We start from the raw sequence: 55,438 nt of genomic DNA on the forward strand, positions 1-55,438 counted from the left end.
GCGGGGGCGGGGGCAGGGCCTGAGCCCATGAGGGCGGGAGCGGGCGGGCGTTGGGTGGGCCGGGGCTTGGATAGGCTTCAAGGCGTGCGGGAACAGATCAGCGCGGCGTCGAAGGTCGTGGTCAAGGTCGGCTCCTCCTCGCTCACCACCCCCCAGGGCACGATCGACGTCGATCGTGTCGATGCCCTGGTGGACGTGCTGGCGGCGCGGCGCCGGGCCGGGACGCAGATCGTCCTGGTCTCCTCCGGGGCGATCGCGGCGGGTCTCGGCCCGCTCGGGCTGAGCGCGCGACCGCGTGACCTCGCGACCCAGCAGGCCGCCGCCTCCGTCGGCCAGGGCGTGCTGGTGGCCCGCTACACCTCCTCCTTCGCCCGGTACGGGCTGCGCGTCGGCCAGGTGCTGCTCACCGCCGACGACATGATGCGCCGCGCCCACCACGTCAACGCCCAGCGGACCCTTCACCGGCTGCTGGAGCTGGGCATCGTGCCGATCGTCAACGAGAACGACACGGTGGCCACCGACGAGATCCGGTTCGGCGACAACGACCGGCTGGCCGCGCTCGTGTCCCATCTGATCCGCGCCGACGCGCTGGTGCTGCTGTCGGACGTGGACGCGCTCTACGACGGCCCGCCGAGCCGCAGCGGCGCGCGCCGGTTGGCCGAGATCCGCGGGCCTGAGGACCTGGCGGGCGTCGAGCTGGGCAGGAACGGCGCGGCCGTCGGCACCGGCGGCATGGTGACCAAGGTGCAGGCCGCCAGGATCGCGACCGGGGCCGGTGTCCCCGTGGTGCTCACCGCGGCCGCTCACGCGGCCCAGGCGCTGAGCGGCGCCGATGTCGGCACCTACTTCCACCCCGGCGGTCGTCATCCCGGCACGCGCCTGCTGTGGCTCGCGCACGCCACCACCGGGCGCGGCCGGCTGAGCCTCGACCCGGGCGCCGTGGAGGCCGTCGTCGGGCGGCGCAAGTCGCTGCTGCCGGCCGGGGTGACGTCGGTGGAGGGCGAGTTCTCGGCGGGCGACCCGGTGGACCTGTGCGGGCCGGAGGGTGACGTGGTGGCCCGCGGGCTGGTCAACTTCGACGCCGCCGAGATCCCCGGCCTGCTCGGGCGTTCCACCCGCGAGCTGGCCTACACGCTGGGTCCGGAATATGAACGCGAGCTGATCCACCGCGACGACATCGTCATACTGGAGACCCACGCTTAGCAGCCGAACGAGGAGCACGTGATGTCCGAAGAGTTCCTGAAGGTCGCCCGCGCGGCACGAGAGGCCGCCGCCGAGCTGGCCCCGCTGCCGCGGGCGCCCAAGGACCGGGCGTTGCGCGCGATCGCCGACGCCCTGGTCGCCCACGCCGCCGAGATCGTCGCGGCCAACGCCGAGGACGTCGAGCGGGCCAGGGCCGAGGGCACGTCCGAGGCCATGATCGACCGGCTGCGGCTGGACGAGGGCCGCATCGCCAAGATCGCCGACGCCGTGCGGGAGGTCGCCGACCTGCCCGACCCGGTCGGCGAGGTGGTCCGCGGCTCCACGCTGCCCAACGGCCTGGAGCTGCGCCAGCTCCGGGTGCCGCTGGGCGTCATCGGCATCATCTACGAAGGCCGTCCCAACGTCACCGTGGACGCCGCCGCGCTCTGCCTCAAGAGCGGCAACGCCGTGCTGCTGCGCGGCTCCTCCAGCGCCTACTCCTCCAACACCGCGCTGGTCGCGGTCATGCAGGGCGCGCTGGAGGGCACCGAGGTGCCCGTCGGCGCGATCCAGCTCGTGCCGGGCCGCACCCGCGACTCGGTCAAGGAGCTCATGCGCGCCCGCGGCCTGGTCGACGTGCTGATCCCGCGCGGCGGCGCGTCCCTGATCAACTCCGTGGTCGAGGAGTCCACCGTGCCGGTCATCGAGACCGGCGTCGGCAACTGCCACGTCTACGTCGACGCCGAGGCCGACGTCGACCTCGCCGTGAAGATCCTGGTCAACGCCAAGGCGCAGCGGCCCTCGGTGTGCAACGCGGCCGAGACGTTCCTCGTGCACCAGGACATCGCGGACGCGTTCGTGCCGAAGGCGCTGGAGGCGCTGGCCGAGGCGGGCGTGACCGTGCACGGCGACGAGCGGATCGCCGCCCACGGCGCGGGCGTGGTGCCCGCCACCGACGACGACTTCGCCGCCGAATACCTCTCGCTCGACATCGCCGCGGCCGTCGTCGGCTCGCTGGAGGAGGCGGTGGAGCACATCAGGCGCCACGGCTCGGGCCACACCGACGCCATCGTGACCCGCTCGCAGCGGGCCGCCCGGCGGTTCGTGGCGCTCGTCGACTCGGCGGCGGTGGCGGTCAACGCCTCCACGCGGTTCACCGACGGGGGCGAGTTCGGGTTCGGGGCGGAGATCGGCATCTCGACGCAGAAGCTGCACGCGCGCGGCCCGATGGGGCTGCCGGAGCTCACCTCCACGAAGTGGGTATACACCGGCGAAGGGCATTTGCGCACCTCAGAAGGCACGGTGGTGGCCGGTTGACCGGCGTGTCGGCCTGACCGTGGCCGCGCACCGCGGCTTGACTGGGAGACATGGAGATCATCGTCGCCCTCGTCTTCGTCGCCGCGGTGCTGTTCGGCGCCGATCGCCTGATGCTCCTGCTGGAGAGCCACGGCCACGTACGCTGGCGCCGCAAGGGCCGCAGGCGGCTGTCGGAGGAGCCCACCGCGCGACTCGACAGCATGCTCTCCGACCACTCACGCCGATAAACCTGGACGACCTCCGGCGCGCCGCAAGCGTTGACTCCCGTCCCAACGCTAGGGTTGTGTCCCTTATGGGCGCGCCGGGCGGGGAGGGACGGTGAGCAAGCTCGGCAAGGTCGGGCCGTACACCTTGGTCGAGCGGCTCGGCCGGGGCGGCATGGGCGAGGTCTATCTCGCGACCACCCGCCGGGGCGAGCGCATCGCGCTGAAGGTCCTGCACGACCTGGCCGAGGACGAGACCTCCCGGGTCAGGCTGGAGCGCGAGGTCCGCGCGCTGCGCAGGGTCGAGAGCCCCTACGTCGCCAAGGTGCTGGACGCCGACCTCAACTGCGCGCGTCCCTACCTGGTGATGGAGCACATCGAGGGCGCCACGCTGCTGGAGAAGGTACGCCAGGACGGGCCGCTCGACGTCGCCGAGCTGGTCGAGATGGCGCAGGGCATCGCGGCGGCGCTGGCGATCATCCACGCGGCCGGGGTCGTGCACCGCGACCTGAAGCCGGGCAACATCATCATGTCCGCGCGGGGGCCGGTGCTCATCGACTTCGGCATCGCCCAGGTCCTGGACGCGACCCGGCTGACCATGACCGGCACGTTCCTCGGCACGCCCGGCTACACCGCGCCCGAGATCTTCGCCGACGAGCACGTCGACTCGCCGGCCGACGTGCACGCCTGGGCGGCGACGGTGGCGTTCGCGGCGACCGGGCGGCCCACGTTCGGGCGGGGGACGGCCGAGGCGCAGATGTACGCCGTGCTCAACGGGCAGGCCGACCTCAAGGGTGTGCCGGTCGAGCTGCTGCCGCTGGTGCGCGCGGCGCTCAACCGGGAGCCGGGCAAGCGGCCGACGGCGGCGTTGCTGGCCGACCGGCTGTCGCGGCTGGTCAGGGTCACCAGCGCGACCGAGACGGACGCGGGTGGGGAGGCGGCCGAGGAGGCGCCGCCGTCGCGGGGGCGGGGCACGGACGAGGGCGCGCGGGGCGAGGCCAAGGCGGCGCGTGGGCGGCCCAATCCGACGGGCGCCGACGGCAAGGTGCCGCCGCCTCGCCGTACCGGTGGCGAGGCGGCGCGGCGGGCCGCCGCGGCGGAGGGGAAGACCACCCAACCGCGAGGCCGCACGCCTGCGGACGGGGCGGGGGCTGCCGCGCGCGGGCGCGCGCCTGCCGACGGGGCTGGGGCTCGTGGGCGAACTCCTGCGGACGGTGCTGCTGCGCGTGGGCGGACACCTGCTGATGGGGCCGGGGCTCGTGGGCGCACGCCTGTTGACGGTGCTGCCGCGCGGGGGCGCCCGCCCGCGGATGGGACTGCTGCGCGCGGCCGGACGGCGGCTGATGGGGCCGCTGCTCGTGGGCGGGCCGCCGCGGATGGGGCTGCGGCGCGAGGGCGTACGGCTGGTGACGGGGGTGCGGGGCGGGGGCGTACGCCGGCTGACGGGGTCGTGGCGCGGAGCAGGATGGACGGGGCCGCGGCGCGGGCCCGGAGCGGGGCGGACGGGAAGGTGCCCGCGCCGCGCGTCCGGGGCAGCGGCGACGGCAAGAACACCGGCCCGCGGCCGAAGCTGACCACCCCGCGCGCCCGTGCGGCCGCCGCCGTACGGACCCGCGCGGCGGCGGCCCGGCCGCAGGTCAGGCGGAAGAGCGACGCGCCCACCACGCTGCCCGCGGGCAACGGCGCGCTGCTGCTGCTCGCGGTGCTGGCGGTGCCGTGCGTGGTGACGTCAGTGATCTGGCCGATCGCCTCGATCGCGATCACCGCCGTGTTCGTGGTGCTGACCAGGACGCTCTGGATGAACCACTGGATGGTCAGGAACCGGGGCTCCCGGCGGGTCCGGGTGACGCTGCGCGTGCTGCTGTTCCCGCTGGCGCTGGCCGGCGCGGCGGCGACCGCGCTGGTGTGGCCCGGTGTGCCCGTCGCGGTGGCGTCGGGCGGGGCGCTCTGGGTGACCGGCGGCGGCCAGATCGACACCGACTGGTGGCAGCAGCCGGCGCCCGTGACGGTGGCGGCCGTGGTGTTCGGGATGCTGTGCGGCGGCATCACCGGTCGCGAGATCGAGCGGATCGGCGGCCGGCTGCCGGACCTGCGCAGGGAGGGACTGCGGGCGCTGGCGGTGCTGGGCGGGTTCGTCGCCCTGTGCGCGGCCGCCGTGCGCGCCATCGCCCTCCTGCTCTGAGGACTCCTGCTCTGAGGACTCCTGCTCCAGGACTCCCGCTCCAGGACTCCCACGGCGTCACCGCCGCAGGGCGCGGCCGCTCACGCTGACCGGCCGCGCATGGCGATGGCGCCGGTCAGCCCTGGCCGCCGTCGCGGCGGGAGAAGCGGTTGAAGATGCGCTCGCCCGCGTTGACCGCGCCCTCGGCGACGTCGCGCAGCACGCCGATGAACGGGTCCTGCGACTGCTGCCAGGACGCGCGGTAGGACTCGGCCGCCGCCTTGACCTCGTCGGTCACCCGTGCGCTGGCGTCGTCCTCGCGGCGCGGGTAGTCGCCGCCGAGGATGCGGTCGTACTCGCCGCTGCGCTGCCACTTGTCCAGCTCGGCCACGCGCACCACGGCGAACGGGTGGGTGGTGCCGAGCAGGTTGAGCACCTTGAGGAAGCCGTCGCGCAGGTCGCCCGCGGTGTCGTACTCGTTGTACTGCTCCAGGAACGCCTCGATGTTCATCTCGTGGGTGTAGGCGCCGCCGGCGAGCTTCATCAGCGCCCGCTTGCCCGCGTCGGGGTCCTGGCCGACGAGCAGGCCGCCGCGGTCGGAGGACAGCTCCGACTTGCGGTACCACTCCTCCAGGCCCGCGACGATGGCCCGCAGGCCGATGTAGCCGAGCGGGATCCAGGCGACGCGGGTGGCGAGGCGGGTGAGGATGTCGAGCATCGTCCGGTAGACCGCGTGCCCCGAGAGGATGTGGGCGGTCTCGTGGCCGATGACGAAGCGCTGCTCCTCCTCGTTCATGAGGTTGAGCAGGCCGGTGGTCACGACGATGAACGGGTCGTCGAAGCCGATGGCCTTGGCCTGGACCTGCGGGTCCTGCTGGACGTAGATCTCCGGGATGCGGTGCAGGTCGAGGGTGTAGGCGGCGTCGCGGCCCATGTCGTAGAGCGAGCGGAACTGCGTCTCGCTGACGCGGACGGCCGAGGCGAGGTACATCAGGCGCAGGCGGCGCTCGCTGATGAGACCGGACATCTGCTTGAGAACCGTGTCGAACCCACTCAACTTACGCAGAGCGACCAGGGCGGACCGGTCTGCGGGGTGTTCGTAGGCACGGGACGAGATGCCGGGCAGTTGGACTCGATTGCGGTCCGGGGTGGTCGTCATGCCCGGCATGCTACGTCCGTAACGGGGGTCATGCGCGGACATCACGAAGGGGGGTGCCATCGAGTTGTGGTGGTGCGCCCGCGTAAGGTCCGTTCCATGAAGAACGCGTCTGGTGGGCATGGGATGCGGCGAGTGGGAGTGATGGGCGGGACGTTCGATCCCATCCACCACGGCCACCTCGTCGCGGCCAGCGAGGTCGCCCACCATTTCGAGCTGGACGAGGTCGTCTTCGTCCCGACCGGACGGCCGTACCAGAAGTCCGAGCGCGAGGTGTCCGCCGCCGAGGACCGCTACCTCATGACGGTCATCGCCACCGCCTCGAACCCCCGCTTCTCCGTCAGCCGCGTGGACGTGGACCGCCCCGGGCCGACGTTCACGATCGACACTCTGCGCGACATCGCCAACCTTTACGGTCCGGACGTCGAGCTGTACTTCATCACCGGCGCCGACGCGCTCGGCGCGATCCTCGGCTGGCAGCAGGCCGACGAGCTGTTCGAGCTGGCGCACTTCGTCGGCTGCACCAGGCCCGGCCACACCCTGCACGACCCCGGCCTGCCCGAGGGGCGGGTGACGCTGCTGGAGATCCCCGCGCTGGCCATCTCGTCGTCGGAGTGCCGGCAGCGGGTGGCCAAGGGGGAGCCGATCTGGTATCTGGTTCCCGACGGGATCGTGCAGTACATCAACAAACGGGGGCTGTATCACGCCCACGGGTGAAGGTATCCATGCCGTACGTGAGGGGTTTCGGCCCGGACGGGTACCCTCAACATATGGGCATGCTGCCGACACAGGAGGACAGACCCGCATCGTGACCGCATCTGACAGAGCCGTCCAGCTCGTCCGCATCGCCGCGGAGGCCGCGGCCGACAAGCTGGCCGATGACATCCTCGCCTACGACGTGAGCGAGCAGCTCGTCATCACCGACGCGTTCCTGCTCTGCTCCGCCACCAACGACCGCCAGGTCCGTGCCATCGTCGACGAGATCGAGGAGCGGCTGCGCACCGAGGCCGACGCCAAGCCCGTCCGCCGCGAGGGCGAGCGTGAGGGCCGCTGGGTGCTGCTCGACTACATCGACATCGTCGTGCACGTCCAGCACGAGGAGGACCGTACGTTCTACGCCCTGGAGCGCCTGTGGAAGGACTGTCCGGCCATCGCGCTGCCGGAGAGCGTCATGCAGGCCAACCTGCAGCGGGCGCGCGCGTGAGCGGACGAGCCGGACGTCCCGGCGGGGACACCGCATGAGCAGGCGCATCGTATGTCTGCGCCACGGGCAGACGTTGTGGAACGTCGAACGACGGTTCCAGGGCCACTCCGACATCCCGCTCGACGAGACCGGCATCGCGCAGGCCGCCAGGGCCGCCTCGCTGCTGGCCTCGCTCCGGCCCACCCTCATCGTCTCCTCCGACCTGCAGCGGGCCAACGACACCGCGCTCGCGCTGGGCCGCCTGGCCCGGCTCGACGTGCACGTCGACAAGGACTTCCGCGAGCGCGGAGGCGGCCAGTGGGAAGGGCTGACGCGGGAGGAGATCGCCGCGCGCTGGCCCAAGGAGTACGCCGACTGGGAGGCTCCCGACGGCGAGACGGTCCAGGACGTCGCCGAGCGGGTGGGGTCGGCCATGCGCCGCTGGGCGGCCAAGCTGGACGACGACGGCCTGCTGGTCGTGGCCTCGCACGGCGCGGCGCTGCGGCTCGGCATCTGCGACCTGCTCGGGCTGCCCGAGGAGCTGTGGCCGGCGCTCGGCGGGCTCGGCAACTGCTCGTGGTCGGTGCTCCAGGAAGGGCGCAAGGGCTGGCGGCTGCTGGAGCACAACGCCGGCACCCTGCCCGAGCCCATCAGCAGCGACGACAAACCGGACGCCGAGGTCTGAGAGAACGGCCGTGCGGCTCGGGGGCCGCGCGGCTCGCTCGCTCAGGACGCTCGGGACGCGGCGTACCGCTCCTGCGCGTCGAGAAGCTCGTCCCAGTGCTCGGCCACCCACGCGTATGCCGCCTCCAGCGGTTCCAGCATGCTGCGGCCGAGCGGCGTCAGGGCGTACTCGACCTTGGGCCTCGGGGCGTCGTGGACGGTGCGCGAGACGAGGCCGCTGCGCTCCAGCCCGCGTAGCGACTGCGTGAGCACCTTCGGGGTGACGCGGTGCAGCGGCACGCGGAGCTCCGAGAACCGGCGCGGACCGTCCTCCAGACAGCGGATGATCAACGGCGCCCACTTGTCGCCGAAGCGGAACGGCACCAGCGTGGACGGACACAGCTCGTCGAACAGGTCGGCGGGCAGGGGCTGCCGGTGCGTCATGGTGTCTCTCCCGCGGGTCTCGGTATCCAGGAGGTAACCGCCTTCGCGGCTACCTTTCCGGAGCATCGACGCAACGGGAGGTATTCCGACGATGGGCAAGTACGTGATTTTCGGGGCCGGCGGCCGAGCCGGCCGGCAGGCCGTCGCCGAGGCGCGCCGGCGCGGGCACGAGGTGACGGCGGTGGTGCGCGACCCGTCACGGTACGCCGGCCCGGTGGACGACGGCGTACGGGTCGCCGCAGGGGACGTCACCGACGCGGCGGACGTCGCCGCCCTCGCGGCCGGGCACGACGCCGCGATCAACGCGGCGGCGGCGCTGGACTCGGACACCTTCTTCAGCGACGCGGCGCACGCCCTCGTCAAGGGCCTACGGCAGGCCGGGGTGGACAGGCTCGTCGCGATCGGGATCGCCACGCTGCTGCCCGGGCCCGACGGGGTCCGGCTGCTGGACGCGCCCGGCTTCCCCGCCGAGTTCCGGCCCTTCTGCCTGGCGCACGCCGCCGGTCTGGAGGTGCTCCGGACCGAAGGCGGCGGGCTGGACTGGGTGTACGTCAGCCCGGCCGGCGACTTCGACCACGAAGGGGAGCGGAGCGGCCGGTACGAGATCCGCGAGCACGGGGACATGGCGCTGCGCGTCTCGTACGCGGATTTCGCCATCGTCCTGCTGGACGAGGCGGAGACCCCGCGGCACCGGGGCGGCCACCTGGCCGTGACCTGACGGGCGATTAGGCGAATCGGGGCGGATGGCTATATGCTCTCGGAGCGCCGCAACGGGCCGGACTCGTGGCGGTGACCAGGGGCTATAGCGCAGTTGGTAGCGCGCCTCCATGGCATGGAGGAGGTCTGGGGTTCGAATCCCCATAGCTCCACCAGCACCACGACGGCGGCGTCCTCCGGGACGCCGCCGTTTCCGTGTCCGGGGTCAGGTGGTGCAGGCGGCACCGTTCAGTGCGAAGGACGAGGGGGCCGCGGTGTTGCCGTTGTGGGTGGCCTGGAAGCCGAACTGGGTGGACGCGCCGGGCGCCAGGGTGCCGTTGTAGCTCACGTTCCTGGCCGTCACCGCCCCTGAGGCGGGGGAGACGGTGGCGTTCCACGCGCCCGTGACCGCCTGCCCGGCGGGCAGCGTGAAGGCCAGCGACCAGGACGAGAGCTGCGTGGTCCCGGTGTTGGTGATCGTCACGGCGGTGGTGAAGCCGTTGTTCCAGGTGTTCATGCTGTATGTGACCTTGCAGGCGCCGGGGCTGACGGTCGGGGAGACCGTCGGGGTCGAGGTCGGGGTCGAGGTCGGCGTCTGGGACGGGCCGGGGGTGTCCAGGCCGAGGAAGGCCAGCACCATGGCGGCCATCCCGCCCTGCGGCAGGCTGTGACCGACGCCCTGGAGGCTGATGCCCTCGACCGCGACGGTGGTGCCGGTGCCGCCGTAGCGGGTCCTGGTCCAGCCGGAGCGGGGCTGGTCGGTCATGGACGGGGTCTGGCTCAGGCCGTGGACGTTGGTCCACTGCTTGATCTCCTCGCCGAAGTTCGGGTAGCGCAGGGTGCTGTCCTCGGTGCCGTGCCACACCTGCATGCGCGGGCGCGGGCCGGTGTAGCCGGGGTAGGCGGCGCGCACCAGGTCGCCCCACTCCTGCGGGGTCTTGATGAGCTGTCCGTTGGCGCAGGTGCTGTTCCAGCTCGACCCGTCGGTGGTGGCGAAGCAGCCGAACGGCACGCCCATGAACGCCGCGCCCGCCTTGAACACGTCCGGGTACGCGCCCAGCAGCACGTTCGTCATCATGCCGCCGGAGGAGGCGCCGGTGACGTACGTGCGCGCCGGATCGGCGTTGTAGCGCTGCTGCACGTACCTGACCATGGAGACGATGCCGACCGGGTCGCTGCCGCCGTCGTGCCGCAGCGCCTGCGGCGAGGAGACGTCGAAGCAGGACCCGCTGCGCGTCGCCGACGGGTAGACGACGATGAACTTGTACTGGTCGGCCAGCGAGGCGAACTCGGTGCCCGAGTAGAAGGCCGGGCCGGAGCCGGTGCAGTAGTGGACGGCCACGAGCAGCGCCGGGCGGGTGCCGACGCCGTCGGGCACGTAGAGGTGCATGCGCAGGTTGGTGGGGTTCGTGCCGAAGCCGGTCACCTCGGTGAGCTGGGCCGAGGCGGCCGGGGGCGCGGTGATCAGCATCGCGACGACGAGTGCCATCGCGGCGACCGCGGCGCCGGCCAGCCGAGCTGTCAGTTTCATCCGGGCTCCTCTCGATGGCCTGAAACATTGCGAGTGTGTTGAGAAACTTTCATCCTCGCAACAGGCCAGGTCCATCGGGGACGGGCCGGTCCTTCTGAGCTGCGAAAGCAGCGGGAACTAGGCGGGCTCGGGCGTGAAAGTTTCCCCGGCCGCGTAACGCTCGGCCAGGGCCGTGGCGGTCGCGGCGATCCGCTCCCGCAGCTCGGCCGGAGCCAGCACCTCGGCGTCCATCCCCAGGCGCAGGAACTCGGCCAGCGCGTGCTCGACCGACTCGATCGGCACCGTGACCCGCGTCCAGCCCTCCGCGTCCGGCGCCCCGGCGGTGCGCCGGGCCGCCTCCGCCATGCCCGGCGTCATGAGGTCGGGCAGCCGCTCCAGGCCGCGCGGCGACAGCCGCACCACCGCCTCGCCCCGCCGCAGCCGCGCCTCGAACGCCTCCAGATAGGCCGCCCAGTACGCCGCCAGGTCGAACCCCCGCGGCCGGGTGAAGCCCTCCTCCAGCGTGCGCAGGCCGAGGATCTGCGACACGCGGTAGGTCCGCACGTCCCCGTCCGTCCCGGCGACCAGGTACCACCGGCCCGCCTTGACCACCAGCCCGTACGGGTCCAGCAGCCGCTCCACCTCCTGCGGCTCCTTCCACCGCCGGTAGACGACCTGGATCCGCCGCTCGTTCCACACGGCGTCGGCCACGGCCGGCAGGTGGGAGACCGGCTCCCGCTCGCGGTACCACGTGGGCGCGTCCAGGTGGAAACGCTCCTGGAGCCGCCCGGCCCGGTCGCGCAGCTCGACCGGCAGCGCGGCCATGAGCTTGAGCTGGGCCGCCGTCACCACCGCGCCGAGACCCAGCTCCGCCGCGGGACCGGGCAGCCCGGCGAGGAACAGCGACTCGGCCTCGTCCGTGGTCAGCCCGGTGAGCCGGGTGCGGTAGCCGTCGAGCAGCTGGTAGCCGCCGTTGGGGCCGGCGTCGCCGTACAGGGGGATGCCGGCGGCGTGCAGGGACTCGACGTCGCGGTAGATCGTACGGACCGAGACCTCCAGCCGTTCGGCCAGCTCGCGCGCGGTCAGCCGGCCCCGGGTCTGCAGGAGCAGCAGGATGGACACCAGGCGGGAGGCACGCATAATCGCTGACATTACCTGTCAGCGACCCCGGCGTACGGTCCCCGCATGAACGATTTCGACTTCCTCGCCGGCCACTGGAACGTCGCCAACCGCCGGCTCGTCAAGCCCCTGTCCGGCAGCGACGAATGGGACGAGTTCCCCGGCCACTCGGTCGCCACCCGGCACTTCGGCGGCGCCGCCAGCTTCGACGAGGTCACCTTCCCCACCAAGGGCTGGAGCGGCCTGACCGTACGCGTCCACCACCCCGGCACCCTCCAGTGGTCCATCTACTGGGCCAGCAGCGCCCGTGGCGAGCTCGACACCCGGCCCATGGTGGGCGCGTTCGACGGCGACCGGGGCCTCTTCTACGGAGACGAGACCGTGGACGGCCGTACGGTCCGCGCCCGGTTCGTCTGGACGCGGATCGGCCCCGACACTGCCCGCTGGGAGCAGGCGTTCGCCGAGGCGGGCACCGACGACTGGGAGACGAACTGGGTCATGGAGCTGACGCGGACGTGACCGCCGCGCCCGGGACAGGCCCGGCCGCCGAGGACTGCGTGCTGCGCACCCACAGGATCCCGGCCACCGCCAGCGCGCCGAGCAGCAGCACCAGCCCGCCCACCACGACCATCCACCACCAGCCCGTACGCGGCGGCTTGGCCTCGTAGAGCTGGACGTCGGGCAGCATGTCCGGGGTGTAGTCCAGCCGCCGCGTGGCGGGCGGGTCCTGGGGCCCCCGGCTGGGCGGGGGCGACTCGGGGTGGGGGAGGCGGTGCCGGATGGTCTGGTCGGGGTCCGGCTCCTGACGGCCGGGCTGGTGCGCAGTCATGGGCCCCTCGAACGCGCTGGGTGGGGAGTGTCGGGCTTTCCGCCGACATTGTCACACTTTCGCTTGCTGCCCCGTCCAGATCGCATGACACGTGTACTGGTGACGGGGGGCAGCGGCCGGCTCGGCCGCGCGACGCTGGAGATCCTGAAGAAGGAGGGGTACGAGACGCGGGCGACCAGCCGGTCCGCGCGCGCCTCGGAGGAGGGCGGCGTACGGTGGTTCGGCGCGGACCTGACCACCGGGCGCGGCCTGAAGGAGGCGGTGGAGGGGGCCGACGTGGTCGTGCACCTGGCCTCGGCGCCTTACCGGGGGCGTTACACCCGGCGGGTGGAGCTGGACGGAACGGGGGCGCTGCTCGCGGCGGCGCGGGCGGCCGGCGTACGGCACCTGGTCTACCTGTCGATCGTCGGCGCCGACCGGGTGCCGTGGGGCTACTTCCGGGTCAAGGTGCAGGCCGAGCGGCTGGTACGTGACGGCGGGGTGCCGTGGACGGTGCTGCGGGCCACGCAGTTCCACGAGTTCGTGGAGCAGGCGCTGCGCGGCATGGCCCGGCTCGGGGCGCTGGTGGCCGATCCCGGGATCCCGGCGCAGCCGGTGGACGTCAGGGACGTGGCCCGGCGGCTGACGGACGTGATCGAGGCCGGGCCGCGGCGGGGGATCGAGGAGTTCGGCGGGCCCGAGGTGCTGACCATGGCCGAGGCCGCCGAGAGCTGGCTGCGGGCGCGCGGGGTTCGCCGGCCGGTGCTGCGGATGCGGGTCCCGGGCGCGCTCGGCAGGGGCTTTCGCGCCGGTCATCTCGTCACCGATGCCCGGCCGACCGGCGAGCTCACCTGGGAGCGGTATCTGCGGGGCGAGTGACGGGGCCGGCGGTGTCAGCCGTAGGGGCCCTGGCCGAAGGGCGGCTGCTGGCCGCCGGGCTGCGGAGGCTGCTGCGGGTAGGGCTGCCCCTGCGGTTGTTGGGGGTAGGGCTGTCCTTGCGGTTGCTGCGGGTAAGCCTGTCCCTGCGGCTGTTGCGGGTAGGGCTGCCCTTGCGGTTGCTGGGGGTAGGGCTGCTGGCCCTGCGGCTGCTGCGGGTACGGCTGAGGCGCCGGCTGGTTCCAGCCCTGCTGCTGCCACCCCTGCGGCCCCTGCGGCCCCTGCGGAGGAGCGGGCGAGGGCGGCGTCCGCCTCGCGACCACCCCGCCGATCAGCAGGCCGAGACCGACGAGCTGGATGACCGAGCTGATCGCGACCCACACGGACAGCCCCGTGACCAGGCCCAGCAGATCGACCAGCTGCCTCTGCAGCAAGCTCTGCGCCAGGGCGAAGCCCGCGCCGACGAGGAGGACGGCGCAGCCGGCGATCCCGAGCACGGCTCCGCGCCCCTGCTCCCGCCGCCGCATCGCCATGAGGACGAGGCCGACGAGCAGGAGGGCGCCGTTCAGCAGCGCGCCGACGAGGCTGATGACCATGAGCGAACCGGTTTCTGTCATGGGAGGAATCCTGCGGGAATCGGGGGGACCTGTCAGGAGGGCTGCGGCGACGGGCGTAGCTCGGCTATCGCCCGGCCGATCGCGTCCTCGTCGAGCGGCCCCTGGTAGCGGACGCCGTTGAGGAAGAGGGTGGGGGTGCCGCGCGCGCCGCTGTCGCGGCCGGAAGCCTCGTCGAGGGCGATCCTTGCGGCGTGCCGGGGCACGTCCTCCCACGGCTCGACGCCGAGCCGGGCGGCGTAGCGCTCCAGGTCGGCGTCGGTGAGTGCACGCTGGTTGTCGTAGAGCACGTCGTGCATCTCCCAGAAGCGGCCCCGGTCGCCGGCCGCCTCGGCGACGATCGCGGCCGAGGCGGCGCGCGGGTGGATGGTCCGCAGCGGGAAGTGCCGGAAGACCAGGCGCACGTCGGGGTTGTTCGCGAGCAGCCGCGCCAGCACGGGGTGGAGGCGGCCGCAGTAGGGGCATTCGAAGTCGCCGTACTCGACGATCGTGATCGGGGCGTCGATGCGGCCGCGTACGTGGTCGCGCGGCCCGACGGGCACCGACAGCAGCTCGGGCAGCTCCTCGTCGGGCTCGGCCTCGGGCGGGGCGCAGACTCCGCCGCGGTCCCAGGCCATCCGGAAGATCACCCAGCCCAGCGCGGCGGCCAGCAGCGAGCCGGCCAGGATGCCGATCTTGGCCTCGGCGCGGATCACCGGGTCGGGGAAGGCCAGGTCCACGATGAACAGCGCCACCGTGAACCCGATGCCGGACACCGCGGCCCCGCCGAACAGCTGCCCCCACACCAGGTTGCCCGGCAGGATGCCCCACTTGAGCCGGAGCGGCAGCCACGTGCCGAGCGCGATGCCGGCGAACTTGCCGATCAGCAGGCCCGCCGCGATCCCCCACGACACGGGCGAGGTGAGCGCCGCCCGCAGGGTCTCGCCGTCCAGCCGCACCCCCGCGTTGGCCAGCGCGAACACCGGCACGATCACGTAGCTGCTCCACGGGTGCAGGCGCAGTTGCAGCCGCTCGTTGACCGAGACGGCGTGCCGGACGCGCAGGGTGGCCTCCCTGGCGGCGCGGGCGCTCGGCTCGTTCGTGAACTCCTGGACGGCCTCGCCGGCGAGGAGCAGCTTCTGGTCGGAGGGGGCGTAGACGAAGACGAGCACGCCGAGCGCGATGCCGACCAGCGTGGGGTGGATGCCGCTCTCCAGCGTGGCCACCCACAGCCCGAACCCCAGCACGATGTACGCCGGCGCCCGCCAGATCTTCAGCCAGCGCAGCGTCACGATGGCCGCCAGCAGCAGCACCGCGGTGAGCAGGGCGGGCACCGACAGCTCGGCCGTGTAGAACAGCGCGATGATGAGGATGGCGAGCACGTCGTCCACGATCGCCAGCGTCAGCAGGAACGCCCGCAGCGGATCGGGGCACCGCGCGCCCACCACGGCCAGCACGCCGAGCACGAAGGCCGTGTCGGTGGCGATCGGCACGCCCCACCCGGCCGCGCCGGGGCCGCCCGCGTTGAGCAGCAGGTAGACGCCCGCGGGCACGAGCATGCCGCCGAACGCCGCCACCGCCGGCACCGCGATCAGCCGCCGGTCGCGCAGCTGCCCGAGCCGGACCTCGTACGAGATCTCCAGGCCGATGACGAAGAAGAACAGCGTCATCAGCCCGTCGTTGACCCAGTGGCGCAGGTCCAGCGAGAACTCGGCGGTCCCGAACGACAGCCCCATCGGCGTGTGCCAGAACGCCTCGTAGGTGTCCGCCCAGGGCGAGTTGGCCCAGAGCAGGGCGAGCACGGTGGCGATGAGCAGCGCGCTGGTGCTGCCCGCTTCGGTACGGAAAAAGGTGCGCAACATCGTCTCGATCGCCTCCCCGGAGGTCGATCCTAGATGCGCGGATGCGATGCGCCTCGCACGGGAGCGGTCACTCCGGGGCGAAGAACAGGTGAGCCGCCGCGTCGCGGGCGAGCAGGAAGCCGATGATGCCGATCGCCCAGCTCACCATCGACGCCGAGTGCTTGGTCAGCCAGGCCCGCAGCCGCTCCAGCTTCGGCTCCAGCCGGCCCCCGGTGACGGCGCGCAGGCCCATGAGCGCGAGCGGCGGCGTGATCATGACGAGCACGTACCCGGCCAGCAGCGGCAGCCACTGCGCGGCCGGCAGGCCGGAGGTGGTCATGACGCCGACCGCCGCCAGGTAGGGGACCATCGTGGCCACCTCGACCGCCCCGGCCGTCAGCCCGAGCAGCACCATCGTCCGGGGCCCGCCGACGCGCGGCTCGAAGCGGCGCTCGGGCAGGCCCCGCTTGGCGCGGTACTTGGGGTCGAACCGGAAGCTCAGCGCGAACAGGCCCACGCCCAGCGCGAGCTGCACCCCGTAGGCGACCTTGCTGTGCAGCGCCTCGCCAAGGCCGTCCACGGCCGCCGACAGGCCCAGCATGAGCGCGACCCCGACCAGGAAGTAGAAGGCCGCGATCGTCGCCAGGTAGACGAGCTGCCCCGACACCTTGGACCGCTCGCCGGCCAGCAGCAGGTAGAGAGGGATGACCAGCGTCCCGAAGCTGGTGCTGTCGACCAGCGCGAAGGCGGCGAGGGTGAGCAACAGGCCGATCGTCATGACACGATCATCACGGCCGGGGCCCGCCCCCGCCTCCTACGCCGGTGCGAACCCGGCGTACATCCTTCGATGCACGCCAGGCGCTCTCACCGCGTCACAGGCCGCGCAGGTAGGCCAGCGACGGCGCGAAGAAGTACTCCCCGCCCTTCATCGTCACCGTCTGCGCCACCTGGGCCTGCGGCGGCGACTGCCCTGGCTTGCCCCAGACCTTCGGGAACGTCACCTTGATCGCCCGCTCGCCCTGCCCGATGACCGGGTCGTGGCCGGTCCCCGGGTTCTCGAAGTCGGGATTGCCCGCCCAGCTCCGCTGGGTGAACTCGAACTGGTCGACCAGGCTGCTGTTGAACGCCATGAACAGCAGCCCGACCCCGCCGCTGGGCCGCGTCTCCGCAGGCGCGTCGTCCCACGGCTGGTCGCCGCGCCGCCCGTACGTCTGCCCGCGCCTCGCCATGAGCACCTCGCGGCCGAACGAGCGCGGGTTGGTCTTCCTGATGTGGCCGCTGAAGGGGCACTTGCTGCCGTCGTCGCCCTCGAAGGTGAAGTCGTTGGCCACCGGGCCGCCGCCGGCCTTGCCCTTGCCGGTCAGCGGCGTGCCGTCCTTGAACCGGCCGACGAGCATCGCGCCCGCCCGGTGCCGGTCCTCGCCCTTCAGCCCGAGGTCGTCGGCGAGCCGCTCCTCGATCTCCTTGAAGGCGCGTACGTTCTGCTCCAGCTTCCTGAAGACCAGGTAGCTGCCGTGGTGGCGGCGCGGGTCGGGCGCGAAGGGATCCGGAACCAGCACGTTGGCCAGCGGGAAGGCCGGGTCCCAGCGCTTGCGCGGCTCGCGGTCCACCTCGTCCTTGAGGAACAGCGGCTGGCTGCGGCCGTCCACGTAGCCGAAGTGCTCGATGCCGTCGCCGGCCGGGTTGCGCATGCCCCTGCCGGTCTCCTCGCCGAGCAGCCGGGCGCTGGCCGGCAGCGCGCCGAGGATCTCGTCGCGCAGCGTCGCCACCGGGCCGGGCCGGTCGTCGCCGATGAGCACGACGGCGTGGATCTCGCGCTGGTAGGCGCGGTCCCACTGCTCGACCGGCGGGTCCTCGACCTCGGCGACGCGCCGCTTCATGCCGTCGCGGAACGCCTGGTCGCCGAAGGCGCGCACCTGCTCGACCGAGTGGCCGAGGTCGCGGTAGCCGGCCTTGCTGATGCCGATCCCGACGTACGGGGTGCCGCGCCGCCCCTTGCCCGCGAAGTCGCGCACCTCCTTCAGGTGATCGCGCGCCGACTTCATCCACGTGGTGGCCACGTGCCGCAGGAAAGCCTTGCCTTCTGCCGCGTCGTTGAACCGGACGAACAGGACGGACAGGTGCTCGCGGACGTGCGCGCGCAGGATGTTCGGCTGGAGATTGTCGAGCATCGCCTTGGTGTCCGCGTCGAGCGTGGCCGAGTCCCAGGCCAGGGGTAGTGCGTTGTTCAGGTCGACTGGCATCGCCAAGTCCCTTTCCCCGTTTCGGAATGGAATTTTCCGAGCCCCCATTTCTAGGACTCCCAGGAGGCGGAGAAAGTTTCCCGCGCGGCTGATACACCGCGAGGCGTACGCGGGCGGCCTCCTCCGGGACGATGGCCGGCCGCGCCCGCGGTGGGAGCGTGGTGCCATGGACGCGATCCGCAGAGCCCTGGGCCGGCTCTCCCTGCTGTACGCACTGATCTTCCTGGCGGCGGCGCTGCTGCACGCCGGGGCCGGCCCCGGGCCGCTTCGCCGGCCCCCGATACCGCCCGCCGTGATCGTGGAGACGTTGTGCTGCGCCGCGATGCTGATCGGCGCGTACGGCGCGCTGAAGCCCCGGCCGTGGGCGTGGGACGGGCTGATCTACACGCACGCGGCCGCGCTGGGCGGCGTGCTGCTCGGCATCCTCGCGACGGCGTTCGCGCCGGGGGCCCAGGCGGGCACGCTGCTCGTGGTGTACCACGGCACGATCGCCACCCTGCTCGCCGCCGGCCTCGGCGCGGCCTTCTACCTCTCCAGGGTGCGCAGGTAGCCGGCCGCCTCGTCGAGGCGGTCCTCGCCGAACACGCGGATGCCGTGCCGCTCAAGCAGCGCCGTGGTGACCCCCTGGCCGGGATTCTTGCGGCCCGCGAAGGAGCCGTCGTGGATCGCCAGCGTGCCGCACGACGGGCTGCCCTCCTTGAGCACCGCCATCCGGGCGCCCGCCGACCGGGCCGCCTCCAGCGCCGCCCGCGCCCCCGCGAGGAACTCCGCCGTCACGTCGTCGCCGCCGGACGTCAGGACCCTGGCCGTGCCCGCCAGCACCGCCGCGCCGCCCGCGCCCCCCTCGATCTCGGCGGCCGGGCGCGGCACCGGCAGCCCGCCCGCCACCTCGGGACAGAACGACACCAGCCGCCCTTCCGCCCGCCAATCGGCGAGCACGGCGGCCGAGCTGGTCTTGGCGCTGCCGTCGTAGCGGACCTTGCGGCCCATCAGGCAGGCGCTGACGAGGATCTTCTCCACGCCTTCGATCCTATGAGCCCGATCGGCACCAGCGAGAGCGCGGCCAGCGCGGCGGCGCAGCCGAAGGCGTAGCCGAAGGGCCGGGCCGCGCCCGCCGCGGTGAGCAGTTGCAGCAGCACCGCGAGCACCGCGACGCCGAAGGAGGAGGCGAGGCGGAGCGCGATCGTGCTCAGCGTGGTCGCCGCCGGGATGGCCGCGCGCTCCAGCGTGGCGTACGCCGCCGCGAGCACCGACGTCGACACCAGCCCGTGCCCCAGCCCGGCCACGAGGGTCGGCACCGGCCCGGGGAAGGCCGCGAACGCCGCCATCCCCGCCACCACGGCGGCCACGCCGGTCGCCGCGACCCCGCGCGCTCCCCGGCTGTCGGTGAGCTTGCCGGCGATCGGCAGCGTGAGCGCCGCCCCGATCCCGAGGGGGGCCAGCAGCAGCCCGGCCTCCAGCGGGCCGCCGCCTCCGGCGAGCTGGCTGTGCAGCGGCACGAGGACGGTGAAGCCGAGCATCGCCGCCGAGTAGCAGGCGAGCGCCGCCACCGCCGCGGCGAACGTACGGTCGCCGAGCAGCCGCAGGTCCACCAGCGTGCCCGGCACCCGCAGCGCCCGCACGGTGAACGCCGCGACCAGCGCGAGCCCGATCCACAGCGCCGGATGCGCGAACGAGCCCCCGTCGCCCACCTCCGACAGGCCGTGGATCAGCGCGGCCAGCCCGGGGGAGAGCAGCGCCAGGCCGAGCACGTCGAGCGGCTGCCGCGGCGCGGCCACCGGATCGGGCTCGCGCGGCAGCAGCAGCGCGGCCGCGACCAGCGCCACCGCGCTGATCGGCAGGTTGACCAGGAACAGCCACCGCCAGCCGAGCCCTTCGACGACCAGGCCGCCGAGCGGCGGCCCGAGCACCGGCGCCAGCATGGACGGCACCGTGATCAGCGCCATGGCGCGGCCCATGCGCTCCTTGCCGGCCGCCTGCGCCAGCATCGCCTGGCCCACGGGCATGAGCAGGCCGCCGCCGACCCCCTGGACGGCGCGGAAGACGACCAGGCTGCCGGCCGACCAGGCCGCGGCGCAGAGCGCGGAGCCTCCGGCGAACAGCACGAGCGAGACCAGCCAGACGCGCCGCGAGCCGAAGCGGCCGACGGCCCAGCCGGTCACCGGGACGGTCATCGACATGGCCAGCAGGTAGCCGGTGACCGCCTGCTGCATGGTGGCGGGGGTGGTGCGGAAGTCGTGGGCGAGCGTGGTGAGCGCCACGTTCACCACCGTCGAGTCCAGCATCGTCATGACGCCGCCCAGGAAGACCACCAGGGCGGTCGTGATGAACGGGGTTCGTACGCTGTATCGCATGTCGTACACCGTAACATTTTCGTACGGTGTAGCGCCTGGCTTAGGATCGGGTCCTGTGAGCTCTGTCTGGTCGCGTCCCGCGCCGCCCCGCCGCCCGGCTCTGACCAGGGAGGCGATCGTGGCCGCCGCCGTCGCGCTCGCCGACGCCGAGGGCCTCGCCGCCGTCTCCATCAGGCGGGTGGCGACCGAGCTGGGGGCGCGGACGATGACGCTCTACTCCTACATCGAGCGCAAGGAGGACCTGCTCGCGCTCATGCTCGACGAGGTCGCCGCCGAGCTGCGCGCCGACGGGCCCGCGCCGGACGACTGGCGCGAGGCGCTGCTCGCCATCGCCCGCCGCGAGCGCGACCTCGTCCGCCGCCATCCCTGGCGGATGGACCTGGTCGCGCAGGGCCTGCCCGCGGGGCCCAACGCGCTGCGGCACGTCGAGCACAAGCTCGCCGTCTTCGCCCGGCTCGGCGTCGAGCCGCCCGCCGCCTGGCGCTTCCTGACCGCCTACACCGACTACATGACCGGCTACATGGTCCGCGAGGCGCAGGAGCGCGCCGCGCCCCGGCACGAGGGCGTCAGCGACGCCGAGCGGGCCGCCGTCGCGGAGCCGTACGTCAGGGAGCTGGTCGACGGCGGCGAGCTGCCGCACCTGGCGCCCATGCTGGAGCGGGGCGTCCCCGGCGCGGACGACAACTTCGAGCGGGGCCTGCGCTGGCTGCTCGACGGCATCGAGCGCGAGCTGCCGCGCTGAGGGGCGAGGCCCCCTGGCGATAGCCTTACCTCCGATGAACACCACTGTCTCCGCGATCGTCATCACCGTCGCGCTGCTGCTCATGCTGGCGAGCCTGATCACCGCGATCCGCGACCGGCCCATGGGCATGGTGCTGCTGATCGGCTTCGGCGTGCTGGAGGTCGCCGTGCTGGTGCAGGTCGGCTTCGTGATCGCGGCACTGGCCGGGGGAGCGGAGACGCCTGAGCCGGCGACGCTGTGGGGCTACCTCATCGGTGAGGTCGTCATCCCGCCCGCTGGGGTGTTCCTGGCGCTGGCCGAACGGTCCCGGTGGGGGACCGCGATCCTGGTCGTGGCCGGCTTCGCGATCGCGGTCATGAACGCCAGGCTCGGGCAGATCTGGCAGGGCGTGGCATGAGCTCCATCAGCAGCGGGCCGGGGCGGGCGCTGATCGCCGTCTACGGGCTGTTCTCGCTGGCCGCCGGCGCGCGGGCGGCGGTGCAGATCGCCACCAGGTTCGGGGAGGCGCCGCTCGCCTACAGCCTGTCGGCGTTCGCGGCGGCCGTCTACATCCTGCTCACGGTCGCGCTCTGGCGCGGCGCGCGGCGGCTCGCGCTGGCCGCGCTCCTGGTCGAGCTGGCCGGGGTGCTGATCATCGGCACCGCCAGCGTCCTTGACCCCGCGGCCTTCCCCGACGAGACCGTGTGGTCCGTCTACGGCAAGGGCTATCTCTTCATCCCGCTCGTGCTCCCGCTCGTCGGGCTCTACTGGCTGCGCAGGCAACGGCATTGAGGCGTTAACGTCGGGCCCGGCCGGGAAGTGGCTGAACCCATGAGTACGATCGAGCATTCCGTAGACGTCGAGGTCCCCATCCGGGTGGCCTACAACCAGTGGACGCAGTTCGAGAGCTTCCCCGAGTTCATGGAAGGCGTGGAGTCGGTCAAACAGGTGACCGACACCCGTACGCATTGGGTGGCGGAGATCGCCGGGGTCCGGCGCGAGTTCGACGCCGACATCACCGAGCAGCACCCGGACGAGCGGGTCGCCTGGCGCAGCGTCGACAAGCCGAACCAGGCGGGCGTCGTCACCTTCCACCGCATCGACGACGGCCGCACGCGCGTCACGCTCCAGATGGAGTACGACCCCGAGGGCTTCGTCGAGACCGCCGGCGACTGGCTGCAGCTGGTCCGCCTGCGCGTCAACGGCGACCTCAAGCGGTTCAAGCAGTTCATCGAGTCGCGCGGCGCGGAGACGGGCGGCTGGCGCGGCGACGTGCCCGGCCCGCACCAGCACGACGGCGCCGCCCCGCGCACGCACGAGCACGGCTCCACGTACGGCGGCGCGCAGCAGGTGCCGCCCGGCACGATCGGCGGCACCGACCCGTCCATGCCGGGCGGCGACACGACCCTGCCGGCTCCCGGCGCCTTCCCTCCGCGTGACGAGCCCCCGCAGGGGCCCCGGCCGGTCCTGTAGGACTCCTCGACCGGTCCTGCAGGACACCCTCGACCCGAACAGCGGCCGCCCAAGTGGCGGCCGCTGTCGTGTGTCCGGGGACCGGCACGTGGGGCGGAATAAACGCACATTTCGGTCCTGTTAAGGTGGTGATTCGTCCCATGACTTGATGAATGGAGGACTTGTCCAGCATGAGCGTTCTGGCGTCAGAGCCCAGAGGCAGGACGACCACCCCCCTCGCCTGGCTCCTCGTGCTGGGAATCGTCCTCGCCGCACTCAACCTGCGGACCGCCGTCACCAGCGTCGGCCCGCTCCTCGACCAGCTCGCGGGCGCGCTCGGCATGACGAGCGTCGGCACCGGCCTGCTCACCACCCTCCCGGTTCTGGCCTTCGCCGGCGTCGGCGCCGTCACCCCGACGCTCGCCCGGCGGGTCGGCGAGCACCGGCTGCTCCTGCTGGCCCTGGTCACGCTGGGCGTGGGAATGCTGGTCAGGTCGCTGGTCGGCTCGGCCCCCGTGTTCCTGCTGAGCAGCGCGGTCGCGCTGTCCGGCGGCGCCGTGGGCAACGTGCTGATCCCGACGCTGATCAAGCGGCACTTCCCGGCGCGCACCGGGATCATGACCACCGTCTACACCACGGCCCTGGCGGCGGGCACGATGCTGGCCGCCGCCGCGACCGTGCCGATCGAGCGCGCGTCGGGGAACTGGCACGTCGCGCTCGGCGTGTGGGCCGCCCTGGCCGCCGTGGCCGCCATTCCGTGGCTTGCGCTGTTGCGCAGTGAGCCGGAGCGGGACACGGGAGGCCGGGACGCGGGGATCCGGCGGCTGCTGGGCAGCCGGCTGGCCTGGATGATCGCGATCTACTTCGGCACCCAGTCGATGATCGCGTACATCATGTTCGGCTGGCTCGCCACCATCCTCACCGACGGCGGCTACAGCACCTCCGAGGCCGGAGTGCTCCTCGGCGTGTTCACCGCGCTGAACATCCCGGTGTCGGTCGTCGTGCCCATGATCGCCGCGCGGTTCCGCGACCAGCGGCCGATGGTGGTCGGGCTCGTCGCCTTCTACGCGGTCGGTTTCGGGGGTCTCTGGGCGGGGCCGGCCTCGTGGGCGCCGCTCTGGGTGACGCTGATCGCCGTCGGCATGGGGTCGTTCCCGCTGGCGCTGGTGATGCTGGGGCTGCGCACCCGTACGCCGGAGGTGACCGCCGCGCTGTCGGCCTTCGGCCAGAGCGCCGGCTATCTCATAGCGGGCGGCGGGCCGCTGCTGGTCGGCGTGCTGCGGGAGGCGTCGGGGGGCTGGGCGCTGCCGTACACGCTGATCTTCGTGGTGCTGGCCGTCCAGCTCGTCGCCGGCCTGTACGCCGGCCGCGAGCGGCACCTGGAGGACGAGCGGGCGCTGGGATGATGGACGGGTGAACTCGACTCTCGTCACCTTCCCCAGCGGCCGGACCTCGGGCCGCTCCGAGCTCGTCGGGGTCGTGCCGGTGGGGGACCGGCACGGCCTCGTCGTCGCCGAGACGCCCTTCCACCCCCTCGACCACACCTGGCCCGACCAGCCCGCCGACCGCGGGACGGTCGGCGGGACGCCGGTCATCGACTGCGTGACAGGGGCCCAGTCGGCGACCGGCGAGACCTTCCTGGGGGCGGACATCCCGGTGCGGCGCGGGGACGAGGGCTGGCGGTGGCTCGTCGTCCACGTGACCGGCGAGGCGCCGCCGCCCGTGGGGACCGAGGTCGAGCTGGAGGTGGACGCCGCCCACCGCGCGGCGCTCTCGGCCGGCCACACCGCCTGCCACCTCGCCGCGCTCGCGCTCAACGCGGCCCTCGCCGGCCACTGGCGCAAGGAGGCGAGGCTCGACCGGCTCGGCCACCCCGACTTCGACCAGACCGCGATCATCTCGTCGCGCATCGTCGAGGGCGGCAGCATCGACGTCTACCGCCTCGGCAAGTCGCTGCGGAAGAAGGGCTTCTCCGCCGAGGGGCTCGACGTCGACGCGGTCGCCGGCGAGGTGAACGACCGGCTCAAGACCTGGGTCGCCGCCGACGCCCCCGTCCGGATCGACGTCCCGGGCCCCGAGCTGACCGCCCGCCGCACCTGGCGCTGCGAGCTGCCCGAGGGCGAGGCGGCCATCCCGTGCGGCGGCACCCACGTCGCCCGCACCGGCGAGCTGGGCCGGGTCCAGGTCTCGCTCACCCTCGACGAGGCCACCCTGACCATGCACACCACCTGCGGCTAGAGCTTCCGGGGCGCGGGCGCTCCGGAAGTCCTATACACTTGGTGATCGCAAGGGGCTATAGCGCAGTTGGTAGCGCGCCTCCATGGCATGGAGGAGGTCTGGGGTTCGAATCCCCATAGCTCCACCCCTCTTGGCGAGCCACCGATGTGGCTTGCGCGGCTCGACCCTTCACCCCGTCCGGCGGCCACGCGGCCGGGCTGCGGTGGCGTCCGGTGGCGCACTTCTTCGATTTGCCGGGTCGCTGCCGTACGCGCACACCTCGCGCAGCACGCACTCCTCGCACCGGGGCCGGCGTGCCTGGCAGACCGTACGCCCGTGCCTGATCAGCGCGATGTGCAGCTCGTGCCGGACCTGCGGCGGCACCATGGGCCGCAGGAGACGGTGCGCCTCCGCGGCGGAGGTGCCCGGCGGGATCCAGCCGAGCCGGGTGGTGACGCGGTGCACGTGCGTGTCCACGGGGAACGCCGCCCGCCCCATGGAGAACATCAGCACGCAGGCCGCGGTCTTCGGGCCGACGCCCGGCAGCGAGGTCAGGTACGACTCCGCCGCCTCGTCGTCGAGCCCGTCCAGCCGGTCCAGGGTGATCGCGCCCTCGCGGTCCTCGATCGCGGCCAGGATCTCCTGGATGCGGCGGGCCTTGCGCTCGGCGATGCCGCCGCAGCGGATGGCGTCGGCGATCTCCTCCGGCGGCGCGTCCGCCACCTGCTCCCACACGGGGAACCTGTCCTTGAGACGGGCGAAGGCGCGGCCGGAGTTGACGTCGGAGGTCGCCTGCGACAGGACCGTCGCCACGACCTGGTCCACGACGGGCAGCGCCGGGCCCGGCGCGAACGCCTCCCGCCCGGCCCGCAGCCGCCGCAGCACCTCCATCACCTGATCGGTCACCCTTTCCCCCCTCCGTGGACATGGGAACGGACCGGAGGGGGGCCCTCCGGTCCGTCCTATGGCGAACGGTCAGCGACCGTTGGTGGTCTTGCGCCAGTGAAAGCCGCCGGGCAGATTGACCGACAGCGTACGACGCCCGTCGGCTCTCCGCGTCACCCGGAACAGCCGGTTGCCCCAGCTGTGGCCGACCCCGCCGCGGGACAGGTTCAGCCGTAAGGGGCCCACCTTGATCGACTTACGGTAGCTCCAGCCCATCTCGAACTCCTCCATCGAATTCGCGAGGGCACTCCACTACCCACGAAAAGCGCGTTGTATCGAATTCAGTAATGTCCGCGGTATTTCCGGCCGCCGAACGTCTTGCCGACGTGGAAGCCGCCGGGCAGGCGCACCGACACGTGCCGCCGGCCGTCAGGGGTCGCGGTCACGTGGAAGCGGCGGTTGCCGTAGCTGTGGCTGATGCCGTGCCGCGAGAGGTTGATCCGGAACGGTCCTACTTTGATGGATTTCCTGTAGTGCCAGCCCAAGGCCCCTCCTTCGCTGTTCGTCCGGTTCAACGGGCGGCGGCTGACAGGAGTTCCGCCGGCGTCCCCGGCGTACGGTGGGGGGCGTGATTGTGATCGCGCACCTGAGTGACATCCACATCGGCGCCACCCCCGAGAGCGCCGCCCGCGCGCGGGCCGTCATGCGTCACCTCGACGCGCTCCCCGCCGACCTCGACGCCGTGCTGGTGACCGGCGACATCGCCGACCACGGCACCGCCGACGAGTACGAGCAGGCCCGCAAGCTGCTCACCTCCCGCCACCCCGTGCTGATCGGGCCCGGCAACCACGACGTGCGCGAGGAGTTCCGCCGCGTCCTGCTCGGCGACCCGAACCCTCACCCCGGCCCCGGCCCGGTCAACCAGGCCCTGCGCACCCCGCGCGCGATCTACGCGATGTGCGACTCCTCCATCCCCGGCCAGAACCCCGGCCACCTGGAGGAGGAGACCCTGGACTGGCTGGAGGGCGTGCTGGCGGACAGCGACCGCCCGGTGTTCGTGGCCTTCCATCACCCGCCGGTGCCGCTGCACTCGCCGCTGCTCGACGACATCATGCTGCGCCCCAGCCCACGCCTGGAGGAGCTGGTCGGCCACCCCAACGTGGCGGCCGTCCTGGTCGGCCACGCGCACACGGCCGCCGCCACCACGTTCGCCGGCCGGCCGCTCCTCGTCGCGCCCGGCGTGGTCTCCACCCTGACGCTGCCCTGGGAGGGCGGCACCACGTGGGAGACCTGTCTCGACTACGTCCTGCCCCCGTCGCTCGCCTTCCACGTGCTCGACGACGAGGGCAGGATCACCACCCACTACCGCGCGGTCATCGCTCCGTGAGCTCGATGAACGTCACCGAGTGGGCGGGGAAGTCGTAGCCGAAGGAGGCGGACAGGCCGTTCTCCCGCCACTCCTTGGCCGCGACGCGCTCGGGCTCGGCGAGGGTGTTGACGTCGGACGGCGATCCGGTGAGCGAGGTGACCACGGCGGCCGGCCGGAACCGGGCGCCGCCGAGGTCCACCGCCGTGCGGACCGCGCTGTCCTGGGCGTTGACGACCTTGAGCGTGACCCGGTCGCCATCCCTGGACACCACCTGGTACAGCGGCTCGACCTGGGCGCTGTCCACGAAGTCGTGCACCTTGCGCCCGTCCAGCCAGGTCGTGATCCTCCGCCCGTCCACCTGCACCTTGAGGCGGTAGTCGCGCCCGGTCTGCACGGTGTCCGCCGAGGTGACGAGCGCCGACTTGCCGCCGTCGACGGCCTTCTCGATCGCGGTCTGGGTGTTGTTCCAGCCGCCGACGTTCCACCAGTAGAAGTTTCCGGTGTCCCGCACGCCGAACATCACCAGGAAGCCCTCGTCGCCGCCGGTCTTGCGGGCGGTCACCTCGATCGTGTAGTTCGACCAGCCGGCCGACCCGGCGGTGGAGCGGGCGTCCTCGACCAGGGCGCTCTGCGTGTAGGCCCCGTCCTCTGCCGTCCAGGTGCCGGGGCCGGGCGTCCAGCCGGGCGCGCCCGCCGAGAAGTCCTCCGCGAGCAGGACGCTCCCGTCGGCGGCGGTCACCTTCACGTCGTCGTAGCGGACCTGGGTGCGCCAGGAGCCGAGCCCGACAGCGCCCCTGATGTCCTCGACCGGCCTGGCCTCGCCGGTGAAGGAGCTCGGCAGCACCCGGTCGCCGACGTGGCGGGAGAACAGCCGCTGCACGTGGTAGCTGGGGGAGCCGTACGCCTGGTCGTTGTCGAACCAGATGAGGTCGGGCGTCCAGTCCACGTAGTCGACGTTGGCCAGCAGCGGCGCGTACGACGCCAGCTCGATCACGTCGGAGTTGCGCTCGACGCCGGTCAGGAACGACGCCTCGGCGAGGGCGTTGGAGAAGGCGTTGCCACGCGAGGCGTACTCGCCGACGAACACCTTGGGCCCGCTGCGGTCATAGGTGTCGTAGCGGTGGTTGTTGGCGAGGAACCAGTCGGGGTTGTTGTAGTAGTGCTCGTCCACGAGGTCGGCCTTCTGGTCGCGGGCGAACTGCCACATCCGGTCGAACCAGGCCCCCTGGGAGGTCTGCCCGGAGTTGCTGATGATTTTGATCTTCGGGTACTTCGCCCGGACGGCGTCGGCGAACTTCGGATAGTTCGTGAAGAACTCCGGATAGATCTCCTCGTTGCCGAGCCCGATGTACTCCAGCCCGAACGGCTTCGGATGCCCCATCTCGGCGCGCTTCTTCCCCCAGGTGGAGGTGACCGGGCCGTTGGCGTACTCGATGAGGTCCAGCGTGTCCTGCACCCAGCGGGCCAGCTTGGTCTCGTCGGTGAGCGGCCGGTTCTCGCCGCAGCCGTTGACGCCCACCGACAGCACCGGCAGCGCCTCGGCCCCGATGTCCTCGGCGAACTGGAAGTACTCGTGATAGCCGATGCCGTACGACTGGTTGTAGCCCCAGAAGTTGAAGTTCGCGGGCCGCTCCTCGACCGGGCCGATCGTCTCCTTCCACTGGTAGATCCGCCGCTGGTCCTGGTTGAGTGAGTACGGGTCGTAGGTCCCGACGTTGGTCACGCAGCCGCCGGGGAAGCGCAGGAAGCGCGGCTTCAGGTCGGCGATCAGCTTCGCCAGGTCGGCCCGCATGCCGTGCCCCTTGTACGTCTCGCGCGGGAACAACGAGACCATGTCGAGGTCGGTCCGCCCTTCGGGGGCCTGGATCACCAGCCGGCCGGCGTCGGTGGTCGCCGAGGCGGTGAACGAGGCCCGGTACTTCGCCCAGCCGCCCGCCTTGACCCGCACCGAAGCCCTGCCGAGCACGGCCGTGCCGGCCTCGGCGGTCACCGTCAGCGTGGCGGCCGAGTCGCGCCGCGCCCACAGCGACAGGTCGTAGCGCTCGCCGGCCTTGAGCGGCAGGCCCCGGTTGAAGCCCGCGTTGACGACGCCGGCGGTGCCGCCGCCGGTCACCTCCAGCCGCAGGTAGTTGCGGTTGTTCGGGTTGAGCGGCTGCTCGCCGGAGACCGTCACGGCGGCGGTGGCGCCTCGCTCGGCCTTGCTCCACGCGGTCAGCCCGGTGTAGGAGGGCTCGTCGGTGGAGTTGAACTCGAACGAGCGGTTCTGCACCAGCTCGGCGTAGAGCCCGCCGTCGGCCGCGTGGTTGATGTCCTCGTAGAAGACGCCGTAGAGGTTGGGGGAGACCTTCGTGCCCGCGGCCCTGGTGTCCGCGGTGAGCTTGCCGGTCGTGTAGCCCTCGACGCGGAACTTGGCCGCCTGGCTCCCCATGACCAGCCGGCCGCCGGTCACGGCAACGGCGCGGTCGCCGGAGGTGAGCGTGACCTTGCCGCCGCCCGCGTCCTTGAGCAGGAAGACCGAGCCGGTCCCGGCCAGGCTCACCCGGTCGGCGGCCCGCAGGAAGCGGCCGGTGGCGACGTCCTTGAGCAGCACCCCGTCCCCGCTCGGGACGGCGGTGAGCGCGAGGCCGGTCCGCGGCGGCCGGGCCGCGGCCGTGATCGCGCCGGAGCGGTCGGCCGCCAGGTACGGCAGCGCCGCCGCCCGCAACGTGAACGGCCCGTCCGGCACCACGGGCCGGCCCTCGGCTGCCTTGATCGCGATGTAGTCGAAGTCGACCCGCATCGAGGCGCCGTTCTGCGCCGAGAGCCCGAACAGCCCGAGCTGGCGCACCTCCAGCCTGGCCGTCATGCGGGACGCCTGCACCCAGGCCGTGCCGTCCCAGTACGAGGAGGTGAACTCGTCCCCGTGGCGCGCCAGCTTCAGCGTCTCGGCCGTCGATCCCGGCCGGGCCGCGAACGCCGAGGTGAAGGCGGCCCCCACCTCGGTCGCGGTCTCGATCACCGGCCCGCCGGCGAAGCCGACGTGGGCGAGCCCGGCCCGCACGTAGTTGTCCCAGTCCTGCCAGGCCAGCAGGCCCGCGCTCTGGTAGTCGAGGGCGACGGGCGCGCTCAGGCTGGTCACCACCTCGAAGTCGCCGTCGGGGACGTCGACGAGGAAGAGGTTGCGCGCGTTGTTGGTGCCCTGGTGGGTGTCACCGGTCAGGGTGTCCAGGTGCAGCGCCCCGCCGGACAGGCTCCAGCGGGACTCGTCGGGGGACAGGACGGTCCAGTCCTGTCCGAGGGCGTCGCCGTCGAACGGGTCGACGACCGCGCCTTCGGGGACGGGGTCCGCGAGCGCCGCCGCCGCGGGAGGCGGCGCGGCCAGCAGGGCGGCCACCAGCAGGGCCGACAGGGCGATGCGCATCATGAGTCGGGGGGCTCCTCAAGATCGTGTTAGCGCTAACAATGAGTGAGCGTTAACATCGGCGATCCGCGCCACCGTAAAGACCGGCCGCCCAGCACGTCAAGAGCGAGTTTGCGTAACCCGACCGTAATCCGGCGACCTCTTGACGAGACCGGTTGTTAACGTTCACAGTCGGGGCCAAGCCAGGGAAGGAGCATGGCAGTGGGATCCCGCCTGGGGCGTCGCTTACCGGTCATGGCCGATGTGGCCAGGGAGGCCGGCGTGTCGCACCAGACCGTGTCCCGCGTGCTGAACGATCACCCGAACGTGCGCAGCGAGACCCGCGCCAGGGTGCTCCAGGCGATCGACAAGCTCGGCTACCGCCGTAACCTCGTCGCCCGCGCCCTGGTGACCAAGCGGTCGCGGACGCTCGGCGTGGTCAGCTTCGACACCACGCTGTACGGCCCGGCCAGCACGGTGTACGGCATCGAGCAGGCGGCCAGGTCGGCCGGCTACTTCGTCAGCATCGTCAGCCTCAAGTCCATCGATTCCGGAGGCGTCCGTGACGCCCTCGACTACCTGGCCGACCAGGGCGTGGACGGGGTCGTGGTGGTCGCGCCGCAGCGCTCGGCCGCCCGGGCCCTCGCCGACCTGCCGCTCGCCATCCCCACCGTCGCCGTCGAGGGCGGCCAGGCGGGGGAGGTGTCGGTGGTCAGCGTGGACCAGGTCGCGGGGGGCAGGCTCGCCACCGAGCATCTGCTCTCCCTGGGACACGAGACGGTCTGGCACGTCAGCGGACCGTCGGACTGGCTGGAGGCCGAAGGACGCGTGGCCGGGTGGCGGGCCGCGCTGGAGCAGGCGGGCCGCGAGGCCCCGCAACCGCTCGCCGGGGACTGGAGCCCGCGCTCGGGATACGAGGCGGGCCGCAGCCTGGCGCGCATGACGGACGTGACCGCGGTCTTCGTCGCCAACGACCAGATGGCGCTCGGAGTGCTGCGGGCGTTCACCGAGCAGGGGGTGAGCGTGCCCGGCCAGGTGAGTGTCGTCGGCTTCGACGACATCCCCGAGTCGGCGTACTTCTCGCCGCCGCTCACGACCATCAGACAGGATTTCGACGCGGTCGGCAGGCACAGCATCGAGGTGCTCGTGCGGCGACTGGAGGACGGCCTCCAGGAGCGGGAGCGCCTTGTGGTGCCGCCGGCGTTCGTCCGCAGGGCCAGTACGGCCCAGCCCCCGGAAGGTCGCTAGCGGCCGTGCGCGATGACGGCGGTCCCTGGCCCCAGCAGGGGTGTTAGCGTTCACATCAGAAGGGAACCCCCCAGTGTTCAAGAGGATCTCGGCCCTGGTCCTCGCCGGGCTCACCGCGCTGTCGGTGGCGTCCTGCGGCAGCGGCGACGGCACCACCAGCGCCGGCACCAGCGGTGGCGGCGACGACACGATCACCATGGGCTTCGCCCAGGTCGGCGCGGAGAGCGGCTGGCGGACCGCGAACACCAAGTCCGTCCAGGAGTCGGCGAAGAGCGCGGGCATCACGCTGAAGTTCTCCGACGCCCAGCAGAAGCAGGAGAACCAGATCAAGGCCATCCGCTCCTACATCCAGCAGAAGGTGGACGTCATCGCCTTCTCGCCGGTGGTGGAGTCCGGCTGGGACCCGGTGCTCAACGAGGCCAAGAACGCCAAGATCCCGGTCATCCTGACCGACCGCGCCGTGGACTCCAAGGACACCTCCCTCTACAAGACCTTCCTCGGCTCGGACTTCGTGGAGGAGGGCAAGAAGGCCGGCCAGTGGCTGGTGGAGCAGTACAAGGACAGCCAGGACACCGTGAACATCGTCGAGCTCCAGGGCACCACCGGCTCGGCCCCGGCCAACGACCGCAAGGCCGGCTTCCAGGAGGTCATCGGCGCCGAGCCCAAGTTCAAGATCATCGCCTCGCAGACCGGCGACTTCACCCGCGCCAAGGGCAAGGAGGTCATGGAGGCCTTCCTGAAGTCCAACCCCGACATCGACGTGCTCTACGCCCACAATGACGACATGGGTCTCGGCGCCATCGAGGCCATCGAGGGCGCGGGCAAGGTCCCGGGCAAGGACATCAAGATCATCACGGTCGACGCGGTCAAGGACGGCATGCAGGCGCTCGCCGACGGCAAGATCAACTTCATCGTCGAGTGCTCCCCGCTGCTCGGCCCGCAGCTCATGGACCTGGCCAAGAAGGTCGTCAAGGGCGAGCAGGTGCCGGCCCGCGTGGTGACCGAGGAGACCACGTTCACCCAGGAGCAGGCCAAGCAGGCCCTGCCCTCCCGCCAGTACTGATCGCAAGGACGCCGGGCCGGCGAGCCCGCCGGCCCGGTCTTCATCTGGAGGCTCCATGGCAGTACCCGCGCCGGTCCTGACGATGAGCGGGATCGGCAAACAGTTCCCGGGGGTGAAGGCCCTCGACGACGTGGACCTGCGGCTGCTCCCCGGCGAGGTGCACGCGCTCATGGGCGAGAACGGCGCGGGCAAGTCCACTCTCATCAAGGTGCTCACGGGCGTGCACCCCGCCGACGCGGGCACCATCGTGCTGGCCGGCCGGACCGTCACCTTCGGCAGCCCGCTGGAGGCGCAGCAGGCCGGCATCAGCACGGTCTACCAGGAGGTCAACCTCTGCCCCAACCTCTCGGTGGCCGAGAACATCCTGCTCGGCCGCGAGCCGCGCCGCCGGGGGCGCATCCACTGGAAGCGCATGCGCGCCCGCGCCGCCGAGCTGCTCGCCCGGCTCGACGTCCGGCTCGACGTCTCGGCGCCGCTGTCGGTCTACTCGCTGGCCGTCCAGCAGATGGTGGCCATCGCGCGGGCCGTGGACATCGACGCCCGCGTGCTCATCCTCGACGAGCCGACCTCCAGCCTCGACGCCGACGAGGTCCAGCAGCTCTTCCGGGTGATGCGGCGGCTCAAGGAGGAGGGGATCGCGATCCTCTTCGTCTCCCACTTCCTCGACCAGATCTACGAGATCTCCGACCGCATGACGATCCTGCGCAACGGCCGGCTGGTCGGCGAGTACCCGACCAGCGAGCTCAGCCAGGTCCAGCTCGTGTCCAAGATGATCGGCCAGGAACTGGCCGCGCTGGAACGCCTGCACGGCGAGGCCAAGACCTTCGACCGCCCCCTGGTCGAGGCGCGCGGGCTCGGCCGGCCCGGGGCGATCGAGCCGTTCAGCCTGACCATCCACGAGGGCGAGGTCGTCGGCCTCGCCGGGCTGCTCGGCTCGGGCCGCACCGAGGTCGCCCGGCTGCTGTTCGGGGCCGACCACGCGGGCTCCGGCGAGCTCGCGATCGGCGGCGCGACCACGTCGCTGCGCACGCCGCGCGCGGCCATGACGCACCGCATCGCGTTCTGCTCGGAGAACCGCAAGGAGGACGGGCTCGTCCCGGACCTCACCGTCCGCGAGAACATCGTGCTGGCGCTCCAGGCCACCCGCGGCTGGACCCGTCCCGTGCCCCGTGAGACGCAGGACGACCTGGTCGGCAAGTACGTCAAGGCGCTGCGCATCAGCCCGCCCAACCCCGAGATCCCGGTGCGCAACCTGAGCGGCGGCAACCAGCAGAAGGTGGTGCTGGCCCGCTGGCTCATCCTCGAACCCCGGCTGCTCATCCTCGACGAGCCCACCCGCGGCATCGACGTCGGGGCCAAGACCGAGATCCAGCGGCTGGTGGCCGAGCTGTCGGACGGCGGCATGGCGGTGCTGTTCATCTCCGCCGAGCTGGAGGAGGTGCTGCGGCTCAGCCACAAGGTCGAGGTGCTGCGCGACCGCCGCCTGGTGGCCGAGCTGCCCAACGACGAGACCTTGACCACCGACGTGCTGCTGGAGACGATCGCCAGCGGAGGGCGAGTGTCATGAGACGCCTGCTGTGGCCTGCGGTGGTCCTCGTGCTGCTGCTGGCGCTCAACATCTTCTACACGCCGAGCTTCTTCTCCGTCCAGGTCAGGGACGGTCACCTGTACGGCAGCCTGATCGACATCCTGCGCTTCGGCGCGCCGCTGATCCTGGTCTCGATCGGCATGACCCTGGTCATCGCCACCGGCGGCATCGACCTGTCGGTGGGCTCGGTGGTGGCGATCTCCGGCGCGCTCGCCTGCCTCCAGATCAGCGAGGACGCCGGGGTGACCACGGCCGTGGCCGCGGCGCTCGGGCTGTGCCTGGTGCTGGGGGCCTGGAACGGGTTCCTGGTGGCCGCGGTCGGCATCCAGCCGATCATCGCCACGCTGATCCTCATGGTGGCCGGGCGGGGCCTCGCGCAGCTCATCACCGACGGGCAGATCATCACGATCAACGACCCGGCGTACAAGGTGATCGGCGGCGGCTACTGGCTGACCGTGCCGTTCGGCATCCTCGTGGTGATCGCCGTGCTGGCGATCACCGCGTTCCTGACCCGGCGGCTCGCGCTCGGCATGCTCATCGAGGCGGTGGGCGGGAACGCCGAGGCCAGCCGGCTGGCCGGCATCCGCTCGCGCGGGATCGTCATCATGGTCTACGCCTTCGCGGCTCTGTGCGCGGGCGTGGCCGGGCTGATGATCAGCTCGAACGTCTCCAGCGCCGACGGCAACAACGCCGGCCTGTGGATCGAGCTCGACGCGATCCTCGCCGTGGTGATCGGCGGGACCTCGCTGGCGGGCGGCCGGTTCTCGCTGTCCGGCACGGTGCTGGGCGCGCTGATCATCCAGACGCTGACCACGACGATCTACTCGATCGGCGTGCCGCCGGAGACCACGCTGCTGTTCAAGGCGCTGGTCGTGACGGCCGTCTGCCTCATCCAGTCCCCGTCCTTCCGCGCCAAGGCGTTCCGCCGCCGCGGCCGGGCGGCGCCCGCGGAACCGACCCCGGAGGAGAGAGTCTTGGCAGGCCGAGGAGGCACGGCGTGACCGCGCTGACGTTCGGGCGGGCCTCCGTCCCGGTGAAGTACCTGCCGGTCCTGGTGACCGGGTGCCTGTTCGTGGCGATGTTCGTGGCGGGCGGGATCCGCTACGAGGGGTTCGCCAGCGGGCAGGTCGTGCTCAACGTCTTCATCGACAACGCCTTCCTGCTGGTCGTGGCGGTGGGGATGACGTTCGTGATCCTGACCGGCGGCATCGACCTGTCGGTGGGCTCGGTGGTGGCGCTGTCGACGATGATCGCGGCGAGCCTGATGGAGGGGCCGGGGTGGCCGCCGTACGTGGTGGTGCCGCTGGTGCTGCTCATCGGGTCGGGGCTCGGGCTGGTGATGGGCTGGATCATCCAGTCCTTCGACATCCAGCCGTTCATCGTGACGCTGGCGGGCATGTTCCTGGCCCGCGGGCTCTGCTACACGATCGGGACCGACTCCATCCCGATCAGGGACGCCACGTTCACGGCGTTCGCGCAGACCAGGATCGACCTGTTCGCCGATCTGTGGATCTCGCCGAGCGTGGTCATCGCGCTGGTCGTGGTGGCGGTGGCGGCGTACGTGCTGCACTACACGCGCTTCGGCCGGTCGGTCTACGCGACGGGCGGCAACGAGCAGTCGGCGCTGCTCATGGGGCTGCCGGTGGCCCGTACGAAGATCACGGTGTACACGATCAGCGGGTTCTGCTCGGCGCTCGGCGGCGTGCTGCTGTCGTTCTACATGCTCTCGGGCTACGGCCTGCACGCGGTGGGCATGGAGCTCGACGCGATCGCGGCCGTGGTGATCGGCGGCACGCTGCTCACCGGCGGCACCGGGTTCCTGCTCGGCACCGTGCTCGGGGTGCTGGTGCTCGGGCTGATCCAGACGATCATCAGTTTCGAGGGCACCCTGAACTCCTGGTGGACCAAGATCTTTATCGGACTGTTGCTCTTCGTGTTCATCCTCCTGCAACGCCCGTTCTCCGGGCGGTCCAGGCGCTGAACTGGGAGAACGCGCGCTTGGGTGTTACCTGAATGTTTCCGGCAGGTGATGCCCGAGCGTTGACATAGTCTTTGTTAGCGATAACAATCGGCGGAAACGAACGCGAAGTTTGTTCTGCTTCGTCACGTTCTCACGCGACGAACTGATCTTCTACACCGGCGGCCGCCGCGTCCAGCGCTGCCGCGACCCCCATCGCAAGGAGATGACATGAGGTTGGGACGGATCGGGGGCGTGGTCTCTGCCATCGCTCTCGCCGCGACCATGACGGCCTGTGGCTCCAGCCAGAAGACGGTCGACGCCGAGGCCTCCGCGTCCTCCGCCGCCGGCGGCGCCGGGGCGCTGATCGGCGTGACGATGCCGACCAAGTCGTCGGAGCGCTGGATCCACGACGGCGACAACGTCAAGTCGGCGCTGGAGAAGCTGGGCTACAAGGTCGACCTCCAGTACGCGGAGAACGACATCCCCACCCAGGCCAACCAGATCGAGAACCAGATCACCAAGGGCGCCAAGCTCCTGATCATCGCCTCGATCGACGGCACCGCGATCACCTCGCAGCTCCAGCAGGCCGCTGACAACAAGATCCCGGTCATCGCCTACGACCGGCTGATCCGCAACAGCCCCAACGTGGACTACTACGCCACCTTCGACAACTTCAAGGTCGGCGTGCAGCAGGCCACCTCTCTGCTCAAGGGCCTCGGCGTCGAGGACGGCAAGAAGGGCCCGTTCAACGTCGAGCTGTTCGGCGGCTCCCCCGACGACAACAACGCCACGTTCTTCTGGAACGGCGCCATGTCGGTGCTCCAGCCGAAGATCGACGACGGCACCATCGTCGTCAAGAGCAAGCAGACCGACTTCAAGCAGGCCGCCATCCTGCGCTGGGACCCGGCGACGGCCCAGAAGCGCATGGAGGACATCCTCACCAGCACCTACGGCAGCGCCAAGGTCGACGGCGTGCTCTCGCCGTACGACGGTCTGTCCATCGGCATCCTGTCGGCGCTCAAGAGCTCCGGCTACGGCACCAGCGGCCAGCCCTACCCGATCGTGACCGGCCAGGACGCCGAGCTCGCCTCGGTCAAGTCCATCATCGCCGAGGAGCAGTACTCCACGATCTTCAAGGACACCCGCAAGCTCGCCGAGCAGACGGTGAAGATGGCCGACGCCGTGCTGAAGGGCGGCCAGCCCGAGGTCAACAACACCAAGGACTACGACAACGGCAACAAGGTCGTCCCGTCGTACCTGCTCGACCCGGTGATCGTCGACAAGTCCAACTACAAGGAGATCATCGTCGGCGGCAACTACTACACCGAGGACCAGCTCCAGTAAGGGCCCTGCCCCCGGGGACCGCGCGTCCCCGGGGGCTTCCCTGAGCTGAGCGAGGGGCATATGACCGAGCACATCTTGCGGATGGTCGGGATCACCAAGACCTTCCCCGGCGTCAAGGCGCTCCAGGACGTCAACCTGTCCGTCCGGCGGGGCGAGATCCACGCCATCTGCGGCGAGAACGGCGCCGGCAAGTCGACGCTGATGAAGGTGCTGTCCGGGGTCTACCCGCACGGCACGTACGAGGGCGAGATCGTCTTCGAGGGCGAGCGGGTCGAGTTCGGCGGCATCCGCGACAGCGAGCACGCCGGCATCGTCATCATCCACCAGGAGCTGGCACTCAGCCCGCAGCTGTCGATCGCGGAGAACATCTTCCTCGGCAACGAGCGCGCCAAGCGCGGGATCATCGACTGGAACCGCACCAACTACGAGGCCGCCGCGCTGATGAAGCGGGTCGGCCTGCGCGAGAACCCGACCACGCCGATCTACGACATCGGCGTGGGCAAGCAGCAGCTCGTGGAGATCGCCAAGGCGCTGTCGAAGGAGGTCAAGCTCCTCATCCTCGACGAGCCGACCGCGGCGCTCAACGACGACGACTCCGCGCACCTGCTGGACCTGCTGCGCGGCCTGCGGGAGGAGGGCATCACCTGTGTGATCATCTCCCACAAGCTCAACGAGGTCACCGCGATCGCCGACTCCGTCACGATCATCCGCGACGGCCGCACGATCGAGACGCTCGACATGGCGACCGACGACGTGACCGAGGACCGCATCATCTCGGGCATGGTCGGCCGCGCGCTGGACAACCGCTTCCCGCCGCACGAGCCGTCGATCGGCGAGGAGGTGCTGCGCATCGAGGACTGGACCGTCCACAGCCCGAGCCAGCCCGGCCGCAAGGTCGTCGACGGCGCCGGGCTCACCGTGCGCCGCGGCGAGATCGTGGGCCTGGCCGGCCTCATGGGCGCCGGCCGCACCGAGCTGGCGATGAGCGTGTTCGGGCGGACCTACGGGGTCAACATCTCCGGCAGGATCTTCAAGGACGGCAAGCCGGTCGTGATCCGCAACGTCCAGGACGCGATCAGGCACGGCATCGCGTACGCGACCGAGGACCGCAAGCGGTACGGCCTCAACCTCATCGACGACATCAAGCGCAACATCAGCGCGGCCGGGCTCAAGGGCCTGGCCAGGCGCGGCTGGGTCAACGAGAACGAGGAGTACAAGGTCGCCGAGGGCTTCCACAAGAGCATGAACATCAAGGCGCCCACCGTGAACAGCGTGGTCGGAAAGCTGAGCGGCGGGAACCAGCAGAAGGTCGTGCTCTCCAAGTGGATCCTCACCGAGCCGGACGTGCTGATCCTCGACGAGCCCACCCGCGGCATCGACGTCGGTGCCAAGTACGAGATCTACACGATCATCAATCGCCTCGCCGACCAGGGCAAGGCCGTGCTGGTGATCTCCAGTGAGTTGCCTGAGCTGCTCGGCCTGTGCGACCGCATCTACACGCTTTCCGAGGGTCGCATCACCGGGGAGGTGGCGCGCGAGGACGCCACCCAGGAACGGCTCATGTACCTCATGACCAAGGGACAGGAGAAGCTCTCATGAGCAGCATCACGCCCGCAGACGTGCCCGCCGGCACGGCTACCGGCGCGAAGGGCGTCGACGGGGAAGGGCCACGCCGGCCAGGCAGGGTGTCGCTCGGCGGGGTGTCGCTGAACCTGCGCTCCAGCGGCATCTACATCGCGTTCGCGCTCATCATCGTGCTGTTCTCGGTGCTCACCGACGGCGCGCTGCTGCAGCCGCAGAACATCTCGAACATCATCGTCCAGAACTCCTACGTCCTGATCCTCGCGATCGGGATGATCCTCGTCATCATCGCCGGGCACATCGACCTGTCGGTCGGCTCGGTGGTGGCCGTGACCGGAGCGCTGGCCGCCGTGCTCATGGTCAACATGGGCGTGGCCTGGCCGCTGGCCCTGCTGATCACGCTGGTCGCGGGCGCGCTCATCGGCGCGTGGCAGGGCTACTGGATCGCCTACTTCGGCATCCCGGCGTTCATCGTGACGCTGGCCGGCATGCTGCTGTTCCGGGCGCTGACCCTCACGGTGCTGGGCAACCAGGGCATCGGCCCGTTCCCCGACCAGGTCCGCACCCTGGCCAACGGCTTCACCAACGGCTACCTCGGCAACATCGGCCTCGGCCCGCTCGGCGGCGCCGACCTGTTCAGCCTGCTGATCGGCCTGATCGCGATCGCCGGCATGGTGATCTCCCAGCTCCGCACCCGCAACGCCCGCAAGGGCTACGGCCAGTCCGTCGAGCCGATGGCCCTGTTCGCGCTCAAGATGACGGCCGGCGCCGCGGTGATCCTCTTCCTGGTCGTGCAGCTCGCCAGGTTCAAGAACCTGCCGTGGGTGCTCGTGCTGCTCGCGGTGCTGGTGCTCGGCTACTCGATGCTGGCCGGCCGCACGGTCTTCGGCCGCCAGATCTACGCCATCGGCGGCAACCTCCAGGCGGCGGTCATGTCCGGCGTCAAGGTCAAGTCGGTCGTCTTCTGGATCTTCGTCAACATGGGCGTGCTGTCGGCGATCGCCGGCATCATCTTCGCCGGCCGGCTCAACCAGGCCGGTCCGACGGCGGGCAACAGCTTCGAGCTGGACGCCATCGCGGCGGCGTTCATCGGCGGCGCGGCCGTGCAGGGCGGCGTCGGCAAGGTGGCCGGGGCGATCACCGGCGGCCTGATCATGGCGGTCATCAACAACGGCATGTCGCTGATCGGCTCGCCCAGCGAGCGGGTCATGCTCGTCAAGGGCGCGGTGCTCCTGGCGGCGGTCGCGTTCGACGTCTGGACCAAGCGCCGGGCGGGCGGAACGCGCTGAGCACGACCCTGTCCGTGATCTTGTCCGCGACCCCGAGCGCCAGCGAGAGGAGACGCCCGTGACGGCATCCAAGCGCCGTCTGCCGGTCATGGCCGACGTGGCCAAGGAGGCGGGCGTGTCGCACCAGACGGTGTCCCGGGTGCTCAACGACCATCCGAACGTCCGGGCCGACACCCGGGCGCGGGTGGAGGCGGCGATCACCCGGCTGGGCTACCGGCGCAACCTGGTCGCCCGCGCCCTGGTGACCAAGCGGTCGCGGACGCTCGGCGTGGTGAGCTTCGACACCACGCTGTACGGCCCGGCCAGCACGGTGTACGGCATCGAGCAGGCGGCGCGGACCGCGGGCTACTTCGTCAGCATCGTGAGCCTGAAGTCGATCGACGCGGCCAGCGTCCGCGACGCCATCGACTACCTGGCCGAGCAGGGCGTGGACGGGGTCGTGGTGGTCGCGCCGCAGCGCTCGGCCGCCCAGGCGCTGGAGAGCCTGCCGTCCGGGATGCCGGCGGTCGCGGTCGAGGGCGGCTCGCACCGGGACGACATCCCGGTGGTCTGCATCGACCAGGCCGAGGGCGCCAGGCTCGCCACCCGCCACCTGCTGGAGCTGGGCCATGAGACGGTCTGGCACGTCAGCGGCCCGTCCGACTGGCTGGAGACCGAGGGCCGGCTGGCGGGCTGGCGGACCGCTCTGGCGGAGGCGGGCCGGCCCGCGCCCGAGCCGCTGACCGGCGACTGGAGCCCGCGGGCCGGCTACGAGGCGGGGCGCAGCCTCGCCGCGATGGACGGCGTCACCGCGGTCTTCGCGGCCAACGACCAGATGGCGCTCGGGGTGCTGCGCGCCCTCAGCGAAGGGGGCGTGCGGGTGCCGGAGCAGATCAGCGTGGTGGGCTTCGACGACATCCCGGAGTCGGAGTTCTTCTCGCCGCCGTTGACCACGGTCAGGCAGGACTTCGACGTGGTGGGCCGGCACTGCATCGAGGTGCTGCTGCGGCAGGTCGAAGGCGGGCGCGGCGCGCGCGGGCGCCTGGTCGTGCCGCCCCGCCTGGTGGTGCGTTCCAGCACGGCCCCCGCACGCGGACGTTCTGCCGGTAGATGATGGGCATGCCACCGGAATTCCCCCCTGGAGAGCAATGTGAACGCTAACACTTATGTGGTAGGAGTCGACTTCGGCACGCTGTCCGGACGCGCGGTCGTCGTCCGGGTCAGCGACGGCGCGGAGCTCGGCAGCGCCGTCCACGAGTACGCCCACCGCGTCATCGAGCGCGAGCTGCCCGGCTCCGGTGTGCGGCTCGGCCCCGACTGGGCGCTGCAGGCGCCGCAGGACTGGCTGGAGGTGCTGAAGAGCGCGGTGCCCGCCGCGCTCGCCGCCGCCGGAGTGCCCGCCGAGCAGGTCGTCGGCATCGGCACCGACTTCACCGCCTGCACCGTGCTGCCGGCCACGGCCGACGGCACGCCGCTCTGCTTCGAGACCCCCGAGCTGCCGCACGCCTGGCCCAAGCTGTGGAAGCACCACGCCGCCCAGCCGCACGCCGACCGCATCAACGAGCTGGCCGCGCGCCGCGGCGAGAGCTGGCTGCCGCGCTACGGCGGCAAGATCTCCTCCGAGTGGGAGTTCGCCAAGGCGTTGCAGGTCCTGGAGGAGGCCCCCGACGTCTACGCGCGGGCCGAACGCTGGATCGAGGCCGCCGACTGGATCATCTGGCAGCTCACCGGCGTCGAGAGCCGCAACATCTGCACCGCCGGCTACAAGGGCGTCTTCCAGGACGGCGCCTACCCGTCGAAGGAGTTCCTCGCCGAGCTCAACCCCGGCTTCGCCGGGTTCGTGGACAAGCTCGCCACCGGAAAGGTCGGCGCCGACGAGAACGGCGTCACGCTCGCCCCGCTCGGCGGCCTGGCCGGCCGGCTGAGCGCCGAGGCGGCCGGCTGGACCGGCCTGCCCGAGGGCATCGCGGTCGCCGTCGGCAACGTGGACGCGCATGTCACGGCCGCCGCCGCGGACGCCGTGCGTCCCGGCCAGATGGTCGCCATCATGGGCACCTCCACCTGCCACATCATGCCCAGCGACCGGCTCGCCGAGGTGCCCGGCATGTGCGGCGTCGTCCGCGACGGCATCGTCCCCGGCCTGTGGGGCTACGAGGCGGGACAGTCGGCCGTCGGCGACATCTTCGCCTGGTACGTCGACAGCTGCGGCCTCGGCCACGAGGAGCTGACCGCGCTCGCCGAGAAGCAGAAGGTCGGCGAGCACGGCCTGGTGGCGCTCGACTGGTTCGGCGGCAACCGCTCGGTGCTCGTGGACCACAACCTCTCCGGCGTCATCGTCGGCCAGACCCTGGCGACGCGGCCGGAGGACGTCTACCGCGCGCTCATCGAGTCCACCGCGTACGGCGCCCGCATGATCGTCGAGACGTTCGAGCGGGCCGGCGTGCCGGTCGAGGAGTTCGTCGTCGCCGGCGGGCTGCTGAAGAACCCCTTCCTCATGCAGATATACGCCGACGTGCTGCGCCGGCCGCTGTCGGTGATCGGCTCCGACCAGGGGCCCGCGCTCGGCTCGGCCATCCACGCCGCGGTCGCCGCCGGCGCCTACCCGGGCATCGAGGAGGCTGCGGCGGCCATGGGCAAGCGGACCGAGGCGGCGTACACGCCGGACCCGGACCGCGCCGACGCCTACGACCGGCTCTACGCCGAGTACCGCAGGCTCCACGACTTCTTCGGAGACGGCCGCATGCTCCACACGCTGCGCGCCATCAGGAACGAGGCCCAGGCATGACCGACCCCCGCACAGTAGTCGCCGAGCTGCACGCCGAGCTCGTGCGTTACAACCTCGTCGTGTGGACGGCCGGCAACGTCTCCGGCCGCGTCCCCGGCGAGGACCTGTTCGTCATCAAGCCCTCCGGCGTCTCCTACGACGAGCTGACCCCGGAGAACATGGTGGTGTGCGACCTCGACGGCAACCTGGTCGAGGGCGAGCACGCCCCCTCCAGCGACACCGCCGCGCACGCCTACGTCTACCGCAACATGCCCGAGGTCGGCGGCGTCGTGCACACCCACTCGACGTACGCCTCGGCCTGGGCCGCCCGCGGCGAGGCGATCCCGTGCGTGCTCACCGCCATGGCCGACGAGTTCGGCGGCGAGATCCCCGTCGGCCCGTTCGCGCTGATCGGCGACGACTCGATCGGGCAGGGCATCGTCGAGACGCTCAAGGGCCACCGCTCCAAGGCGGTCCTCATGCAGAACCACGGCGTGTTCACCATCGGCAAGGACGCCAAGGCGGCGGTGAAGGCCGCCGTGATGTGCGAGGACGTGGCCCGTACCGTGCACGTGGCCCGCCAGCTCGGCGACCCCCTGCCCATCGCCCAGGACGACATCGACCGCCTGTACGACCGTTACCAGAACGTCTACGGACAGAGGAGCCCGCGTTGAAGATCTGGTTTCTGACCGGCAGCCAGGGGCTGTACGGCGAGGACACGCTCCGCCAGGTGGCCGAGCAGTCCCAGCGCATCGCCGAGCAGCTGCCCGTCCCGGTCGAGTGGAAGCCCGTGCTCACGGACGCCGCCGCGATCCGGCGCGTGATGCTGGAGGCCAACGCGGACGACTCGTGCGCCGGCGTGATCGCCTGGATGCACACCTTCTCCCCGGCCAAGATGTGGATCGCCGGGCTCGACGCGCTGCGCAAGCCGCTGCTGCACCTGCACACCCAGGCCAATGTCGAGCTCCCGTGGAGCACCATCGACATGGACTTCATGAACCTCAACCAGGCCGCGCACGGCGACCGCGAGTTCGGGTTCGTGCAGACCCGGCTCGGCGTGCCGCGCAAGACCGTGGCCGGGCACGTCAGCGACCCGGCCGTGGGCGGGCGCATCGAGGCGTGGGCGCGCGCCGCCACGGGCCTCGCCGAGGTCCGCCAGCTCAAGCTGGTGCGGTTCGGCGACAACATGCGCGACGTGGCCGTCACCGAGGGCGACAAGGTCGAGGCGCAGCTGCGCTTCGGCGTCTCGGTCAACACCTACGGCGTCAACGACCTGGTCGAGGCCGTGGACGCGGCCTCCGACGCGGACGTGGCCGCGCTGGTCAAGGAGTACGAGGAGCAGTACCGGGTGGTCCCCGAGCTGCTCGGCGACCGGAGCGAGTCGCTGCGCTACGCGGCCAGGATCGAGCTGGGCCTGCGCGGCTTCCTGGAGGCCGGCGGCTACCGGGCCTTCACCACGAACTTCGAGGACCTCGGCGGCCTGCGCCAGCTTCCCGGCCTGGCCGTGCAGCGCCTCATGGCCGACGGCTACGGCTTCGGCGGCGAGGGCGACTGGAAGACGTCGGTGCTGCTGCGCACGCTGAAGTCGATGGCCCCGTCGGGCGGCACGTCCTTCATGGAGGACTACACCTACGACCTCACGCCCGGCAACGAGCTGATCCTGGGCGCGCACATGCTGGAGGTCTGCCCGTCGATCGCCGCGGACACGCCGTCCTGCGAGATCCACCCGCTCGGCATCGGCGGCAGGGAGGACCCGGTGCGGCTGGTGTTCGACGCCGCTCCCGGCCCTGGCATCGTGGTCGGCCTGGCCGACATGGGCGACCGGTTCCGCCTGGTCGCCAACGAGATCGACGTCGTGGCGCCGCCGCAGCCGCTGCCGAAGCTGCCCGTGGCCCGCGCGGTGTGGCAGCCCCGTCCGAACCTGCGTACGTCCACCGAGTCGTGGCTCACCGCGGGCGCGCCGCACCACACGGTGCTCACCATGGCGGTCACCCGCGAGGAGCTGACGGACCTGGCCGAGATGCTGGGCGTGGAGCTGGTGTTCATCGACGCCGACACCACGACCGAGCGTTTCGCCAAGGAGCTGCGCTGGAACCAGGCGTACTACCGCCTGGCCCAGGGCTTCTAACCGTCCTCGGCGGGTCTCTTCGGGGCGTTCCTGCGCTGCTCCTCGGCGCGTTCGCGGCAGCGGCGCAGGAACTCCTCGTCGTCATCGGGGCTGGTGGCGGCGAAGCGGCCGGGGCGGTCGTACTCGGGGAAGGCGCTCGGCGGCGCCGGCGCCCGCCGCTCCGGGCGGCCGGCCAGCAGCCACACGAGCGAGCCGACGAGCGGCGCGAGGAAAACGATCACCAGCCACAGGATCTTGGGCAGGTTGCGGCAGAGCGGCTCCGGCGTGGTGATCACGTCGAACAGGCAGTAGAGCCACAACACGAGCGTGACCAGGCTTATGGCCTCGTACAGGTAAAGCACGGCGCACCTCCGTCAGCGGCCAGACGAAACTAGCGGCACCTGACCGGGCTGACAAGCGCTGGCTGTGGGAAGGTAAGGCCGTGACGCTGAGCAATTGGGCGGGAAACACCGCATTCCGGGCAAGTGACGTCCATCACCCCTCCTCACTCGACGAACTGCGCCGGCTCGTCGCGGACAGCACCCGCGTACGGGCGCTCGGGAGCGGGCACTCGTTCAACGACGTCGCCGACACCACGGGCGACCTCGTCGTCCTCGACCGGATGCCGGACGCCGTCGAGATCGACAGCGCCGCCGCCCGGGTCCGGGTGCCGGCGCGCACGACGTACGCGCGGCTCGCCCGGCAGCTCGACGCCCACGGCCTCGCGCTGGCCAACCTGGCCTCGCTGCCGCACATCTCCGTCGCCGGTTCGGTCGCGACCGGCACCCACGGCTCGGGAGACGCCATCCCGAGCCTCGCCGCCGCCGTCTCCTCGCTCGACCTCGTCACCGCCGACGGCTCGACGCTCACCCTCGCCCGCGGCGACGCCGACTTCCCCGGCGCGGTGGTGGCGCTGGGCGCGCTCGGCGTCGTCACCTCGCTCACCCTCGACGTGGTGCCCGCCTTCGAGGTGCGCCAGTACGTCCGCGAGGGCCTGCCGGTCGAGGCGCTGGCCCACTTCGACGACATCATGGCCGCCGGTTACAGCGTCAGCCTCTTCACCGACTGGCGCGAGACCCGCGTCTGGCTCAAGCGCACCGGCGAGCCGGCCGGCCTGCCCGCCGACTGGTACGGCACCCGCCCCGCCGACGGCCCCCGCCACCCGCTGCCCGGCATGCCCGCCGACCCCTGCACCACGCAGCTCGGCGTGCCCGGCCCCTGGCACGAGCGGCTGCCGCACTTCCGCGCCGACTTCGAGCCCAGCGGCGCGGGCGACGAGCTGCAGTCGGAGCTCATCCTGCCGCGCGAGCACGCGGTCGAGGCGCTGCGCGCGCTGTTCGCCATCGGCGAGCGCATCCGGCCGGTGCTGCACATCTCCGAGGTGCGCACCGTGGCCGCCGACGACCTGTGGCTCAGCCCCTTCCACGGGCGCGACAGCGTCGGCATCCACTTCACCTGGCTCAAGGACCCGGAGGGCGTGCGGCCCGTGCTGGAGCTGGTGGAGGAGACGCTGGCGCCGTACGAGCCGCGGCCGCACTGGGGCAAGCTGTTCACCCGGTGGCCCTCCTGCCCGGAGCGGTTCCGGTCGCTGGCCGCACGGCTGGACCCCAAGGGCAAGTTCGCCAACGACTTCACCGGCCGCCTGCTGGGGGAGTAGCCCTACCGCCCGGGGAGTAGCCCGCCGGGCGCGGGCTGCGTCCACGGGCGTAGCCGCCCACCGGTCGCGGGGACGATGCGCCGGAGCCGCCCGTAGGCGATCGTCAGAGGCATGAGCGATCACCCCTTCAGGTTCGGCGCGGTCGCCGGACGAGCCCCCGACTGGTCCGGCCTGGCCCGGCGGGCCGAGGACCTCGGCTACGCCACGCTGCTGGTGCCCGACACGCTCGGCACGTTCTCGCCGTTCAGCGCCGCCGCCGCGGCGGCCGCGGTCACCAGCAGGCTGCGGGTGGGGACGTACGTGCTGAGCGTCGCCAACCGCACGCCGCGCGCCGTCGCCTGGGAGACCGCGACGCTGCGGGAGCTGTCCGGCGGGCGCTTCGAGCTGGGCCTCGGCGCCGGCAGGCCGGACGCCGCGCACGACGCCGCCGAGCTGGGCCTGACCTTCGGCCCGGCCGGCGCGCGGGTGCGCAGGCTCGCCGACACGATCGACGCGGTCGCCGCGGAGGCGAAGGACGTGCCGATCCTCGTCGCCGCCTCCGGCACCCGGCTGCTGCGGCTGGCCGCAGCCAGGGCGGACACGGTCGCGCTCGGTGTCCCGCCGCACGCCACGGAGGAGCAGGTGGCGGCCAAGCTCGACGAGCTGTACGAGCTGGCCGGCGACCGCTTCCACGACCTGGAGCTCGGCATGAACCTGGCCGCCGCCGGCGCCGAGCCGCCCGCCTGGCTCGGCCCCCTCGGCCCCGAGGCCACCGGCGTGCTGCGCGGCACGCCTGCGCAAATGGCTGACGTGCTGCGCCGCCGCAGGGACCGGCTCGGGGTGTCGTACGTCACGGTCAACGCGGCCTGCCTGGAGGCGTTCGCCCCCGTCGTCGAACTCCTCGCCGGAACCTGACGGAACCTGACAGGTACGTCGGCCAGCATGGACGCCATGACCGCAAAGGGAACCTTCGACACCGCGAACTGGGACGCCAAGCAGCCCTACGAGGAGCGCGACGGTGTCACGCTCGGCCTCGTCACCATGACGAAGACCTTCCACGGCGACCTCACCGGCACCAGCCTCGTCACGCTGATGATCGCCACGACCCCCGTGGAGGACTCCCGCTCGTACGTGGCGCTGGAACGCATCGAGGGCGCCCTGCACGGCCGGTCCGGCAGCTTCGTCGTCCAGCACAACGCGGTCAGCGACCGGGGCGCGCACGCGCTGCGCGTGTCGGTGGTGCCGGACTCGGCGACCGGGGAGCTGACCGGCCTGCGCGGCGAGATGCAGATCGTCATCGGCCCCGACGGCGGCCACTCCTACACCTTCGACTACACCCTTTGATGGCGTTCCTGGGCGGCTCCCGGTAGTGTACCGACCGGCCGGTACGCCAACCGCCGGGAGGAGTCACGCCATGTGGGACCCCGAACTCGCCGAGCTGCGCCGGCGCAGGGAGCTGGCCGAGCGCATGGGAGGCGAGGAGCGCGTCGCCCGCCAGCACGCCACCGGCCGCCTCACCGTGCGCGAGCGGCTGGCCGCGCTGACCGACTCCTGGCAGGAGATCGGCGCGCTGACCGGCCGGGCCGCCGGTGCGGACTTCACGCCGTCCAACGTCATCATCGGCCGGGCCCGTCTCGACGGCCGCAGGATCGTGGTCTCCGGCGACGACTTCACCGTACGCGGCGGGGCCGCCGACGCCGCCATCCACGACAAGCAGATCCTGGCCGAGCGCATGGCGGGCGAAATGCGCGTCCCGCTCGTGCGGCTCATCGACGGCACGGGCGGCGGCGGCAGCGTCAAGCAGCTGGAGGAGTTCGGGCGCACCTACGTCCCGTACAACCCGGGCTGGGACCAGGTGGTGGCCAACCTCGGCCGGATCCCGGTGATCTCCCTGGCCCTCGGCCCGGTGGCCGGGCTCGGCGCGGCCCGCCTGGTCACCTCGCACGTCTCGATCATGGTGAAGGAGCTGTCCCAGGTCTTCATCGCCGGCCCCGCCGTGGTCGAGGCGGGGATGGGGGAGAGCGTGGGCAAGGAGGAGCTCGGCGGCTGGCGGGTCGCCGCCGCGGCCGGCACGGTCGACCTGGTCGCGGGCACCGAGGAGGAGGCGTTCGCGCTCACCCGGCGGGTGCTGTCCTACCTGCCGCAGAACGCCTGGCAGCCGCCCCCGGTCACGCCGTCCGCAGACGCGCCCGACCGGACCGCTCCCGAGCTGCGCGAGCTCGTGCCGCGCGAGCGCCGCCGCCCCTACGACACGCGCCGCGCGCTCGATTTGGTCTTCGACACCGGCAGCGTCCTGGAGCTCGGCCGCCGCTTCGCCCCCTCCGTGATCACCGCCTTGGCGCGCCTGGACGGCCGTCCCGTGGCGGTCCTCGCCTCCGATCCCCGCGTCTACGGCGGCGGCATGACCGCTCAGGGCTCCGACAAGCTGGCGCGCTTCGTCGACCTGGCCGAGACCTTCCACCTGCCGGTGGTGCACCTGGTGGACCAGCCGGGCTTCGTCATCGGCACGGCCGCCGAGCGGGCCGGCACGATCCGCCGCGGCGCCCGCGCGCTCGCCGCCGTCTACCAGTCGACGGTCCCGTGGGCCTCGGTGCTGGTCCGCCGCGTCTTCGGCGTCGCCGGGGCCGCACACCGGCCGCACGACCGCTACACCTTCCGGGTGGCCTGGCCGTCCGGCGACTGGGGATCGCTGCCGATCGAGGGCGGTCTGGAGGTCGCCTTCAAGCGCCTGCTCGCCGAGGCGGGCGAGGACGCGGCGGCGCTCAAGGCGGAGATCGCCGAGCGGCTGGAGGCGGTGCGCTCGCCGTTCCGTACGGCGGAGGCGTTCCTGGTCGAGGACATCATCGACCCCGCCGACACCCGCCCGCTGCTGACCGACTGGGTGAAGGACGCCTACGTGGCACTCGAACCGGGCCCCCGCTCCACCACCCGTCCCTGAGCCCGTCAGCCGCGCGGCCGGTGCACGACCTTGTCGGTCGAGCGGCCGGGATAGACGACGAGCAGGTGCTCCTCGCGCGGCGCGTCGGGGTCGTCCTCGTCCCAGGGCAGCGTGCGGGCGTGGACGCGCAGCTGGTAGTGGCCGGGACCGGCGACGGCCAGGTCAGGCAGCGGCCCGGCCGCCCCGCTGCCGCCGCCCTGAGGGTAGGCCGGCACGACCAGGCGGCCGCTGCGGCTGGTGAGGCCCACCTCGACCACCTGCTTCCAGCCGGTGAGCCGGAGCGGCGGGGCGCGGTCGAACGCCTTGACCGTCAGGCACATCACGTTCTCCTCGGACGTCACGATGGCGGCGGTGCCGCCCACGGCGTCGATGAGCCCGTCCTCGCCGGCGTCGAAGATGTCGGCGACGTCGTCGCCGTCGCCGTAGATGTTCCCGGGATCGCCCGCGCTGTCGTCGCCGTCGTCGAAGACGGCGTAGCCGCCGCCTTCCGACAGCATGTACGCGGCCGTGCCCTGCCGCCTGGCTCGCGCCCCGGGCCACGGGTCGGCGCACCGGGCGTTGGCCGCGGCCTTCCACGCGGTCTCCTGCCGGTCGAACTCGGCCTGCCGGCGGCGGACTTCGGCGTTCTGCCGGGCGACGATACCGGGACACAGGTACTCCAGGGCCGTGGCCAGCTCGATGGCCTCGGCCGTGCCGCCCGTCCGCTCGTGCAGCTCCTGCCGTTCGCGGTCGCCGGCCAGCGCGCACGCCTGGGAGCCGTAGGCGAGGATGCGCTGGTCGGCCACGTCCTCGGGGAACATCGTGTCCGCCGCGAACGTCGAGCCCCTGGCCAGGCAGAGGAACGACCGCCGCCGCTCCTCGGGCCCGAGGCCGGCCGCGGGCCGGAGCCGGTCGCGGCAGCCCTCGTCCGCGGCCGTGTAGGTGAGCCGGGCGTCCCCCTCGGCGCCGACCGCGGCGATCGGCAGCCCGAGCAGGACGACGGCGGCGGCGAGCAGCCGCGGCCTCCGCCCGGTTCCCGGCGTCGGGACGTCCTGGCGGGGCGCGGCGAGCTCGTGCGCGGTGCGTGCCGCCCACACGACGATCAGCCCGTCGAGCGCGTGCACCGCGAGCGACAGGCCGTCGAAGGCGTCCCGTCCGACCTGGAGCAGCGGGTGGACCTGCGGGACGAGGAGAGCGGTCCAGCCGATGGCGATCGTGACGGCGCTGAACCGCCCGTCGCGTCCCTGCCCGGCGAGGATCATCGCCTTGCAGCCGAGGGTCGCCATCACCACCAGGAGCGACGCCGTCAGCAGCGGGACCTCGGCGAACGGCCGCAGCGCCGCGCCCAGGACCCCGGTCAGGCCGAGCCCGAGTGCGACGATCCGGAACCGGGCCGACACCCCGCCGAGGACCCGCACCAGCAGGACCAAGGTGGCGGCCCACACGGCCCGGCTCGCGGCGTACTCCGCGACGTCGGACACCTCGTCGAGGAGTTCCCAGAGCAGCAGGTCGCCGGCCACGTCCGTGTAGAGCAGGCGTCGCAGCCACACCACGTCACGCGGCGGCACCCCGGTGCGCGGCGAGGCCGGGCCGCGCAGGATCTGCCACAGCGCCCACGCGTTGAGCAGGCCGATCGCCGCGGCCAGGAGCAGGACCCCGTCGTCCTGCGGCCAGACGACCGTCGTCGCGACGAAGGTGAACCACCGCCCGTCGTCGTACCAGGCGGCGACGGCGACGGCGGTCAGGTAGAGCGCGACGGCGACGGCGGCCGGGCGCCCGAAGCGGTGGCGGGCGACGGCGGTCCTGAGTAAGGCGATGATGCGGATGATCTTAACGCTCCCCGGGCGGGGGCGAACGGAACAAGGCCCGTCCGATCGATCGGACGGGCCTTGTTTTCTGTGGAGCTATGGGGATTCGAACCCCAGACCTCCTCCATGCCATGGAGGCGCGCTACCAACTGCGCTATAGCCCCTTGCGGTGAGTACGAGTGTATCGGACTCACCGACCACCCCGGACCTGCCTACGCCAGCAGGGCCCGCAGGATCTGCTCGGCGTGCGTCCACAGCAGGGAGCCGCCCGCGCCCGGGATCAGGTGGCGGCGGGCGCCGCGGATCCGCTGGGACAGGGTGAAGCCCTGGTCGGGGGAGTGGTGCAGGTCGAGGTCGCCGTACCAGAGGTCGACCGGGACGGGGACCTCCGCGAGCGGGAACGGCCAGGGGCTCATGGCGAGCACGCTGTCGCGGGCGTAGCCGGCCGGGCCCTGGGCGAAGGCCTCGGTCATGGCCTGGCGGTAGGCGCGGGCGAAGTCGGGCCGCTCGTAGATCTCCCGGTCCACGGCGGGACTGTTGGGGACGATCATGTCCCAGAGGGCGTCGGGGGTGAGGGAGGAGAAGAACTTCTCGGCGGCGGCCGGGTCGGCGGCGACCGTCTCGACCAGCTCGCGGAAGTGGCCGGGCAGCACCTCGGTCATGGTGGCGACCTCGTCGGCGCCCGAGACGATCGCCACCCGGCGCACGCCCGGGACGAACGCGCAGGCCAGCGCGAACGGGGCGCCCTGCGAGAAGCCGACCACGCGCGGCGCGTCGAGGCCGAGGGCGGCGACGTCGGCGGCCCAGGAGGTCAGGGTGCGGCCGGGATCGGGGTCGGAGGAGCCGAGGCCGGGCCGGTCGAGGGAGATGAGGCGGACGCCGAGCTCGTCCACGACGTCCGCGCCGAAGCCGAGCCACCGGCTCGTGCCCGCCCCCGGGCAGAGCACGACCGGCGTCCCGGTGGCCGGGCCCCATTCGGCGCGGGCCAGGCGGCGGCCGTCGGGCAGGACGCTCTCGGCGAGCCGGGCCGGTGGGGTGATCAGGTCGTGCCGTGTCATGCCTGATACCTTGCTCGGCCCGGCCGGCTCCTCGCAAATCGTTTTCCGCGCCCGGTCAGCCGACGCTCAGCCGACGGTCAGCCGACCGCACGGGCCTTGTCGATGAGCGTCGTCAGCTCGCTCACCATCGGGTCCTCCGCCAGGGAGGCGAGCCGGGTGGAGTGCTCGGCGAGGTCCGGCAGGTCCAGCCCGAACGCCTGTCGCTCCCGCAGGTACATCGCGAACGCCGCCACCAGCACGTCCACCTGGAGCCGTACCGGCGTGCTCTTGTCCCACACGCCCTTCGCCAGGTCGGCGGCCCGCAGCGACTTGCCGGCCTCCGACGCCTCGCGGGTGTCGGGGTCCTGCCAGCGGACCGTGGCCTGGGCGAGCTGCCCGCGCGCCCCCGGCTTGAGCTTGAGCGCGTAGAGGGCGGTCACCGCGTGGCCGGGGCCGATCTCGCCGCCGTCGCGGCTGTCGTCGCGGAACTCCTCGGTGGTCAGGGCGCGGTTCTCGTAGCCGACGAGGCGGTAGGTGTCGACGACGGACGGGTTGAAGACCACCTGGGCCTTGGCGTCGCGGGCGCGCAGCTCGATGGTGGCCGTGAGCTGGGTGGTGAAGAGCTTGTCCGCGTCCTGCTGGGAGCTGACGTACACGGCCATGCCGTCGCCGTTGTCGGCGAGCTGCTCCATCAGGGTGTCGCCGTACTCGCGGCCGACGCCGACGGTGAGCAGCGTGACCTGGCGGGCCGCGTACTCCTTGGCCTGGGCGAGGATGCCCTGCCACGCGGTCTCGCCCTGGTTGGCGAGGCCGTCGGAGAGCAGGATGACCCGGTTGGTGGCGGCGGGGCGGAACGCCTTGGCCGCCTCCTGGTAGCCGGCGACCAGGCCGCTCTCCAGGTTCGTGCCGCCCTCGACGTCGAGCCGGTCCACGGCGGCCGACAGCTCGGCGCGGGCGGTGAGCGGGGTCATCGAGGCCAGCACCTCGGCCTCGTCGCTGAAGGCCACGATCGACACCTGGTCGCCGGGCGCGAGCTGGTCGAGCAGCGTGCGCAGCGAGGACTTCACCAGGTCGAGGCGGCCGGGCTCGGCCATCGAGCCGGACACGTCGACCACGAAGGTGAGGTTGACCGGCCGGCGCGCGGCGGCCTCGGTGGCGCGGGTCTGCAGGCCCACCCGCAGCACGGCCTCGTCCCGGCGGCCGGGCAGCAGGGCGCCGTCCACGTGCACCGCGAACCCGTCGTCCGGCGGCTGCTCGTAGTCCTGGCGGAAGGCGTTGACCCACTCCTCGGGGCGGATCCGGTCCGGCTCGGGCCAGCGGCCCTCCTGCAGGGCGCGGCGGGCGTAGCCGTACGAGGCGGTGTCCACGTCCAGCGCGAACGTGGAGATCTGAGCCGTGGCCGTCTCCTGCTCGTCCTTCGCCGACGACTCCGGCCGGGCGGGGCCCTGGGACGCGGCGGGCGCGTTGGCGCGCTCGGCGCTCCCCGTGCTGCCGCCGGAGCCGCCGCACCCGGCGAGCACGAGGACGGCGACCAGTCCGGAGCCGATCACTAACGGGCGGATTCTCATTCCTCAACCACCTCCGACCCCTTACGACGGCGGCTGACCGGTGGTTGGCCGGGGCGGTGACGTAAGCGAGCACAAACCGCGATCGATACGTGATCAGTTGTGACAATCGGTGCAAATGAGATAGACCTGGCTGGCATGCGCGTCTACCTCGGTATAGCCGCGAAGCACGGGGAGATCCCTCTTCCTGTCCTGGAGAAGGCCCGTAGCGTCATCGAGCTCGCCTTCCCCGTGCCCCCGGACGTCATCCGCGGCCGGGAATGGCACGGCAGGGGCGTCTCCCTGCTCGGCTGGACCAACGAGCCCGACGACCTCCGTCAGCCGCCGCTGCTGTCCGAGCACGGCGGCCGGGTCATCGGGCTGAACGGCCACCTGGCCGACCCCGCCGACGTCGCCCGGCTGCCCCGCGACCCCGGCGACCCGCTGGGCGGCTGCTTCTCCTCCTGGTACGCGCGCGACGGCGAGCTGGGCGCGAGCACGGCGATCAACCGGGTGTGCCCCGTCTTCCACGCCGAGACGCCCGACCTGTACCTCATCGGCAGCCGCGCCCTGCTCGTGCACCTGATGGCCCAGCCGGGCGACCGCGTCGAGCACGACGTCCTGGCGCTCCAGACGATGGTCAGGCAGGGGTTCTTCCTGTCGGACGAGACGCCGTACAAAGGGGTGTCGGCGCTGCGGCCGAGCACGCGCGTCGAGGTGCGCGACGGCCGGCGGGTGATCGTCGAGACCCCGCTGCCGCAGACGGCGCCGCCCCCGGCGAGCCGCCGGGCCAAGCGGGCGGCCGTGGACGAGCTGGCCGACGCGCTGCTCGCCACCGTCGAGCCGCTGCGCTCCCTGGGCGAGCCGGTCAACCTGGCGCTGACCGGCGGGCGTGACACCCGCGTCCTGGCGGCGCTGCTGCACGCCGCGCGGGTGCCGTTCCGGGTGACGACGAACGGTCTCGACACCCACCCCGACGTGATCATCGCGCGGCGGATCGCCGCCGAGCTGAAGGTCGAGCACACGGTCATCGCGCCGCCGCAGACGGCCGCCAAGGACGCCGTGCTGGTGGAGCACCCGCTGGCCCGCGCCTGGGAGACGCTGCGCACGTGCGAGGGCATGACCTCGGCGTACGAGTCGATCGTGAGCTACCTGCCGTACTCCGGCAAGCCCACCATGTCCGGGCAGAGCGGCGAGACGC

At 72.0% G+C, this 55,438-nt stretch carries 55 protein-coding genes and 3 tRNA genes (1 of these 58 cut by a window edge); 38 read left to right on the forward strand and 20 right to left on the reverse strand.

What is annotated here, in order from left to right:
* Positions 1-27: 27 nt before the first annotated feature.
* The 4 genes from proB (at position 28) to ACBR40_RS42355 (ending at position 4,884) form a co-directional block, all read left to right on the forward strand.
* Positions 28-1,203: a glutamate 5-kinase gene (proB, locus tag ACBR40_RS42340; protein WP_371252456.1), complete on the forward strand. Its 1,176-nt coding sequence runs from the start codon at positions 28-30 to the stop codon at positions 1,201-1,203.
* A gap of 21 nt (positions 1,204-1,224) precedes the next feature.
* Positions 1,225-2,499: a glutamate-5-semialdehyde dehydrogenase gene (locus ACBR40_RS42345; protein WP_371252389.1), complete on the forward strand. Its 1,275-nt coding sequence runs from the start codon at positions 1,225-1,227 to the stop codon at positions 2,497-2,499.
* 50 nt (positions 2,500-2,549) lie between these two features.
* Positions 2,550-2,726, forward strand: coding sequence for a hypothetical protein (locus ACBR40_RS42350; protein ID WP_329592055.1), 177 nt, complete (start codon positions 2,550-2,552; stop codon positions 2,724-2,726).
* A gap of 91 nt (positions 2,727-2,817) precedes the next feature.
* Positions 2,818-4,884 carry a serine/threonine-protein kinase gene (locus ACBR40_RS42355; protein ID WP_371252390.1) on the forward strand — a complete coding sequence of 689 codons (2,067 nt, stop codon included), beginning with the start codon at positions 2,818-2,820 and terminating at the stop codon, positions 4,882-4,884.
* A 115-nt stretch (positions 4,885-4,999) separates the two neighbouring features.
* Here ACBR40_RS42355 and ACBR40_RS42360 read toward each other — a convergent pair whose 3' ends face one another.
* Positions 5,000-6,022 (reverse strand): M48 family metallopeptidase, encoded by a 1,023-nt coding sequence (locus ACBR40_RS42360; RefSeq protein ID WP_344218655.1) that lies wholly within the window; start codon positions 6,020-6,022, stop codon positions 5,000-5,002.
* 123 nt (positions 6,023-6,145) lie between these two features.
* Here ACBR40_RS42360 and nadD point away from each other — a divergent pair, with 123 nt between their 5' ends.
* The 3 genes from nadD (at position 6,146) to ACBR40_RS42375 (ending at position 7,887) form a co-directional block, all read left to right on the forward strand.
* Positions 6,146-6,736 (forward strand): nicotinate-nucleotide adenylyltransferase, encoded by a 591-nt coding sequence (gene nadD / locus ACBR40_RS42365; RefSeq protein WP_344218657.1) that lies wholly within the window; start codon positions 6,146-6,148, stop codon positions 6,734-6,736.
* 91 nt (positions 6,737-6,827) lie between these two features.
* On the forward strand, positions 6,828-7,223 hold the full coding sequence (gene rsfS / locus ACBR40_RS42370; RefSeq protein WP_329592062.1) for a ribosome silencing factor: 396 nt from the start codon (positions 6,828-6,830) through the stop codon (positions 7,221-7,223).
* A 34-nt stretch (positions 7,224-7,257) separates the two neighbouring features.
* Positions 7,258-7,887, forward strand: coding sequence for a histidine phosphatase family protein (locus ACBR40_RS42375; RefSeq protein ID WP_344218659.1), 630 nt, complete (start codon positions 7,258-7,260; stop codon positions 7,885-7,887).
* Between the two features lie 41 nt (positions 7,888-7,928).
* Here the strand turns inward: ACBR40_RS42375 and ACBR40_RS42380 are convergent, their stop codons facing one another.
* Complete coding sequence (locus tag ACBR40_RS42380; RefSeq protein ID WP_371252391.1) at positions 7,929-8,309, reverse strand: winged helix-turn-helix transcriptional regulator; 381 nt, start codon at positions 8,307-8,309, stop codon at positions 7,929-7,931.
* Between the two features lie 91 nt (positions 8,310-8,400).
* Between ACBR40_RS42380 and ACBR40_RS42385 the strand changes: the two genes are divergently transcribed.
* Both ACBR40_RS42385 and ACBR40_RS42390 read left to right on the forward strand, forming a co-directional pair.
* On the forward strand, positions 8,401-9,027 hold the full coding sequence (locus tag ACBR40_RS42385) for an NAD(P)-dependent oxidoreductase (RefSeq protein ID WP_371252392.1): 627 nt from the start codon (positions 8,401-8,403) through the stop codon (positions 9,025-9,027).
* 78 nt (positions 9,028-9,105) lie between these two features.
* Positions 9,106-9,181 (forward strand) — tRNA-Ala (locus tag ACBR40_RS42390).
* A 50-nt stretch (positions 9,182-9,231) separates the two neighbouring features.
* On the opposite strand, the gene ACBR40_RS42395 is transcribed toward ACBR40_RS42390, so the two are convergent.
* Positions 9,232-10,536, reverse strand: coding sequence for a PHB depolymerase family esterase (locus ACBR40_RS42395; protein WP_371252393.1), 1,305 nt, complete (start codon positions 10,534-10,536; stop codon positions 9,232-9,234).
* Between the two features lie 117 nt (positions 10,537-10,653).
* The gene (locus ACBR40_RS42400) at positions 10,654-11,655 is read right to left on the reverse strand and encodes a YafY family protein (RefSeq protein WP_364463588.1); all 1,002 of its coding nucleotides are present in this window, start codon (positions 11,653-11,655) and stop codon (positions 10,654-10,656) included.
* A gap of 45 nt (positions 11,656-11,700) precedes the next feature.
* Here ACBR40_RS42400 and ACBR40_RS42405 point away from each other — a divergent pair, with 45 nt between their 5' ends.
* Entirely contained in the window at positions 11,701-12,153 is a 453-nt protein-coding gene (locus ACBR40_RS42405; RefSeq protein ID WP_371252394.1) for a hypothetical protein, read from the forward strand.
* Here ACBR40_RS42405 and ACBR40_RS42410 read toward each other — a convergent pair.
* Entirely contained in the window at positions 12,131-12,463 is a 333-nt protein-coding gene (locus tag ACBR40_RS42410; protein WP_371252395.1) for a hypothetical protein, read from the reverse strand. The two genes, ACBR40_RS42405 and ACBR40_RS42410, sit on opposite strands and share 23 nt — an antisense overlap.
* An 84-nt stretch (positions 12,464-12,547) precedes the next feature.
* On the opposite strand from ACBR40_RS42410, the gene ACBR40_RS42415 reads away from it, so the two are divergent.
* Positions 12,548-13,321, forward strand: a complete 774-nt coding sequence (locus tag ACBR40_RS42415) for an SDR family oxidoreductase (protein ID WP_371252396.1) — start codon at positions 12,548-12,550, stop codon at positions 13,319-13,321.
* Between the two features lie 14 nt (positions 13,322-13,335).
* On the opposite strand, the gene ACBR40_RS42420 is transcribed toward ACBR40_RS42415, so the two are convergent.
* The 4 genes from ACBR40_RS42420 to ACBR40_RS42435 form a co-directional block, all read right to left on the reverse strand.
* Positions 13,336-13,935, reverse strand: a complete 600-nt coding sequence (locus ACBR40_RS42420) for a hypothetical protein (protein WP_371252397.1) — start codon at positions 13,933-13,935, stop codon at positions 13,336-13,338.
* Positions 13,936-13,967: 32 nt separating this feature from the next.
* Complete coding sequence (nhaA, locus tag ACBR40_RS42425; protein WP_371252398.1) at positions 13,968-15,773, reverse strand: Na+/H+ antiporter NhaA; 1,806 nt, start codon at positions 15,771-15,773, stop codon at positions 13,968-13,970.
* 67 nt (positions 15,774-15,840) lie between these two features.
* Positions 15,841-16,530, reverse strand: coding sequence for a GAP family protein (locus ACBR40_RS42430; protein ID WP_344218680.1), 690 nt, complete (start codon positions 16,528-16,530; stop codon positions 15,841-15,843).
* A gap of 94 nt (positions 16,531-16,624) precedes the next feature.
* Positions 16,625-17,995: a Dyp-type peroxidase gene (locus ACBR40_RS42435; protein ID WP_371252399.1), complete on the reverse strand. Its 1,371-nt coding sequence runs from the start codon at positions 17,993-17,995 to the stop codon at positions 16,625-16,627.
* Positions 17,996-18,161: 166 nt separating this feature from the next.
* Here ACBR40_RS42435 and ACBR40_RS42440 point away from each other — a divergent pair, with 166 nt between their 5' ends.
* Positions 18,162-18,545 carry a hypothetical protein gene (locus tag ACBR40_RS42440; RefSeq protein ID WP_371252400.1) on the forward strand — a complete coding sequence of 128 codons (384 nt, stop codon included), beginning with the start codon at positions 18,162-18,164 and terminating at the stop codon, positions 18,543-18,545.
* Here ACBR40_RS42440 and ACBR40_RS42445 read toward each other — a convergent pair.
* Both ACBR40_RS42445 and ACBR40_RS42450 read right to left on the reverse strand, forming a co-directional pair.
* A complete protein-coding gene (locus tag ACBR40_RS42445) occupies positions 18,521-19,015 on the reverse strand; it encodes a DUF523 domain-containing protein (RefSeq protein ID WP_371252401.1) in 495 nt (164 codons plus the stop codon). The genes ACBR40_RS42440 and ACBR40_RS42445 overlap by 25 nt on opposite strands.
* Positions 18,985-20,349 carry a DHA2 family efflux MFS transporter permease subunit gene (locus ACBR40_RS42450; protein ID WP_371252457.1) on the reverse strand — a complete coding sequence of 455 codons (1,365 nt, stop codon included), beginning with the start codon at positions 20,347-20,349 and terminating at the stop codon, positions 18,985-18,987. The genes ACBR40_RS42445 and ACBR40_RS42450 overlap by 31 nt, the downstream gene beginning before the upstream one ends.
* 55 nt (positions 20,350-20,404) lie before the next feature.
* Here ACBR40_RS42450 and ACBR40_RS42455 point away from each other — a divergent pair, with 55 nt between their 5' ends.
* From ACBR40_RS42455 to ACBR40_RS42485, 7 genes are all read left to right on the forward strand, one after another.
* Positions 20,405-21,091: a TetR/AcrR family transcriptional regulator gene (locus ACBR40_RS42455; RefSeq protein WP_344218691.1), complete on the forward strand. Its 687-nt coding sequence runs from the start codon at positions 20,405-20,407 to the stop codon at positions 21,089-21,091.
* 34 nt (positions 21,092-21,125) lie between these two features.
* Positions 21,126-21,488, forward strand: coding sequence for a hypothetical protein (locus ACBR40_RS42460; RefSeq protein WP_344218693.1), 363 nt, complete (start codon positions 21,126-21,128; stop codon positions 21,486-21,488).
* The gene (locus ACBR40_RS42465; protein WP_344218695.1) at positions 21,485-21,862 is read left to right on the forward strand and encodes a hypothetical protein; all 378 of its coding nucleotides are present in this window, start codon (positions 21,485-21,487) and stop codon (positions 21,860-21,862) included. The genes ACBR40_RS42460 and ACBR40_RS42465 overlap by 4 nt, the downstream gene beginning before the upstream one ends.
* Before the next feature lie 39 nt (positions 21,863-21,901).
* Positions 21,902-22,543, forward strand: a complete 642-nt coding sequence (locus tag ACBR40_RS42470) for an SRPBCC family protein (protein WP_344218697.1) — start codon at positions 21,902-21,904, stop codon at positions 22,541-22,543.
* A 170-nt stretch (positions 22,544-22,713) separates the two neighbouring features.
* Positions 22,714-23,928 (forward strand): MFS transporter, encoded by a 1,215-nt coding sequence (locus ACBR40_RS42475; protein ID WP_344218699.1) that lies wholly within the window; start codon positions 22,714-22,716, stop codon positions 23,926-23,928.
* A 7-nt stretch (positions 23,929-23,935) separates the two neighbouring features.
* Positions 23,936-24,760, forward strand: coding sequence for a metal-dependent hydrolase (locus ACBR40_RS42480; RefSeq protein WP_371252403.1), 825 nt, complete (start codon positions 23,936-23,938; stop codon positions 24,758-24,760).
* Between the two features lie 51 nt (positions 24,761-24,811).
* Positions 24,812-24,884 (forward strand) — tRNA-Ala (locus ACBR40_RS42485).
* A gap of 44 nt (positions 24,885-24,928) precedes the next feature.
* On the opposite strand, the gene nth is transcribed toward ACBR40_RS42485, so the two are convergent.
* The 3 genes from nth to ACBR40_RS42500 all read right to left on the reverse strand — a co-directional run bounded on the left by nth (position 24,929) and on the right by ACBR40_RS42500 (position 26,169).
* Positions 24,929-25,645 (reverse strand): endonuclease III, encoded by a 717-nt coding sequence (gene nth / locus ACBR40_RS42490; RefSeq protein WP_371252404.1) that lies wholly within the window; start codon positions 25,643-25,645, stop codon positions 24,929-24,931.
* Between the two features lie 69 nt (positions 25,646-25,714).
* Positions 25,715-25,915 (reverse strand): DUF4236 domain-containing protein, encoded by a 201-nt coding sequence (locus ACBR40_RS42495; protein ID WP_329592107.1) that lies wholly within the window; start codon positions 25,913-25,915, stop codon positions 25,715-25,717.
* A 50-nt stretch (positions 25,916-25,965) separates the two neighbouring features.
* Positions 25,966-26,169 (reverse strand): DUF4236 domain-containing protein, encoded by a 204-nt coding sequence (locus ACBR40_RS42500; protein ID WP_329592109.1) that lies wholly within the window; start codon positions 26,167-26,169, stop codon positions 25,966-25,968.
* 83 nt (positions 26,170-26,252) lie between these two features.
* Between ACBR40_RS42500 and ACBR40_RS42505 the strand changes: the two genes are divergently transcribed.
* Complete coding sequence (locus ACBR40_RS42505; RefSeq protein ID WP_371252405.1) at positions 26,253-27,011, forward strand: metallophosphoesterase; 759 nt, start codon at positions 26,253-26,255, stop codon at positions 27,009-27,011.
* On the opposite strand, the gene ACBR40_RS42510 is transcribed toward ACBR40_RS42505, so the two are convergent.
* Positions 26,998-30,396: an alpha-L-arabinofuranosidase C-terminal domain-containing protein gene (locus ACBR40_RS42510; protein WP_371252406.1), complete on the reverse strand. Its 3,399-nt coding sequence runs from the start codon at positions 30,394-30,396 to the stop codon at positions 26,998-27,000. The genes ACBR40_RS42505 and ACBR40_RS42510 overlap by 14 nt on opposite strands.
* Positions 30,397-30,588: 192 nt before the next feature.
* On the opposite strand from ACBR40_RS42510, the gene ACBR40_RS42515 reads away from it, so the two are divergent.
* The 12 genes from ACBR40_RS42515 to araA all read left to right on the forward strand — a co-directional run bounded on the left by ACBR40_RS42515 (position 30,589) and on the right by araA (position 45,316).
* Positions 30,589-31,620 (forward strand): LacI family DNA-binding transcriptional regulator, encoded by a 1,032-nt coding sequence (locus tag ACBR40_RS42515; protein ID WP_371252407.1) that lies wholly within the window; start codon positions 30,589-30,591, stop codon positions 31,618-31,620.
* Positions 31,621-31,693: 73 nt separating this feature from the next.
* Positions 31,694-32,683, forward strand: coding sequence for an ABC transporter substrate-binding protein (locus ACBR40_RS42520; RefSeq protein WP_344218710.1), 990 nt, complete (start codon positions 31,694-31,696; stop codon positions 32,681-32,683).
* A gap of 55 nt (positions 32,684-32,738) precedes the next feature.
* Positions 32,739-34,250: a sugar ABC transporter ATP-binding protein gene (locus ACBR40_RS42525; protein ID WP_364463646.1), complete on the forward strand. Its 1,512-nt coding sequence runs from the start codon at positions 32,739-32,741 to the stop codon at positions 34,248-34,250.
* Positions 34,247-35,272 (forward strand): ABC transporter permease, encoded by a 1,026-nt coding sequence (locus tag ACBR40_RS42530; protein ID WP_371252409.1) that lies wholly within the window; start codon positions 34,247-34,249, stop codon positions 35,270-35,272. The genes ACBR40_RS42525 and ACBR40_RS42530 overlap by 4 nt, the downstream gene beginning before the upstream one ends.
* A complete protein-coding gene (gene yjfF, locus ACBR40_RS42535; RefSeq protein ID WP_371252410.1) occupies positions 35,269-36,252 on the forward strand; it encodes a galactofuranose ABC transporter, permease protein YjfF in 984 nt (327 codons plus the stop codon). The genes ACBR40_RS42530 and yjfF overlap by 4 nt, the downstream gene beginning before the upstream one ends.
* Positions 36,253-36,459: 207 nt before the next feature.
* Entirely contained in the window at positions 36,460-37,575 is a 1,116-nt protein-coding gene (chvE, locus tag ACBR40_RS42540) for a multiple monosaccharide ABC transporter substrate-binding protein (RefSeq protein WP_371252412.1), read from the forward strand.
* 60 nt (positions 37,576-37,635) lie between these two features.
* A complete protein-coding gene (gene mmsA / locus ACBR40_RS42545) occupies positions 37,636-39,174 on the forward strand; it encodes a multiple monosaccharide ABC transporter ATP-binding protein (protein WP_344218718.1) in 1,539 nt (512 codons plus the stop codon).
* Entirely contained in the window at positions 39,171-40,445 is a 1,275-nt protein-coding gene (mmsB, locus tag ACBR40_RS42550) for a multiple monosaccharide ABC transporter permease (protein ID WP_344218720.1), read from the forward strand. Before mmsA ends, mmsB begins: the two co-directional genes overlap by 4 nt.
* A 58-nt stretch (positions 40,446-40,503) precedes the next feature.
* Positions 40,504-41,538, forward strand: a complete 1,035-nt coding sequence (locus tag ACBR40_RS42555) for a LacI family DNA-binding transcriptional regulator (RefSeq protein WP_364463660.1) — start codon at positions 40,504-40,506, stop codon at positions 41,536-41,538.
* Between the two features lie 54 nt (positions 41,539-41,592).
* Positions 41,593-43,209, forward strand: coding sequence for a ribulokinase (araB, locus tag ACBR40_RS42560; protein ID WP_371252458.1), 1,617 nt, complete (start codon positions 41,593-41,595; stop codon positions 43,207-43,209).
* Positions 43,206-43,862, forward strand: a complete 657-nt coding sequence (locus ACBR40_RS42565; protein ID WP_371252413.1) for an L-ribulose-5-phosphate 4-epimerase — start codon at positions 43,206-43,208, stop codon at positions 43,860-43,862. Before araB ends, ACBR40_RS42565 begins: the two co-directional genes overlap by 4 nt.
* On the forward strand, positions 43,859-45,316 hold the full coding sequence (araA, locus tag ACBR40_RS42570) for an L-arabinose isomerase (protein WP_344218728.1): 1,458 nt from the start codon (positions 43,859-43,861) through the stop codon (positions 45,314-45,316). Before ACBR40_RS42565 ends, araA begins: the two co-directional genes overlap by 4 nt.
* Here araA and ACBR40_RS42575 read toward each other — a convergent pair.
* Positions 45,313-45,657, reverse strand: coding sequence for a PLD nuclease N-terminal domain-containing protein (locus ACBR40_RS42575; protein ID WP_344218730.1), 345 nt, complete (start codon positions 45,655-45,657; stop codon positions 45,313-45,315). The genes araA and ACBR40_RS42575 overlap by 4 nt on opposite strands.
* Before the next feature lie 80 nt (positions 45,658-45,737).
* Between ACBR40_RS42575 and ACBR40_RS42580 the strand changes: the two genes are divergently transcribed.
* The 4 genes from ACBR40_RS42580 to ACBR40_RS42595 all read left to right on the forward strand — a co-directional run bounded on the left by ACBR40_RS42580 (position 45,738) and on the right by ACBR40_RS42595 (position 49,869).
* Positions 45,738-46,952, forward strand: a complete 1,215-nt coding sequence (locus ACBR40_RS42580) for an FAD-binding protein (protein ID WP_371252415.1) — start codon at positions 45,738-45,740, stop codon at positions 46,950-46,952.
* Between the two features lie 111 nt (positions 46,953-47,063).
* The gene (locus ACBR40_RS42585; RefSeq protein WP_371252417.1) at positions 47,064-47,846 is read left to right on the forward strand and encodes an LLM class flavin-dependent oxidoreductase; all 783 of its coding nucleotides are present in this window, start codon (positions 47,064-47,066) and stop codon (positions 47,844-47,846) included.
* A gap of 36 nt (positions 47,847-47,882) precedes the next feature.
* Positions 47,883-48,275: a DUF3224 domain-containing protein gene (locus ACBR40_RS42590; RefSeq protein ID WP_245775455.1), complete on the forward strand. Its 393-nt coding sequence runs from the start codon at positions 47,883-47,885 to the stop codon at positions 48,273-48,275.
* 70 nt (positions 48,276-48,345) lie between these two features.
* Positions 48,346-49,869, forward strand: a complete 1,524-nt coding sequence (locus tag ACBR40_RS42595; protein ID WP_371252418.1) for an acyl-CoA carboxylase subunit beta — start codon at positions 48,346-48,348, stop codon at positions 49,867-49,869.
* A gap of 5 nt (positions 49,870-49,874) precedes the next feature.
* On the opposite strand, the gene ACBR40_RS42600 is transcribed toward ACBR40_RS42595, so the two are convergent.
* On the reverse strand, positions 49,875-51,401 hold the full coding sequence (locus ACBR40_RS42600; RefSeq protein WP_371252420.1) for a hypothetical protein: 1,527 nt from the start codon (positions 51,399-51,401) through the stop codon (positions 49,875-49,877).
* 67 nt (positions 51,402-51,468) lie between these two features.
* On the opposite strand from ACBR40_RS42600, the gene ACBR40_RS42605 reads away from it, so the two are divergent.
* Complete coding sequence (locus tag ACBR40_RS42605; RefSeq protein WP_371252421.1) at positions 51,469-51,597, forward strand: hypothetical protein; 129 nt, start codon at positions 51,469-51,471, stop codon at positions 51,595-51,597.
* 150 nt (positions 51,598-51,747) lie between these two features.
* Here ACBR40_RS42605 and ACBR40_RS42610 read toward each other — a convergent pair.
* From ACBR40_RS42610 to ACBR40_RS42620, 3 genes are all read right to left on the reverse strand, one after another.
* Positions 51,748-51,820: transfer RNA gene (locus ACBR40_RS42610), tRNA-Ala, on the reverse strand.
* Between the two features lie 48 nt (positions 51,821-51,868).
* The gene (locus tag ACBR40_RS42615) at positions 51,869-52,714 is read right to left on the reverse strand and encodes an alpha/beta hydrolase (RefSeq protein ID WP_344218741.1); all 846 of its coding nucleotides are present in this window, start codon (positions 52,712-52,714) and stop codon (positions 51,869-51,871) included.
* 77 nt (positions 52,715-52,791) lie between these two features.
* A complete protein-coding gene (locus tag ACBR40_RS42620; RefSeq protein WP_371252422.1) occupies positions 52,792-54,261 on the reverse strand; it encodes a von Willebrand factor type A domain-containing protein in 1,470 nt (489 codons plus the stop codon).
* Between the two features lie 135 nt (positions 54,262-54,396).
* Between ACBR40_RS42620 and ACBR40_RS42625 the strand changes: the two genes are divergently transcribed.
* Positions 54,397-55,438, forward strand: partial view of an asparagine synthase-related protein gene (locus tag ACBR40_RS42625; protein WP_371252423.1) — the 5' portion only. 734 nt of this gene lie beyond the right edge of the window; only the first 1,042 of its 1,776 coding nucleotides appear in the window; the start codon lies at positions 54,397-54,399; its stop codon lies beyond the right edge, outside the window.

This window comes from Nonomuraea sp. AD125B (assembly GCF_041402765.1).
Classification (GTDB): Bacteria; Actinomycetota; Actinomycetes; order Streptosporangiales; family Streptosporangiaceae; genus Nonomuraea; species Nonomuraea bangladeshensis.

Coding starts and splice junctions, on each gene's coding strand:
- ACBR40_RS42350 (WP_329592055.1), top strand. CDS start 2,550: ATGGAGATCATCGTCGCCCTCGTCTTCGTCGCCGCGGTGCTGTTCGGC.
- ACBR40_RS42400 (WP_364463588.1), bottom strand. CDS start 11,655: ATGCGTGCCTCCCGCCTGGTGTCCATCCTGCTGCTCCTGCAGACCCGG.
- ACBR40_RS42465 (WP_344218695.1), top strand. CDS start 21,485: ATGAGCTCCATCAGCAGCGGGCCGGGGCGGGCGCTGATCGCCGTCTAC.
- ACBR40_RS42585 (WP_371252417.1), top strand. CDS start 47,064: ATGAGCGATCACCCCTTCAGGTTCGGCGCGGTCGCCGGACGAGCCCCC.
- ACBR40_RS42345 (WP_371252389.1), top strand. CDS start 1,225: ATGTCCGAAGAGTTCCTGAAGGTCGCCCGCGCGGCACGAGAGGCCGCC.
- nhaA (WP_371252398.1), bottom strand. CDS start 15,773: ATGTTGCGCACCTTTTTCCGTACCGAAGCGGGCAGCACCAGCGCGCTG.
- nadD (WP_344218657.1), top strand. CDS start 6,146: ATGCGGCGAGTGGGAGTGATGGGCGGGACGTTCGATCCCATCCACCAC.
- ACBR40_RS42615 (WP_344218741.1), bottom strand. CDS start 52,714: ATGACACGGCACGACCTGATCACCCCACCGGCCCGGCTCGCCGAGAGC.
- ACBR40_RS42510 (WP_371252406.1), bottom strand. CDS start 30,396: ATGATGCGCATCGCCCTGTCGGCCCTGCTGGTGGCCGCCCTGCTGGCC.
- ACBR40_RS42360 (WP_344218655.1), bottom strand. CDS start 6,022: ATGACGACCACCCCGGACCGCAATCGAGTCCAACTGCCCGGCATCTCG.
- ACBR40_RS42415 (WP_371252396.1), top strand. CDS start 12,548: ATGACACGTGTACTGGTGACGGGGGGCAGCGGCCGGCTCGGCCGCGCG.
- ACBR40_RS42525 (WP_364463646.1), top strand. CDS start 32,739: ATGGCAGTACCCGCGCCGGTCCTGACGATGAGCGGGATCGGCAAACAG.
- ACBR40_RS42430 (WP_344218680.1), bottom strand. CDS start 16,530: ATGACGATCGGCCTGTTGCTCACCCTCGCCGCCTTCGCGCTGGTCGAC.
- ACBR40_RS42530 (WP_371252409.1), top strand. CDS start 34,247: ATGAGACGCCTGCTGTGGCCTGCGGTGGTCCTCGTGCTGCTGCTGGCG.
- ACBR40_RS42440 (WP_371252400.1), top strand. CDS start 18,162: ATGGACGCGATCCGCAGAGCCCTGGGCCGGCTCTCCCTGCTGTACGCA.
- ACBR40_RS42470 (WP_344218697.1), top strand. CDS start 21,902: ATGAGTACGATCGAGCATTCCGTAGACGTCGAGGTCCCCATCCGGGTG.
- ACBR40_RS42420 (WP_371252397.1), bottom strand. CDS start 13,935: ATGACAGAAACCGGTTCGCTCATGGTCATCAGCCTCGTCGGCGCGCTG.
- ACBR40_RS42590 (WP_245775455.1), top strand. CDS start 47,883: ATGACCGCAAAGGGAACCTTCGACACCGCGAACTGGGACGCCAAGCAG.
- ACBR40_RS42375 (WP_344218659.1), top strand. CDS start 7,258: ATGAGCAGGCGCATCGTATGTCTGCGCCACGGGCAGACGTTGTGGAAC.
- ACBR40_RS42380 (WP_371252391.1), bottom strand. CDS start 8,309: ATGACGCACCGGCAGCCCCTGCCCGCCGACCTGTTCGACGAGCTGTGT.
- ACBR40_RS42450 (WP_371252457.1), bottom strand. CDS start 20,349: ATGCGATACAGCGTACGAACCCCGTTCATCACGACCGCCCTGGTGGTC.
- ACBR40_RS42620 (WP_371252422.1), bottom strand. CDS start 54,261: ATGAGAATCCGCCCGTTAGTGATCGGCTCCGGACTGGTCGCCGTCCTC.
- ACBR40_RS42395 (WP_371252393.1), bottom strand. CDS start 10,536: ATGAAACTGACAGCTCGGCTGGCCGGCGCCGCGGTCGCCGCGATGGCA.
- ACBR40_RS42460 (WP_344218693.1), top strand. CDS start 21,126: ATGAACACCACTGTCTCCGCGATCGTCATCACCGTCGCGCTGCTGCTC.
- ACBR40_RS42405 (WP_371252394.1), top strand. CDS start 11,701: ATGAACGATTTCGACTTCCTCGCCGGCCACTGGAACGTCGCCAACCGC.
- ACBR40_RS42435 (WP_371252399.1), bottom strand. CDS start 17,995: ATGCCAGTCGACCTGAACAACGCACTACCCCTGGCCTGGGACTCGGCC.
- ACBR40_RS42475 (WP_344218699.1), top strand. CDS start 22,714: ATGAGCGTTCTGGCGTCAGAGCCCAGAGGCAGGACGACCACCCCCCTC.
- ACBR40_RS42385 (WP_371252392.1), top strand. CDS start 8,401: ATGGGCAAGTACGTGATTTTCGGGGCCGGCGGCCGAGCCGGCCGGCAG.
- chvE (WP_371252412.1), top strand. CDS start 36,460: ATGAGGTTGGGACGGATCGGGGGCGTGGTCTCTGCCATCGCTCTCGCC.
- ACBR40_RS42515 (WP_371252407.1), top strand. CDS start 30,589: ATGGCAGTGGGATCCCGCCTGGGGCGTCGCTTACCGGTCATGGCCGAT.
- ACBR40_RS42495 (WP_329592107.1), bottom strand. CDS start 25,915: ATGGAGGAGTTCGAGATGGGCTGGAGCTACCGTAAGTCGATCAAGGTG.
- mmsA (WP_344218718.1), top strand. CDS start 37,636: ATGACCGAGCACATCTTGCGGATGGTCGGGATCACCAAGACCTTCCCC.
- mmsB (WP_344218720.1), top strand. CDS start 39,171: ATGAGCAGCATCACGCCCGCAGACGTGCCCGCCGGCACGGCTACCGGC.
- ACBR40_RS42410 (WP_371252395.1), bottom strand. CDS start 12,463: ATGACTGCGCACCAGCCCGGCCGTCAGGAGCCGGACCCCGACCAGACC.
- ACBR40_RS42565 (WP_371252413.1), top strand. CDS start 43,206: ATGACCGACCCCCGCACAGTAGTCGCCGAGCTGCACGCCGAGCTCGTG.
- ACBR40_RS42595 (WP_371252418.1), top strand. CDS start 48,346: ATGTGGGACCCCGAACTCGCCGAGCTGCGCCGGCGCAGGGAGCTGGCC.
- proB (WP_371252456.1), top strand. CDS start 28: ATGAGGGCGGGAGCGGGCGGGCGTTGGGTGGGCCGGGGCTTGGATAGG.